Consider the following 57671-nt stretch of genomic DNA (forward strand, 5'->3'; position numbering starts at 1 on the left):
CCGCCGGAGCTGCCGCTGTCCCCGGAGCCGTCCCCGGAAGGAGCAGAAGAGGAATCCTCCGTGGACTCCTCTTCATCAGTGGATGCGCCGCCGGAGCTGCCGCTGTCCCCGGAGCCGTCCCCGGAAGGAGCAGAAGAGGAATCCTCCGTGGACTCCTCTTCATCGGTGGACGCGTCGCCGGAGCTGCCGCTGTCCCCGGTACCGCCCTCGGAAGGAGCAGAAGAGGAATCCTCCGTGGACTCCTCTTCATCGGTGGACGCGTCGCCGGAGCTGTCGCTGTCCCCGGAGCCGTCCTCAGAAGGGGCAGAAGAATCTTCTTCATTACTGCTGTCGTCAGAGGTTTCACTGTCGCTGCTTCCCTCTGAAGGGGAGGAGTCTTCACTGGATTCTTCTTCGTCTGTAGAGCTTCCGCCATTTTCTGTTTCATCCGTAGTATTCGATTCGTTTGTGCTTTCATCGGAGCTGTCATTGTTTGACGGCTCCTCAGAGTTGTCCTCAGATGTCCCTGAACTATCACTGGAAGAATCTGAAGAAGAATTATCTCCGCCTTCGCTTTCATTGTTTTCATCGGCACTGTTTTCTTCGTTACTGCTGCTGGAGCTGTCGTTAGCGCCAGAGTCACCAGAATTTTGATTATCGTTACCGTTATTTGAAGAATTATCACTGCCGTTATCTTCATCATTATTATCGTTAGAATTATTATTGTTGTTTCCGGAATTGTTGCTGTTGGCATCTTCATTGTTTTCGGAGCTTTCATTGCCGGAGTCGTTATTTCCATTGTTATTATTGGAGTCGCTATCGTCAGTCGAACCGCCAACGTCAACCCCGTTGGAATCGTTTGATTCCCTGCCGTGAGTGTCTACAGCACGAACGGTATATTCTCCATTTCCGTTGGTATCGAATTCCGTGGTTTCACGGTCGATAACATTGCCGGCCTTCTCGCCATCATTAAAGATGCGATAGCCAATCACATCGTTGTCACTAGAAGCTGACCAAGTAAGAGTGCCGCCATCATTGGATACCCCGGTGACCCTGGACGGATCTCTGTTATTTTCAGGAGCATCTTCATCCGGGACAACATTATCCCAGTCGTCCGGCAAATATTCCTGAACCTCTTCTTCATCGCCATCTAAAAGATAATTCTCATTTAAAGAAATGCCGTTTTCCATAAATTCAGAAGGAGTATCATCATAGCCAGGGTAACGATCTCCATCGATAGTTACATATTCAACTTCTTCGAGGCTGTCATCTTCTTCAGTCGGAGCGAATTCTTCATTGAGAATATCTTCATTTACCAGACCCGCTTCTTCACACAAATCAGTAGGCTGTTTGCCGGAAAGTCCACATATTTCTTCTGTAGAAATCCCCTCCGGCTCAGAGAATGTGTCTCCAGCACCGATTAAATCATCTTCAGTGTTAGAAGCGGCATTCATAACATCTGCCCAGATCTGCTGGGTTCTCTGCGAATAAGAGAGTCCCTGTGCGTCTTCAATGCTAATCTGTTCATTATACCCAAGCCACAAACCAAAGGTTACGTTGGGGTTGTAGCCCACAAACCAGGAGTCTATCTGGTTATTTGTGGTACCTGTTTTTCCAGCCCAATCACCGTCAATATTCAGGCGCTCGGGAAGAGAACTTGCTGTGCCGTCTGGGCCTAATACGTCTCGCAGAATATCTGTAATAAGAAAGCTCGTTTGTTCAGAAAAAGGATTGGTGGATTCTTCTTCATGCTCGAATACAGTTTCGTCTGTATTGTCGGTAATAGAAGCCACCATATAAGGCTCATGGTGCTCACCGCCGGCAGGGAAAGTTGTAAACGCACTTGTATTTTGTTCTACACTTACGCCGCGGCTTAGTCCGCCGATCGCAGTGGAAGTAGAAATGCCGTTTTCGACTACATTGCCCATGCCCAAATCAGTAAGGGCTTCTTCTCTTGTCGATTCGTCAAGCATATCAAATACCCGCACTGCCGGTATGTTACGTGATTCGGCTAAAGCGCTTCTGGCATCAATAAAGCCTTCATACTCTCCGTCAAAGTTGTTGAGTTCGTCATCGTCTCCTCCATATTCGGTAGGAATATCAAGCAGCGTCTGCCCGGGATGTAAAATTCCTTCTTCAATTGCCGGCCCATAATCAAGCAGTGGTTTCATTGTAGAACCGTTTTGTCTGCGCGTCTGGGTGGCATAGTTTAACGAGCTTGTTTCAAAATCGCGGCCACCGACGAAACTTAAAATAGCACCGCTGTTATTTTCAATCATCATGCCGCCGACCTGCTCTGCTTCGCCTTCTTTTTCAGGTCCGAAGTATTCATTGTCCTCTACGGCCTGCTGCATCGCATCATAGGTATCTTTATGAACCGTCAGTTCGATATCATAGCCGCCTTCAGAGACTTCCCGGCTTGCTTCCTGGTTATACTGCTGGATGGTCTCCTGGCGCTCTTCGTCTGATAAGTTTTCGAGCTGGACGTTATCTTCTGCAAGCATCTGCTTACGCATAATTTGCGTTGCCCGGCGCTGGGTTTCGTTAATCAGGTAAGGGTACTCCTGGGCTACTTCTTCTTTTGGCTCAGCAAGATTGCTGCGGATATCATAGTTCATTGCTTCATCAAATTCTTCCTGAGAAATGGAGTCTATCTCAAGCATATTATGCAAAACTTCATTTTTACGGTTCAAACCTGCAGAAAGGTCATCTTTAACATCTCCATTACTTTCAAATGGAGTGTATGTGTATGGGTTTTGTGGAAGACCGGCAATATAAGCAGACTGGGCGATATTCAGTTCAGAAGCATCAACACCGAAGATTCCCTGTGCGGCTGCCTGAGCCCCTGCAATATTTTCTCCATTGGCATTCCGGCCGAACGGGACAATGTTCATATAGGCTTGAAACAGTTCATCCTTAGTGAAATAAGTCTCCATTCGCAAGGCCAAAGCAACTTCTTTGGCTTTTCGTTCAAAGGATACCTCTCTGGTCAGCAGCTGGTTTTTAACAATCTGCTGAGTTAATGTCGAACCGCCCGTTTGAGTAGAGGAATTTGTTACCTCCTGATATGTAGCGCGCATTAATGATTGAGGATTAATCCCGTTGTGCTCGTAGAAAGCTCTGTCCTCTGTGGATAAAAAGGCGTTCTGAAGGTTGGTTGAAACATTATCGAGTTCTACCCGCTGCCTCTCCAATTCCGAAGGCAGTTCTCCTAATTGCTCCCCACTGGCAAAATGAACGGTGCTATTTTCGGCGTAGCTATATATTGATTCCTGCATTTCTTCTTCCGTGTAAGCTTCCTGCCCTTTAACCAAAGAGGCGAAAAAGCCTGCACCGATTGACCCGATAAATACAAAGGCTAGAATAAAAACAATAAATAGGGTTAGAAATGAAAGACCAACAATGCGTAAGGTGTTTCTTGAGCTTGTTTGGTCGTGACGCCCCATAATTAATACGATCTCCCTTCTCTATGTAGCTTTGTCTATGGATTCATACATTGACAGTTTTGAAAGTCTTGTGCTAAAAATAAAAGAGCGCAAACTTGAAAACAAACTATAACATACAGCTATGAAGGATGAAAGTAACCATAGGACCTACAGTCACAGAGAGTCGACGTTTGCTGAAAGTCGACCTGCAGCCTTTGGCGAATTACACATCCAGAGCTTCTTTCAGGTCTTTTTTACCAAAGACCTGAAACGGTGTAATGCATCGTTATCAACATGAAGCCGGGAAGCGTATGCTTCCAATAAGGGTGGTACCGCGGTCATCATCGTCCCTTTTCGTTTTCAAAACGAAAAGGGACTTTTTATGTACCTACACTTATATATCCAAGTTGTGAGTGTTCTTAAACCAGAAAGGGGAAAGTTATGGGCATTTGGGAGGAATTAGAAGAAAGAGGGCTTGTGAATCAGGTGACAGAAAGAGAGGGACTTAAGAATCAGTTAAACAACGGCCAGCTTCGTTTTTACTGTGGTTTTGATCCTACTGGAGACAGCCTGCATATTGGCCACCTGCTGACTATTATTTTAATGCGCCGGATGCAGCTTCATGGGCATCAGCCGATTGCGCTTGTAGGCGGGGGAACAGGTATGATTGGGGACCCGAGTGGAAGAAATGCAGAACGCTCTCTGAACGAACCGGAAATTGTGGAAGGTTTTTCGCAAAAAATTCGAAGCCAGCTCGAAAAATACCTTGATTTTGAGGGTGCGTACGGTGCAGAAATTGTGAACAACCACGACTGGCTTGGGAGCATGACCCTGATTAGCTTTCTAAGAGATTTCGGGAAGCACTTCAGCGTCAATTACATGCTTGCGAAAGAATCAGTGGAGTCCCGGATTCAGGAAGGAATTTCTTTTACTGAATTCAGTTATCAGATCATGCAGTCAATTGATTTTTACTATTTGTACAAAAATCATCAGTGTACGCTTCAAATCGGTGGCAGTGATCAGTGGGGAAATATTACTGCTGGTCTAGAGCTGATACGTCGTTTGGAACATGAAGACGCGGAAAAATCTCCTGCTTACGGTATGACTATTCCTTTGGTGACCAAAGCCGACGGCACGAAATTTGGAAAAACAGCCGGGTATGCGATATGGCTCGATCCTGAAAAAACGTCTCCATACGAAATGTATCAATTTCTACTTAATACGGACGATCGTGATGTATTAAAGTTTATACGCTATTTTACGTTTATTGATCAGAAAGAAATGAAAGAGCTTGAAGAAAAAATGCAAACAGCGCCTGAAAAACGAGAAGCCCACCGAAGGCTGGCGCAGGAAATCACCTCGTTTGTCCACGGCCGGGAAGCACTGAATCAGGCTGAAAACATTACGAAGGCTCTTTTTGGTGGAGGAAAGCTGACAGCACTTACAGCAGATGAAATAGCCCAGGGCTTTAAAGATGTACCATCGTACACGATGGAAGCAGAAGAACAAAATCTGGTGGACCTGTTGGTTCAGTCCGGCATAGCTGGCTCAAAACGGCAGGCCAGAGAAGATGTGCAAAACGGAGCCATATATATTAACGGTGAAAGGGAACAGCGTACAGAAAAAACGGTAGCGAATGATGATTTGATTGATAACCGTTTTATTATTATGCGCCGGGGTAAAAAGAAATATTTTCTAATTTTAAAGCACGGTTGATAAAACTCAATTCTAACCACGCATAAAATACAAAAATCCCGTGCAGACGTTAGTCTGCACGGGATTTTTACTATTAACGAGAGTAGTACTCAACGATAAGTGCTTCGGAAATTTCCGCAGGAAGCTCAGAACGTTCAGGATAGCGGCTGTAGGTACCCTGAAGGTTATCAGCGTCAAACGTAAGGTATTCCGGGACGAAAGAATTTGCTTCAATTGCGTCCTGGATAGCGCTCATGTTGCGGGATTTTTCACGAACACTGATGGTTTTTCCAGGCTCTACACGGTAAGACGGAATATCTACACGATTACCGTCTACAGTGATGTGGCCGTGGTTAACCAGCTGGCGTGCGCCGCGGCGCGTGCGGGAAAGACCGAGACGATAAACAAGGTTATCGAGACGGGATTCAAGTAAAATCAGGAAGTTTTCGCCGTGTACACCAGGCAATTTGCCAGCGATATTAAATGTGCGCAGAAATTGGCGCTCATTTAAGTTGTACATGAAGCGGAGTTTCTGTTTTTCCTGCAGCTGCACACCGTATTCAGATAATTTTCTGCGCTGCGTTGGGCCATGCTCTCCCGGCGGGTAAGGGCGTTTTTCGAGTTCTTTTCCTGTACCACTGAGAGAGATGCCGAAGCGGCGGGACTTTTTCCAGGTTGGACCTGTATAGCGTGCCATAATGGCATCCTCCTCTATAAAAACAAATTTTGGTATAAAAACACTGTTGGCGAATCTCCCGTCATGCTCATTTTACCCTCGTATGTCTTCGCCCCGACAGCTAGGGGTTACGCAACACACCTTGCAAGGAGCAAGGAGCAAAATGGAAAGCACATGCCAGGCTTGCCCAGGCTGTCTTTTACACAACCGTCATTATAACTTTTGACAGTTATCAAGTCAATACGTTTAAACTGAAAAGAAGTGCGTGAAATGAATTGACGGTTTCTGAGGAAATCAAAAATACCGGGGGTGCTTAAATTGAACACCCCCGGTTGTTTGGAACGGGAAGATTAATTTCCAGATGGAAACAGCCCTTTTTCAATTTCATCGGCAAACTGGCGTAAAAAGAATGCTTCTTGTTCGGAAAAACGGTTCAGGACCGGACTGTCAATGTCGAGCACGCCGTATACTTCCTTTTCAGGAGTGAACAGCGGGACCACTACTTCCGACTGGCTGGCAGCGTCGCAGGCGATGTGGCCGGGAAAGGCATGGACATCCTCGACGCGGACCGTCTGTTTTTTCTCATAAGCAGTACCGCAAACGCCCTTGCCCGGGGTGATGCGGTTGCAGGCAGGGAGTCCTTGAAACGGTCCGAGTACCAGTTCATTTTCTGCCTCGCTCCAGATATAGAAACCCACCCAGTTGACGTTAGATAAAAATTGATTAAGCAGCGCGGAAGCATTAGCCAAATTGGCGGTCGGGTCATTTTCTCCGGAAAATAAAGCTTTCGCCTGCTGACATAAAGTATGGTAGCTTTTTTCTAAAGACGTGTCGTAAGAAACTGGTTGAAAAGACATAAATATCCCTCTTTTATTGTTGTAATTGTCCTTCAGTGAGAACTGAAATATCTGTGCTTCCTGCTAATAATCCTGAAGAGGCGTGGGCATCGGAACCATACACAAGAGGTATCCCCATTTCCGCTGCAGTCTGAATTACGGATGGATGCGGATACGGCTCGAGGCAGCGATGTTTCGTTGTCCCGGCGCCGTTTACATCAAGTTCAAAGCCCCGGAGTTTAATTTCCTGCAAAATAGATTCGATAGTGTCTCTAACAAGGAAATCATGATCGTAATTTTTATGAAATTTACGAATGAGCGTCATATGGCCAATTCTTTTTGGCGCGTATTTTCCAAGGGGGGTCCGGATAGAGCGGAGCACGGCGTCGTAATACAATTCCGCTGCCTTTTGCGGTGACCCGGAAAGACGTACGTAACGATCAAAGTGACTTGGAGAAAAATCTATACATATATACTCGCTATTTATTTTAATGAAATGAGAAGAGAGAATGCAATCATCAAGCTCAGAGCCGTAAGTGTCCATAAATGTCTCTGTATTTTTCTCGAATCCTTCAATAAAATCTACTTCCAGCCCTTTTTTGATAATAATGTCATTAATATATTCTAATTGAAGATCGTTTAAGACATCTAAATACTGATCGAGCTTTTCGATCGGCATGGCGCTGTCTTTATCAGGCACAGGGTCGGTAAAGCCTTCAGGCAGAGGAGCATGCTCAGTAAAACTAATCGTTTTTATTCCATTGTTAATACAAGCTTCAATATAGGTATGAAACGAGTCTTTGCTTCCATGCGGGCAGAACGGAGTATGGATATGGCCGTCACGGGTGATTGGCATAGGTACAATTTCCCCTTTTTGTGGAAAATATAATGAAAAATCGAATGTTGTAGATAAGGAAATAAGGAAAATAGATTTTCTCAAAATTTTCTTTATCGTCATATAACAATCAGTGCGTTTACATGTTATCATAAGTTAAAGCAAACATAATTGAAAAAATATTTTGTTTACATTCATTTCTACTAAAGTATGAGATAAGTATAACCCATAACGTGTAAATTATTGAAAAACAAGGATGCACAGCGGGAAAAACTGGAGTGAGGAATTTGGCGACAACAATTGTAATTATAGTTCTGGTTATTATTATCGCCGCGTTTGTTATATACGGAGCATGGGGACGCAGACGCATTTACAGGGAAGTAGACCGCCTGGAGGACGCGAGGGCGAATATGGCTGACCAGCCTGTGGCTGAAGAAATCGCGAGAGTCAAGGGCATGACGATGTCGGGAGAAACAGAAGAAAAGTTTGAATCGTGGCGTAAAGACTGGGATGAAATTGTAGGAAAGCATCTGCCGGATATTGAAAAGGCCCTTTACGATGCCGAAGAAAAAGCAGATAAGTATAAATTCAATCAGGCTTCGGAAATTACTACTGCTGTCGATACGCAGCTTGCCAGTATTGAAGAAGAGATCAACAACATTTTCCTTGAAATAGAAGAGCTAGTACATAATGAATCTGAGAACCGCCGGGGCATTGAAGAGTCCGAACAGAAATACGAAGAAATAAAACGGTTTGTCTCCCAAAACTGGCATACACTGGGCAGGACTGCGCCGCTTTTTGACCAGCATATGCGCGATCTCCAGTCTTCTTTTGAAGCTTTTTACCAGGCGGTGGAACAAGGAAATCAATTTGAAGCGAAGCAGCTTAGGCAGGGGCTCGATGAAGATTTAAAACGCGAAGAAGCATCGCTGTATGCAGTTCCGGATATGCTTGCTAAAGTACGGCGGCGCCTACCCGAGGAATGGAAATCCCTGCGTGCAGGCCTCTATGAAATGGAAGATCAGGGGTATGCGATGGGTGCATTTGCTTTTGAACAGCGGCTGAATGAAAATGAAGCGGAAGCTGAACAATTGCAGGCCCGCATTGAGAATCTTGACCTGGACGGTGTGGCAGAACGGCTCACTGAAATGGACGCTTACAACGAAGAAGTGTACCGTATTCTTGAAGAAGAAGTGGAAGCCCGCGCAGAGGTCGAACGGCTGCTGCCGAAGGCTCATGAAGGACGGGATCAGTTATCTACGCGGATGCAGACGCTATTGGTGGAAAAAGAATTTATTGAAGCCAATTATCGTATCCCGCCGGAATCCGAACAGTTGATTGCTTCATCAAAGCGACAGGTTGATGGGATAAGAAAAAGCGTATTACAATTGCAGGAGCAAAAAGAAACCAAAGAACATTCTTATACACATATTGAGATGGAATTAAAACAAACTCTTGAAAAACAGGAAGAAGTAGAAGCAGGAATCCAGGAAGCAGAAAACCAGCTTGGCGTACTTCGGAAAGACGAGACTCAGGCAATGGAAACTCTTGAGGAACTAAAACGCCAAAATCGCATTGAAGAAATGAGAATGCAGCGAACAAGACTGCCCAAGCTTCCGCCGATACTGCTGAATGAAAAAGAATCGGCAAACGACAAGATCGCCCATGCCACTGCAGCCCTTTCCGAGACTCCGCTTGAAATGGCCCAGGTGCGCGATTCGGTGGCCCAGGCAGAAGAAAGCGTCCGTACAGTTTCCACCATGCTTCGGCGCATGGAAGAGCAGGCGCTGATGACGGAGCGTATCATTCAACGAGGGAATTTATATCGCATGAATGCTCCGGATCTCGACCAAAGCCTGAAAGAAGCAGAAAGTGCTTTCCGCAAAGGTCAGTATGAGAATGCGCTGCAGGTGGCTTCGTCGTCTGTGCGGGAAGTGGATGACCGGTTCGTTACAGAAGTGCTGCAGGAATCTAACGTACAGCTGACAGAAGCATAATCGACAAGCAAATAGCTAAGAAGCCTGAACTCAGGCTTCTTTTTTATGATGTTAATGAATGCTGGGAGGAATTTGAAATGTATTTTGATAATAGTGCGACGACCCAGCCCTACGAAGAAGTGCTGAGCGCATACAAAAAAGCGTCCGAAAGCTATTTTGCCAATCCCTCGTCTTTTCACCACAAAGGTGGCGAGGCTGAACGTCTGCTTGAATCTGCGAGAAGCCAGATTGCCCGAGAACTAGGCGTAGAGGCAAAATGCTGCTTGTTCACAAGTGGTGGTACAGAAGGGAACAACATAGTGATAAAAGGGGCCGCAGCCTCGAGGAAAAATATTGGGCGCCACATTATAACTACAGCCGTCGAACATCCGTCAGTGATGGAAAGCTGTGTCTATCTAGAAGAAAAAGGGTATCGAGTTACATACCTGCCGGTGGACAGAGAAGGACGCATCAGCGTTGAAGAGGTGCGCAGGGCGCTGAAGCCGGATACTATTCTTGTTACAGTTGGACACACGAACAGCGAAATCGGAACGGTACAGCCCATAGAAGCTATTGGAGAAATGCTTACGCACTATCCTAACGTTTATTTTCATACGGACTATGTGCAGGGGGCAGCTAAAAGCCCGCTAAATATTGAGAAAGCAGGGCTGGACTTTGTCACTGTTTCAGCTCATAAATTTCACGGATTGAATGGAACAGGAATGCTGTATAAGCATCCAAGAACAACGCTTGAGCCATTAATGCATGGAGGCGGGCAGGAAAACGGGCTTCGCTCAGGAACAGAGAATATCGCAGGAGCAGCAGCTATGGCCAAAGCGCTTCGCTTAGCGAAAGAAAATTATGCTGCAAACAGCAGGAGAATTGAAGAATTAAAGAAATGGACTGCTGCACGGCTGAAGAAAAGCGGCGGAGTGCTCAATTCGCCTGTTTCACGAAGCTCCCCTTTTATATTGAATGTTTCCTTCCCCGGTATCAAACCAGAAGTGCTCGTTGAAGCACTAGCGGGGAGAGGCGTTTCCATTTCTACCAAAACGGCATGCGCATCGAAAAACTCAGAGCCTTCTGCGGTTGTACTTGCTGTTACAGGGGAACAAAAACTAGCGGAGAGTGCGGTGAGAATAAGCTTCTCTGCGGATACACAGAAGCAGGAAGCTGATTATTTATGCAGCATATGTGAAGAGATATTGCCACAGTTAAAAAAGGTTATGGAGGAACAGCAATGAGAGAAGAGTATTTATTAATTCGTTTCGGAGAGCTTGCTTTAAAAGGTAAAAATCGAAAAGAATTCGAGCGTCAATTAAGGGAAAACATTGACCATGCGGTGAAAGGCTTTCCGAGCTGCGAAGTAAGGCGGACATACGGGCGTATTGCGGTAAACCTGCTCGGCGAGCCTGCTGAAAAAGTAATTGAGGCAGTAAAACCGGTATTTGGCATATCGTCAATCAGCTATGCAAGAAAGGCAGATCTAACAGAAGAGGAAATACAGCAGACGGCCCATCAAATGTTTTCGGAATACGAGGGCAGGAAAACAACCTTCAAAGTAGAAGCAAGAAGGTCCAACAAAGATTTTCCCATTCATTCGACAAAGCTTGCCCCGAGTGTTGGCAGCTATATTCTTCACCATACTGAGGAAGTCGAAGTGGACGTTAAAGACCCGGATGTCACCGTGGAAATTGATGTGCGCGAACAAGGGGCGTACGTCAGCTGCGGGCGGATCCCTGGAGCGGGAGGGCTGCCGACAGGTACAAGCGGAAAAGTAGTGAGTATGCTTTCGGGCGGTATTGATAGTCCGGCTGCTGCATATTTAGCCATGAAACGGGGAGTGACGATCGAGGCTGTTCATTTTCATAGCCCGCCGTATACAAACGAACGGGCGAAACAAAAAGTAGAAGACATCGTTCGGGCCCTTAGCCGGTTTGGTGGAAATATCAATCTCCATGTGGTGCCTTTTACCCGGGTTCAGGAAGCTATCCGGAGCCAGGTGCCGGACGATCATACAATGACAATTACAAGGAGGGCCATGCTTGAAATCGTCACAAAAATAGCAGAGCAGGAAGGCGCCAAAGCAGTAATAAACGGGGAGAGCCTGGGACAGGTAGCGTCACAGACGCTTGAGAGCATGAATGTCATTAATCAGGTCACGAATATGCCGGTACTGCGGCCGTTAATTGCTATGGACAAAGAAGAGATCATCAGCATCGCAAAGCGTATAGGCACATATGATATTTCCGTACGGCCGTATGAAGACTGCTGTACCGTATTTCAACCGGAAAGCCCGGCGACCAAACCGAAAATTGGTTTAGTCTATAAGTATGAAAAACGTTTAAATAAAGAAGAGCTGTTTAATGAGGCGGTAGCTGAAACGAAGACTATCTCTTTGTCTAACGTAAAAAGTGAAAAAGAAGAATTTGAAGACCTTCTTTAAAGTATTTTTTTATTTAAAAGTATGGTATAAAATGGAATTTTATAAGCCCTGAAACAAAACGGGCCTTCGCCCGTAAAAAGGAGAGGCGGTTAATGCTGTGAAAACACTTTGGTATAACGGAAATATTTATACGATGGAAAAAGAAGGAGAGCAGGTGGAGGCAGTCTTAACTTCAGATGGCGCCATTGAAAAAGCAGGCAGCCTGTCAGAGATAGAAAAAGAGCTGAAACGTCCATCTAGCCGCCGGGTAAATTTAAATGGAAGCACGATGTATCCGGGATTTACCGACAGTCATTTACATATGATCGGGCTGGGAGAAACGATGATCCAGCTGGATTTGTCAGAGTGCACATCTGCAGAAGAAATGGCGGCACTAATTAAGCAGAAAACAAAAGAAATTCCTGCCGGAGAGTGGGTCATCGGAGAAGGGTGGAACGAAAACAATTTTCCGGACCGGAAAATTTTCCACCGGGAGGAGCTTGATGATTTAGTGCCCGGCCATCCATTGCTTTTGACCCGGATATGCCGCCACGCAGCACTGGTTAATACACGCGCCCTGGATGCGGCTGGTATTGATAAAGACACCCCGGACCCTGAAGGAGGCATTATTGTTAAATCGAGGCAAGGAGAGCCTACAGGTTATCTGCTGGACCAGGCAGCCGATTTAGTGAAAAATGAAATACCAGAGGTTTCCGAAGAATACCTTCACGATGCACTCGGGAAGGCGGTTCGCTATATGCATCAGTGCGGACTGACCGGTGGCCATACTGAAGACCTTAATTACTATGGCGGGTTTACGAGAACATTGAATACGTTTAGAAATATTTTGGCAGACACTTCTTTTCGGGCCCATCTTCTCGTGCATCACGAAGTATTTCCAGATTTTATACAGCAGGGTCATGCTTATGGACTCCTTGAAAACAACCTGGAGCTAGGTGCCATGAAAATATTTGCAGATGGAGCACTTGGCGGGCGCACGGCCCTTCTCAGCCGGCCTTACAATGATGCTCCTGAAACGGCCGGAGTGGCCATTCATTCGAGAGAAGAGCTAAAGCAGCTGGTTGCGGATGCCCGAAGGGAAAATATGCCGGTGGCCGTTCACGCTATTGGCGATTTGGCTTTGGAATATGTAATTGATGCTTTAGAAGCCTGGCCTGTGCCGGAAGGAGTAAGAGACCGGATCATTCACGTCCAGATCGCAAGAAAGGATTTGGTGGAAAGGTTAAAGGCTTTGCCGGTGGCGCTTGATCTGCAGCCCCGGTTTGTGCTTTCGGACTTCCCCTGGGTGGAGGAGCGTCTCGGTAAAGAAAGGCTTTATTATTCCTTTGCGTGGAAAACGCTTCTTGATCAGGGCATTGTCTGCGCAGGCAGTTCAGACGCGCCTATTGAATCGGTGGATCCGAGAACCGGGATTTATGCAGCAGTGGCCAGAAAAAACCCGGGGGAGAAGCATGATGGATATAGACCGGAAGAAAAATTGACTCCTTACGAAGCGGTGGATCTCTATACCGGCGGCAGCGCAAAAGCGATCAGCCGGGAGCATGATTTGGGGAGAATCGCCCCCGGTTACAAAGCAGACTTTACAATACTCCAAAACGATCTGTTTCAAATTGAACCAGAAGAGATATTAACAACTGAAGTGGAAGCAACCGTTGTAGGGGATGAAGTCGTCTTTTACCCGGAAAAAAGCAGTATTGAAATTATTAACGAGAGTGAGGAATAATGATGAATGCAAAAAGATGGTTTGCTTTACTGGCGGCAGCGGTGCTTCTTATCGTTTCCCTGGGTGCCCAGACAGCTTTTTCACTGTGGAATACAGTATCGAACCAGGCGCAAAATCAGCAGAATCAGGAAAACATAGTAAAAAGGGGTTCTTCGGATAACCGAATAGCCATGCTTGATGTAGAAGGAACGATTCAATCCTCAAGCGGCTCGGGAGCTTTTTCCGGCGAAGGATATAACCATGAAGAGTTTCTGAACAACCTGGAAGAAGCCGGGTCAAGCGCAGACGTGGACGGCATTATTATTAATGTGAACAGCCCGGGCGGAGGAGTTGTTGAAAGTGACGAGATTCACGATGCCGTCGTTGAGGTACAGGAAGAAGAAAATAAACCTGTGTATGTATCAATGGGAAATACGGCGGCTTCCGGAGGCTACTACCTGGCGGCGCCTGCAGACAAAATTGTCGCTCACTCGGCTACTATTACGGGATCGATAGGGGTAATTATGTCCTCCCTGAACTACTCTGAATTAGCTGAAAACCTGGGAATTGATAGTGTAAACATAACCAGCGGCGAATTTAAAGACATTGGCTCCCCTACAGAAGAAGTTACGGAAGAAGACCGTGAAATTATGCAGGGAATCGTTGACGATATGTACGAAGACTTTTTGCAGGTCGTGATCGATGGAAGAGGCTTTAGTGAAGAAAAAGCACGGAATTTAGCTGACGGCCGTATCTATACTGGTGAGCAGGCAGAAGAAAACGGACTGATCGACGAGCTTGGAACGACGGAGGACACCATTTCCATGATGGAAGAAGATCTTGAACTGGGGGATGCTACGGTGGAACGTTACACTTCAGACGGATTCAGCTGGCAGTCGCTGCTGCAAAATACTGTGCAGGGAATGTTCATTTCTGATGAAAAGCTGCTTGGGCTTCAGGAATTGCTTAAATCAGTCGGAAGCGCCAGCCCGCGGCCAATGTATTTGTATGAAGGATAGGAGGGATTACGATGACCACGACTACAAACGGCCGCTATCCGGAAGATGAGCAGGGAACGGAACAAAAGGACCCGGCAGAAAGCAACCGTGGCGGTAATTCCTTATATGAGAAGCCGGCCAAACAAAATTCCCGCGAAAGTGATGGCACGAACGAAGATCTGTTCGCGGGATTTTGGATGCGCTTTTGGGCATACCTTACCGATTTGATAATTCTTTTTTCGTTAAACGGCCTTCTTCTTTCTCCTTTTTACTTTACTGGAGAAGGAGAAATCTGGGGATTTATCACTTTATACGCTGTGTGTAATGCGATAATTACCTACGGCTATTTTGTGTTAATGACAAAATTTTATGGCCAGACACTCGGCAAAATGATTTTCGGGCTGAGAGTTGTCCGGGTGAACCGGGAAAAATTAAAATGGTCTGACATTATTTTCAGGGAAGTTGTTCTGCGCTTTGCTTACCGAAGCCTCGTTATTACAAATCTGGCGTATATTGTGGTAGCCTTCACACCACAAAAGGCAGGCATCCATGATATGATTGCGGACACGAGGGTTATTCATTCAAGAAAATAAGGCCCGAGGATAATAGTGAAGGAGGAGTAAGATGACAGCAGTAACATTTAAAGAAAAACCTGTAACACTTGTAGGAGGCAGAGTAGAAGTCGGAGACAGCGCTCCCGATTTCACTGTACTTGCTAATGACATGACTCCGGTATCGCTAAGTGATGCTTCTGGTAAAGTAAGGTTGATCAGCGTAGTGCCTTCCATTGATACCGGTGTCTGCTCGCAACAAACACGGAAATTTAACGAAGAAGCTGCTTCGCTTGAAAATGTAGAAGTATGGACTATCAGCTGTGACCTTCCTTTTGCCCAGCGGCGCTGGTGTGCTGCAGAAGGTATTGAAAATGTGCGGGTGCTCTCCGACCACAAAGATCTGGATTTTGGAAAACAGTTCGGCCTGGTAATGGACGAGATGAGACTGCTGGCGCGTTCTGTAATTGTAGTAGATAGTGAAGGAAAGGTTTCTTATAAGGAGATCGTTTCAGAAGGAACGAACCACCCCGATTATAAGGCGGTATTAGACAAAATCCCTTATATTAAATAATTGATAAAATTACTGTTAGGTTATCCCCTAAAAGAACCACCGCTCTAGATTTGAGCGGTGGTTCTTAGTTTATTAATATAAGCATTCTAATAAACTGTAAATAACTTTTATTGAAAAGGTATTTTCAATAAAGATAAAAACAATATAGATGTTAAAGTGAAATTTTAACGCTTAGTTAGCCTCTTTAAAGTTTTATCATAATCTGTTATTAATTGGTTATAAATTATATCGTACTCGCTTTCTTTCAAGTTATAATAAAATCTATAAGCTTTTATTTTTTTAATAGCAGCCAAATTTAATCTTGAATGCGAAACGTCGCTTAATTTCTTTAAAGCAAACTTTTTCATTATTCATTCCTTTTTCATTCTTATTATGTTGCTTGGATAAAAATTTGTCGAAAAAATAGTTGACCTTACTATTATAGGGAGAGCGATTAGTTGTATATAGAAAAGTTGTTTATAGAAAATTATAGAAATTTAGATGATTTAGAAATTAAATTTCAAAAAGAAATTACATTTATAGTGGGCGAAAATAATTTAGGGAAATCCAATGTACTCTCATTAATCAACACTATTTTTAATTTTCCATCATTCAAATTAGAAGATTTCTCGAATAAAGAAAGGGAAATAAACATTCATTTGTCACTGATATTAGATGATGAGGAAAAAGGTATGTTTGATGATTTTTTTGATCCTGAAAATAATAATAGATTGAATTTAATTGTTTCACAAGAGTCACCAGACGAAAATATTGAATTTAAACATGCAGAATCTGAAATGAAGTTATCAAATAATATTTTGAAAAAAGTTCTACAAATTAATTATAACTCTTCTGTTAGAAATCCTGCTAATGAATTGAACTTTGAAAAGGGTAGAGGCACAGGGAAATTTTTAAAATTTATAATAAAACAATATAAAGAAGCTGTTAATGCTAATGAACTAGATTATGTAAATCAAGAAAAATTGAACGAACTTACGGAGTATACTAACGATATAATAAAAAAATTAAATAGCTTTAATGGTTTTGATATTAAGGCAAGTATACATAATGAAGCTGAAGATTTACTATCAAGAATTTTGGTACTAACGGATTCAGAAGAACTTGATGTGCAAGCAAGTGGTCACGGAGTACAATATTCTTTAATTATAGGGTTGGCTATACTTGAGAGATTAAGTAGTTTAAATTCAAAAAAATTAAACGAAATGCTATATAAGAATGCTATTGATGATAACGCATTGTCTACAATATTTACATTAGATGAGCCAGAAATACATTTACATCCATATATGCAACGTTCGTTAATTAAAAATGTATTCAACATTGTTCATAATGGAGATTCTAATTTCACAAGTTTACTTGAAAGCCTTTTTAATATTGGAGAACTTAATGGGCAAGTAATAGTCGTTACTCATTCGCCTAATATTTTGTTGAATAATTATAAACAAATAATTAGATTTCACAGAAAAAACGATAAACTTGAGGTTTTTAATGGCTCAAAGATAGATTTAAATAAAAATATTGAAAAGCATTTGATGATGAATATGCAATTTATAAAAGAAATGTTCTTTTCACAATATGTGGTTATAGTAGAAGGGGATAGTGAATATGGAGCAATGGATATTTTTGCAAATCAATTAGGTATTGACTTAGATAGTAAAGGAATAAGTGTACTCAAAGCTGATGGAGCCAACTCAATAGTTCCCTTGATTATGTTATTAAAACGTTTTGGTATAAATAGTGTAGGCGTGATGGATAAAGATAAATATGGTGATGGTAGAAAATTTGTTGAATTTAAAAATTTATTTTCCACCCAAACTAAAGATTTCGAAGAAGAAATATTTGATACTTGCGAAGAAAAAGATAGGTTAGACGTTATATTTGATTTAGTTCAAAAAAACGACAGCAAGGGTTTGAATCGTGTAATTCAAAAGGGTAAATTAGAACATACCGCCAAATCGTATCAGATTGAACTAAGCGACATTGATATTAAAGACTACAGTTTTGATGAGATAAGAGATGATAGGGTTTTACTAAAATTAATGTTTTTAGCATGGGGAGATCTTAATAAATCAGTAATTTTAGGAAGAGAAATTGCTTATGATTTGAACTCAGAATTAATACCAAGCGTTTACAGGGAGGCATTAGAAGCAGCGGAGGGAGGCTTTTCATGGGAAGAATAGAAACAACAAATAAAATAAATGAAATACATTCTGATGATGAAAACCAATTAAATGCAATATACTCTAATTCTAAACGTTTGATAATAGAGGCACCAGCTGGTTATGGAAAAACCAAAACAATAATAAGTAAGGTTGCTTATAATTTAAATCACAGTGAAAGTGAAAATAATAAAAAAATTCTCATTTTATCTTTCAGTGTGAATGCGGCTTCTAAAATACGAGAAAATGTAAAAGAGCAAGTTCCAAACTTGTTGGACGGAAAATCAAACAAAGTACTTAATAAATTGGCTATCTCAAATTATCATGGTTTATGTCGTAGTATTTTAAGAAAATATGGTTATCTTCTTCATAAAAATTTTAATCAGATAGAAGACATGGTGAGCATAGACGAAAATCGCGCAAAATTAACAGAACTAGTAGAAAATGAGTTGGATTTAGAAATTTCAGAAAAAGAATTATTAATTTCTTTTAATCAATGTTTGAAAACTAATAACATAGATAAAAGATACATTAAAGAAAATTATAAAAAATATGTAGAAATAGTTTTGAATAAGTTAGTTGGTAATTTCTATATACCTTATAATGCTTTTTTAATACTAACAGTTTATCTTTTTTATCGTTATAAAGAAATTAAATATTTTTACCAAAATTATTTTCAAATGATTATTGTAGATGAATTTCAAGATACTAATAATTTAGGATTTTTATTGCTCACTCAATTAGTTAGTGAAGAAAATAAACTAGTTCTTGTAGGGGACCCTTTACAAAGAATCTACGGATTTATAGGAGCGGTTCCAAATTTAATGGAGATATGTAAGAGAAAATTCAACATGGAAGAGATAACTCTATTGAATAATTATAGATTTAGAGGCAATCCTAAAATGTCGCAACTAGAAAAAATTATAAGAAACAATGCAAAGGATTTTCTTCAACCAACTGAACAAAGAGAGGCTAGTATTCCTTTATTATTTGCCGAAGATCAAAGTACTGAAGCAGATGAAATAATAACTAAAGTAATGAATTTACAAGAATCTGAACCTGATAAACGTATTGTAATACTAACTAGGCAAAAATCTAAAAATATGGATCTGATAATTGATAGATTAAAGAATAGACATTTGCCTTATTTTTACGCTCTTTACAGTGATGAAGATTCCGAATACATAAATTTTCATTTAGATTGCAAAAACTTATTAATTTCTTTTCAAACTACTCAAGTTAATGTTACAGAAAAATTTAGAGAAAAGTTTTTGATTGAAATAAAACAACAATACGAATCAAACAATAGCAATATTATAAACTCACTCATTAAACTTTTGGAGGTATTTTTAAAAAGGTTTAGTAATGAATTTAAAACTATTTCTAACGATAAGAAGATAGAAATGCTATTTGAAACCTTTTCAAATCGTACTTTGAAAAATAATTTAGAATATGTGGATGAATCCTTGGTTATAACAACTGTACATGCTTCAAAAGGATTAGAATGGGACTATGTTTTTTTGCCTGATATGGAGCAATATGGCTTTCCCAATTCCCCGGGTTTTTGTAGACAGTGTGAAATACAAGCTAAACTTAATTACAAAGACGGTATAAACTGTACTCCTGATGTGAATAAATTCAGTGAAGAGCATAAAAAAAGTTATTTAGAAGAATTGAGTGTATTTTATGTAGCAGTGACTAGAGCGAAGAAAAAAATTTTTTTTAGTGTAAGTAGAAAAAGAATAAATAGTTATGGGGAAGTCAAAAGAGGTTATTTAAGCTGTTTTTTAAACTTAAAAGGTTTATCCCATGAAAATTTTTGATGAAATTATAAATTATATGCTTAGTCGCACCGTAAATTCAATGTGAATAAGTTATTAATAAAAAAACGGTTTTAACCACATGAAATTATGGTTCCCTGATTATGAAGCAGCAATTAACGCGGCTAATAATACAGACTAAGGAAGAAAATGGCGCCTGCAAAGGCGTCATTTATTTTGTGCAGATACCAGGGAAGTGATTGTGCTTTTTTCTGTTTTCATTACTTCTCTTTACAGAACACATCTGCTATACTGGCGTATTGTAAAGCGAGAGCGGAGAAGCACTACGCTGCAGAAGGAGGGCTTGTCATGACCGAAACGACACCGGTGGAGCAATTATTTGAATTGCTGGATGACCTTACGAAAACGATACAGCAGGAGCTGAGCATAACGTATTTAGAAGCGATAGCCGAAGCCGGGGAAGATATCTTTCAGGGCACAGTGGTTCAGCGTATATCTGCCGAGGAAAAAGAACGCCTCGAGCAAAGCCTGGAAGAGAAAATGCCTGAAGCAATGGAACAGGAAGATATCCGCAAAGCATTTCAGCTTGCCTTGATTAAAGGAATGAAGCAATCCGTGCAGCAGCACCATGCTATTACCCCGGATGCCGTGGCTATTTTCATGGGATATTTAGTCGACAAACTAATGAATGGCCGTAAAGAGTTTGTAATCGCAGACCCAGCCGTAGGCACAGGGAATCTTCTCTCAGCTGTATTAAATCAACTGACGGAAAAAAATATTGAAGCATACGGTTCGGAAGTTGACGAAACGTTAATCAAGATTGCCTATACGCTGGCGAACCTCCAGGAACATGCTGTTCAGCTGTTTCACCAGGACAGTATTGAACAATTTGGCGCTTCCGCTCCGGATGTAGTGATGAGTGACCTTCCAGTCGGTTACTACCCGAAAAACCAAATTGCCGAATTGTACCAGATGGGCAGTACGGACGGAAAATCCTACGTGCACCACCTGCTTGTGGAGGGGATGATGAACCGGCTGAAGCCAGGAGGTTTTATGGTACTTCTCATCCCCAACAATTTGTTTGAAGATGAAAAAGCAGCGGAGCTTCAGGCGTATGTGAAAAGACATGCGCATACACTCGGGCTTCTTCAGCTCCCCGAAACAATGTTTCAGGCTAAAGAAGCCTCCAAAAGCATATGGATGCTTCAAAAGAAAAGTCCTGAGGTAAAGCAGCCAGGTCAGGCGCTATTGGCAGAACTGCCGTCGTTCAGCCGCCAGGAAGCTCTTCAGGATATGATGAAGCGAATTAATGACTGGTTTGTACAAGAGGGGTTTATCAATAAATAAAGAGAGTAATGTTTAGGAGTGGAGAAAGAATGTCTACCATTATTGCTATTAATGCGGGGAGCTCCTCGCTGAAATTTCAGCTTTTGCAAATGCCTGAAGAAACAATTATCACTAAAGGGGTCGTCGAACGGATTGGCCTGGAGACGCCTTTTATTACGGTAGAAGTAGAGGGAGAAAAGAAAACCGAATACCCATCACTGCAAAATCACGAAGAGGCTGTGAAAGCTTTACTGAACTCATTAACAAAATATGATGTAATTACCGACGTGAATGATATTGAAGGGGTAGGCCACCGGGTAGTTCACGGAGGAGAAACCTTTTCAGATTCTGTCCTTATTACAGATCAGGTGCTGAATGAACTCGAAAATGTAAGCGAACTGGCACCGCTTCATAATCCGGCCAACATTGTCGGTATTAAAGCGTTCCGTGATATTCTTCCGGACGTTCCCTCTGTAGCGGTGTTTGATACAGCGTTTCACCAATCGATTCCGAAAGAAAAGTACCTGTATGGTGTTCCTTATGAATACTATGAAAAATACGGCGTGCGTAAATACGGTTTTCACGGAACTTCTCATAAGTATGTCAGCCAGAGAATGGCAGATTTAATGGACCGTCCGCAAAATGACCTAAAAATTATATCGTGCCATATCGGAAACGGTGCCAGTATAACAGCCGTGGATCACGGTATTTCGGTCGATACCTCAATGGGCTTTACACCGCTTGCCGGCGTGATGATGGGAACTCGTTCGGGCAACATTGATCCCGCCCTGATTCCTTATTTAATGGAAAAAACCGGCCAGACAGCTGCAGAAGTTATTGATACACTGAATAAGAAAAGCGGGCTGCTCGGCGTAAGCGGCGCATCCAGTGATTTGCGGGATGTCGTTCAGCAGGCGGAGGAGGGCAGTGAAAGAGCCCAAACCGCTCTGGATGTTTATCTGACCCGGATGCATAAATATATTGGTACTTATGCAGCCAGTATGGATGGTGTTGATGCAGTTATATTCACTGCTGGTGTAGGGGAAAACAGCGCACTGGTTCGTGAAAAAGTCATGGAAGGCCTTGAATTCATGGGCATCCAAATTAATAAAGAGAAAAATGGACAGGCTTCGGGTGAAACTTTCATCCAGTCGGACTCTTCACGCGTGGCTGTGGCAGTAGTTCCTACTGATGAAGAAGTTATGATCGCCCGCGATACCGTCCGGCTCGGTCAAATCCAATAAGTAAGAGGCAACTCCTGTTTCGATGAAGCAGGAGTTTTTTGCAAAATATATGATATTTCTGCATATATTCTCTGTATAATGGGAAATAAGGAGTAACAGTACTTTGAAAGGAGACAGATATATGCAAACAGCCGAAATGCGCTGCAAACTTCCTGTCTCAGCATTAGCGGAGCGCTGCGACCCGCGCATGTTTTCCTTTCATACGACGAAAGAATTAACAGACAGGACTCAGGGAATGATTGGACAAGAGCGTGCAGTGAAAGCTATGGAGATGGGTTTGGATATTCAGGAAGAAAACTATCACATGTTTTTAACCGGGGCGAGCGGCCTTGGAAAAACGACATACGCCCGCAGAAAAGCAAAAGAAGCAGCGGAAAAAAGACCGGCGCCGGCTGACTGGATTTATACATATTCTTTTGAAGACCCCCGGAGGCCGAAGGTAATAAGCCTGCCCGCCGGCATGGCTGTGCCGTTTGCTAAAGATATTAAAGAGCTAATTGAGGATCTGCAGGAAGAGATCGCGACGACGCTGCGCAGTAAATCATTTGAACGGAAAAAAGTAGCTATGGCGGAAAAGCACGAAAAAGCAATTAATGAACACTGGGAGAAGCTTGAAGAGGAAGCCTCTGTGAAAGGATTTGCTCTCGAAAAAACAGAAGAAGACATCGTTGCAGTTCCGCTTAAAGAAGACGGGGAGCCTCATAGTGATGAAAGCTATAACGAGCTTTCAAAAAGCCGGCAGGACTATATAATGGAAGAGTCACAGACGATTACCAGACAGGTAAATGACTTTTTGAGGCAAAGGCAGGTGGCAAAGCGTGTTTTAAGACGCCAGCTCAGGGAAGCAGACGAGCAGATGGTGCAAACATCCATTCAAGGTTTTATTGCGACTTTAAAGGACGAATATATCAATGAAAGCTTACATAATTTTTTGTCGGACATGGAAAAAGACATTATTCAGCACTGGCAGGAATTCCTACCTGTAAAAGAAACGCAGGAAGGCCGGCCGCCTGTATCGACTTTTTCGTTCCGTCGTTATGAAATTAATATTTTAGTGGATAATAGTGATACTTCCGCAGCGCCTGTCGTTTATGAGTCTCACCCGACATATGTCAATTTGTTCGGGAAAGTGGAAATTGGCCGCAACGGGGGGAGTCCTACGGATTTTTCCCATATTAGAGGCGGCGCTCTTCATAGGGCAAACGGCGGTTTTTTAATACTGCATGCTGCCGAATTGATGTCCCATCCGTTTGCATGGAAAGCATTGAAAAGAGCTATGCGGATGGGCTATATCCGGCTTGAGACCCCCTATGAGGATTCCGATATATTTGCAAGCACTTATTTGGAACCGGAGCCAGTGCCTTTTCAGGCAAAGGTTCTCCTGGTCGGGACCAATGCGTTATACCAAAAATTGCAAAAAGAAGATGAAACATTCCGCAAGCTTTTTAAAGTAAAAGTGGATTTTACTACTATGATGGAGCGGACGAAAGAAAACATATGGCAGTACGCCACTTTTTTGGCCTGTTTTTGTGAAAATAAACGGCTGCGCCCCCTGGCATCAGAAGCAGTAGCAAGACTCATTGATTACAGCACCAGGGAAGCAGGACACCAGCGCAAGCTCTCCATTAAATTTCACGAAGTAACATCTCTATTAATTGAAGCGGATTATTGGGCAGCGCAGGAACAATCGGCTATTATTGAACAGGCCCATGTGCACGCTGCTTTAAAAGAAACAAACTATCGGTCGGCTCAGCCTGAAGCGGCTATTCACGAGTCGATCGAGGACGGAACAATCAATATCGCGACGAGCGGAGAAAAAGTTGGCCAGATCAACGCGTTGGTTGTTGCTCATACAGGAGACTATTCATTTGGTTACCCGACTCGCGTTACGGCGCGAACGTATGCCGGAAGCGGAGGCATCGTTAATATCGACAGGGAATCCCAGCTCACAGGTGCTTTTCATACGAAAGGCCTCCATACGCTGACGAGCTATCTGCAGGCAGAGTTTGCAAGCGACCGGCCGCTGCCGCTTGCAGCAAGCATTACTTTCGAACAATCCTATCATTTGGTAGACGGTGACAGTGCTTCAAGCACGGAACTGTATGCTCTCCTGTCTTCTCTGGCTGAAGTGCCTCTCCGCCAGGATATTGCCGTAACTGGAGCTGTTAATCAGTTCGGTGATGTGCAGGCGATTGGAGAAGTGAACGAAAAAATTGAAGGATTTTATTATGTATGCAAAAAGCAGGGACTCACAAAAACTCAGGGTGTAATTATACCGACGCAGAACGCTAAGCACTTAATGCTTCGAAATGAAATTAGGCGGGCAGTGGAGGCCGGTGATTTTCATATCTGGGCGGTGAACACGGTGAAGGAAGGCATGGAAATACTTATGAGTGAACATGCCGGTGAGGTAGGAGAAAATGGATTTTACGCTTCTAACACTGTTTACGGTAATGTGCAGCAGCGTTTAATGGAAATGGCAGAAAAGCACCAGGAATAAATGCAGCAGAGAGGCCTGCTTAGGCGTCTCTGCTTATTTGTGTGTTTATCCGGCTGGTTAACAGAAGTATACAAAGTCGTTTCTGATTCATGCATGCACATACATCAGATTGCATGTTATAGGGCGGATAACGCATAAAATATCAAAAAAATAAATTTTTATACTAAAAAATTGTATTTTCCGGTTGCAAATTCTTTGTGGGCTTGTTAAAGTAATGAAAGAAGTTGAATACAGTAATCATAAAACAAAGACGACAGTCTTTTAATTTTTTCAAAATGATGTATAAAAATAATTTATCAAGCATGAATATTCAATTATAATCTGGAGGGGAATAAGAATGGCAGACAAAAAAGTAGTTCTCGCCTATTCAGGCGGTTTGGACACATCAGTAGCAATTAAGTGGTTGAGCAGTCAGGGTTACGAAGTAGTAGCGGTAGGCCTGGACGTAGGAGAGGGGAAGGATCTGGAATTTGTAAAAAATAAAGCCTTGGAAGTAGGGGCTGTACAGTCATACACAGTAGATGCGAAAAAAGAATTTGCCGAAGATTTCGTCCTTCCGGCCCTGCAGGCACATACGCTGTATGAACAAAAATATCCGCTCGTATCTGCATTATCAAGGCCGTTAATTTCAAAGAAACTGGTTGAGATTGCCGAGCAGACAAATGCTGATGCCGTAGCGCATGGCTGCACTGGTAAAGGAAACGACCAGGTAAGATTTGAAGTCAGTATTCAGGCTCTTAATCCTGACCTCGAGGTACTCGCACCTGTTCGGGAGTGGGGATGGTCGAGAGATGAAGAAATCGCTTATGCAAAAGAAAATGACGTGCCTGTACCTGTAAACCTCGATAATCCATATTCTGTCGATCAAAATCTCTGGGGCAGAAGCAACGAGTGCGGTGTTCTAGAAGACCCGTGGGCTACACCGCCGGAAGGCGCGTATGATTTAACGAATCCACTCGAAAAAACACCGGACGAAGCAGACATCGTCGAAATTGAATTCAAGCAGGGCAAGCCAGTGGCGCTTAACGGCCAGGCTTATGAACTGCAGGATTTGATTCTGGAATTAAATGACGTTGCTGGCAAGCACGGCGTGGGCAGAATTGATCACGTGGAAAACAGAATGGTAGGAATTAAATCAAGAGAAATTTATGAGTGCCCGGCAGCTATGACGCTGATTCAGGCGCACAAAGAGCTTGAAGACCTCACGCTCCCCAAAGAAGTGGCTCACTTTAAACCGGTTATTGAAAAAAAATTAAGTGAAGTAATTTATGAAGGACTGTGGTTCTCCCAGGTACGGCCAGCGCTTGAAGCGTTTTTAAAAGAAACGCAAACTAACGTGACAGGCATTGTACGGGTGAAATTATTTAAAGGCCATGCTATCATTGAAGGAAGAAAATCAGACTACTCCTTGTACAATGAAAACCTGGCTACCTACTCCACGCACGACGAATTTGATCATAATGCAGCTGTCGGATTTATTCAGCTGTGGGGTCTGCCGACCAAAGTACAAAGTGCAGTTAACAAGAAAGGTGTTAATGTATGACCAAACTATGGGGCGGGCGCTTTACAAAACAAGCGGAAGAATGGGTGGATGCCTTTGGGGCATCCATTCCTTTTGACCAAAAACTGGTGGAAGAAGATCTCCAGGGAAGTATTGCGCACGTACATATGCTGAAGAATCAGGAAATCATCACCGAAGAAGAAGCAGCCGAAATCCATCGCGGACTGGAAGCGGTGCTTGCCAAAGCAAAAAATGGAGAATTGGAATACTCGGTCCAAAATGAAGACATTCATTTGAATATCGAGAAGTTTTTAATTGATGAAATTGGCCCGGTCGGCGGCAAGCTCCATACAGGCCGGAGCCGTAACGATCAGGTGGCTACAGATGTTCATCTGTACGTAAGAAATCACACGCACACTGTTATGCAGTCTATCCGGGCCCTGCAGCAGGCGCTGCTTTTGCAGGCAGAGGAGCATGTCGAAACCATTATCCCTGGATATACCCATTTGCAGCGGGCACAGCCTATCTCTTTCGGCCATCACATGATGGCTTATTTCTGGATGCTTGAGCGGGACTACGGGCGCTTTGAGGACAGCTTAAAACGCACGAACATTTCTCCTCTCGGAGCAGGGGCCCTCGCCGGCACAACGTTTCCTATCGACCGCCGCCAGACGGCAGAGGAGCTCGGCTTTGATGATATTTATCAAAACAGCCTGGACGCTGTAAGCGACAGGGACTTTGCCCTGGAATTTATGAGCGCGGCGTCCACTGTTATGATGCATTTGTCCAGATTGGCTGAAGAAATGATCTTCTGGTCAAGCCAGGAATTTCAATTTATTGAACTCGATGACTCTTTTGCGACAGGCAGCAGCATCATGCCGCAAAAGAAAAATCCGGATATGGCAGAGCTTATTCGTGGAAAAACCGGACGGGTGTATGGAAACCTTATGGGACTGTATACGCTTTTGAAGGGGCTGCCGCTTGCGTATAATAAAGATATGCAGGAGGATAAAGAGGGACTGTTTGACACCGTGCGCACCCTTGAAGGCTCTCTGGATATTTTTGCGGGAATGGTGGAAACGATGGAAGTTCGTACAGAAAAAATGGCGGAAACCACGAGCAAAGACTTCTCTAATGCGACAGAACTCGCGGATTACCTCGCCGTTAAAGGAGTCCCGTTCCGGGAAGCTCATGAGATTGTCGGCAAATTGGTGCTTGATTGCATTCAAAGCAATAAGTATCTTGCAGATCTTTCCATGAATGAATTTAAAGAAGCAAATGAAGCCTTTGAAGAAGATATCTATGAGGTCTTAAAGCCTGAGACGGTGGTAAGCCGCAGAAATAGTGAAGGCGGTACCGGCTTTGGTCAGGTCCGGTCTGCCATCGAGCAGGGGAAAAAGGTAATAAAACAAAAGTTATAAATACAGATGCTGTCCCGTCCGGAGTAAATCTTTGGGCGGGGTCTTTTTAATGTGGAAAAGAATGCCGCCTGGGCGGAGATAAAAAATCCCGCGTCCGTATGGACACGGGGCCTTAGCTGGCAGTTATTTACGTACAATTAAGACGTCACATTTCGCATGGCGGGCAATGGCTTCCGAAACGCTGCCAATAAAGACGCGTTCAACAGCATTCAGACCGGTAGCCCCAGTGATAATTAAATCTGCTTCATAGTTTTTGGCCAGCTCACGCGGGATCTTTGTTTTTGGAGAACCGAACTCCAATGAGGAGACGACGTCAGGAACCCCTGCATTTTCTGCTTCTGCTGTATAGTTCTCAAGCAGTTCGTTGCCATATTCTTCTGCTCGTGCAATAATAGTACGGTCATACCGTTCCATTGTGGCAAATGTTCTCGTATCAATAACATGAGAGATGATTAGTTTTGCCTGCTGCTCCTGCGCAATCTCAACAGATTTTTTAAAAGCTGTTCTGGATTCGTCTGAGCCATCGACGGCAACAATAATAACTTCGTATCTACTCAATGCCATCCTCCCCTTTTGTCGTAGGATTTCTATTTCCTGTAGATAATTTTCCCTATTTTTTTAATTTAAAACGATAGTGTGTAGGTAAAAGGATGTGCCGGGAAAACAGAACAGAAAATGTTCAAATAATTTTCATTATTACATAACTAATGGATGACATAAAGGCGGGTGAATAACGATGAGGCACGCGTTAATTACAGCAGGCACGAAAGGCCTCGGCCGAAAAGTTTCTGAAGCTTTAAAAGAAAAAGGTTATACGTTGACCGTTACTTACCGGAAAAAAGACGAGGCTTACTATAAAATGAAAGAGCAGTGGGAAATGGAAAGCAGCCACATCCAGTTCGTCCAGGGGGACATGGTCTCAAAGCAGGACGTAGAGCGGATGGTGGAAGAAGCTTATTCAGCCTTTGGCCGACTTGATATCGTCGTAAATAATGCTGGCCCTTACATATTTGAAAAAAAGCAGCTAGCAGATTATTCCGATGAAGAATGGCACCGGATGGTTGATGGCAACCTGAGTGCTGCCTTCCATTTGGCAAAAAAAGCGATACCGATTATGCGCCGGCAGCAGTTCGGCCGTTTTATTACTTATGGTTTTCAGAGTGCTCCTACAGCGCCGGGATGGCTTTATCGTTCAGCATATGCAGCGGCGAAAAGCGGCCTGGTGTCTTTGACAAAATCAATTTCTCTAGAAGAAGCATCCTACGGTATTACCGCAAACATGGTTTGTCCGGGCATAGTGACAGAAGAGTTTAAGGAAGCAGATATACATGCAGGCAGACAGGTGAGTGACCATTCTGTTCCTGTTGGAAGGCCAGCAACGGGCGGCGACATTGCAAGAACTATTTTATTTTTAACGGATGACGATGCGGATATGATTACAGGCTCTGTAATTGAAGTGACCGGCGGGATAGATGTGCTTCATAAACGCAGGTAAGTGGAAGGCAGTTTAAGTTAGGCTGGTAAAAGGTATAGTTCCCCGGAAACAGTTTTTGATTGCGGAGGAGGATATACATGAAAGTATCTTATCATGGTCATTCAGTAGTAAAGATTGAGACAAACGGCAAAACAATCTTAATTGACCCATTTATTACAGATAACCCATTAACTGATTTAAATGCGGAAGATGTGAAAGCAGATGCCATTTTGCTGACTCATGGTCATTTTGACCATGTCGGAGACACAGTGGATATCGCCAAGCGAAATAATGCGCTTGTAGTGGCACCGTTTGAACTGGCTCAGTATCTTGGCTGGCAGGGCGTAGAAACGCACCCAATGCATATTGGCGGCGGCTATACGTTTGATTTCGGCCACGTACAGTTAACTCAGGCATTTCACGGTTCCGGCTACTTCCTTGAAGAGGAACAAAAGATTATTTATACGGGTATGCCAAGTGGCATTATTTTCGAAGCGGAAGGAAAGAAAGTGTATCATATGGGCGATACCGGCTTGTTTTCTGACATTAAGCTTATCGCGGAAAGAAACAATATTGATCTTTTATTCGTCCCAATTGGTGATAACTTTACAATGGGTCCTAAGGATGCCAAAACGGCAGCGGAATGGGTGAATGCGGATTATACGGTTCCAATCCATTACAATACCATGCCGCCTATCAAACAGGATCCGCAGCAGTTTGTAGATTCCCTTTCTCCACTGAAAGGAAAAGCACTGGAAGCCGGCGGCTCGATTGAATTATAGAATTTAAAAAACCGTTCAGTCATTAAAACAGACTGAACGGTTTTTTTTAATACAATTGCCGGCAGGCAGTTGAAGGGAGGGTTTCTGAACCGTATAATGTAATAGTACAGATAATGAAACAGAAGTAATACAGTTAAAAATTTACGCGGACAGAGCGCTCCCGGTAAGTGCGTAAATAAAAAGGAAGGTACTGTGCCTATGGCAACCAAACATGAACAAATATTAAATTACATACTGGCCCTGGACGTAGGAGAAAAAATTTCCGTCCGTGGAATTGCAAAGAACCTGGAAGTAAGTGAAGGTACAGCGTACCGTGCAATTAAGGAAGCAGAAAACCAGGGAATTGTCAGTACGATTGAACGAGTCGGCACGATACGTATCGAAAAAAAGCAAAAAGAAAACTTCGAACGTCTAACCTATGCTGAAGTAGTTAACATTATTGACGGCCAGGTGCTTGGGGGCAGAAATGGGCTTCACAAAACCCTGAATCGCTTTGTGATTGGTGCCATGAAGCTTGAAGCGATGATGCGGTACGTGGAGCCCGGGAACCTCCTCATTGTCGGTAACCGGTACCAGGTGCATAAACTTGCCCTTGAAGCAGGAGCAGCTGTTTTAATTACCGGTGGATTTGATACGAATGAACATGTCATTTCTCTGGCGGATGAACTGGGCCTGCCGGTAATTACAACGACATATGACACGTTTACGGTAGCTACCATGATTAACCGGGCGATCTATGACCAGCTCATTAAAAAAGAAATTGTGGTAGTAAATGATATTTTAATTCCGCTACAGGATACGTATTTTATGACGGTGGATAATACAGTGGAAAAATGGCATGAAATGAACCAAAAAACCGGCCACAGTAGATATCCGGTGATCAGCGAAGACATGAAAGTTCAGGGAATGGTAGCTGCGAAGGACGTATTGGGCGCTTCGGTTCAGACTCCTATCGAAAAAGTGATGACAAAATCTCCAATTACGGTCAGTGAACGGACGTCTGTGGCTTCGGTAGCCCATACGATGGTATGGGAAGGTATCGAACTGCTTCCGGTAATGGACGATGCGAAAAAGCTGCTTGGAGTTATCAGCCGGCAGGACGTATTAAAAGCACTGCAGATGGTTCAGCGCCAGCCACACGTCGGGGAAACCATTGAAGATACGGTAACAAGCCGTTTCCGGGAAGCCCCTCCTGGGTCGGGATTTATGTTTGAGTGCGATATTACGCCGCAGATGACCAATGCGCTCGGTACGGTGGCAAACGGGGTTATCATGTCTCTTGTTACGGAGACAGGCCAACGTCTGCTTAGAGACTACAAAAAAGGCGATATGGTGGTAGAGAATGTAACACTTTACTTTATCCGGCCAGTACAGATTGAAAGCAAAATTGAGTTGAACGGGAAAATACTTGAAGTGGGAAGAAAACACGGGAAAGTGGATGTGGAATTGTACTATGAAGGCGCGATCGTCGGCAAGGCGATGATGATGGTACAGCTACTCGACCGCTGATCGATGGGGGATAGACAATGCAAATATTTCAGGCAATCATACAGACGATAGAGCAGTACGATAAAATTATGATTTACCGGCACGAGCGTCCCGATCCGGATGCTCTCGGCTCCCAGGCGGGCCTGGCTGCGTGGATTAAAAAGCAGTTCCCTGACAAGCAGGTGGGCACTACCGGAGAAAATGAGCCTTCGCTTTCTTTTTTAACGACTATGGATGAACAATTGACTGAAGTGGATGCCGAAACGCTGGTGATTGTTTGCGATACTGCCAATATGGCAAGGATCGACGGCGAAGGCTGGGACCAGGGAGCAGCGGTTATTAAAATCGATCATCACCCGAACGAAGATCCGTACGGGGAACCGATGTGGGTGGATACAAAAAAAAGCTCCACGTGCGAAATGATTACAGAATTGATTCTGTTTGCCCAAAAATCCTACGGATGGACAGTTCCGAATGAAACAGCCCGGCTGTGCTACGCCGGCCTTATTGGAGATACCGGTCGTTTTCAGTTTAGCAATACTACGCCAAACACGATGCGCATGGCAGCTGAACTTCTTGCGTTCGATTTTGAACCGGGAGCAATTTATGCTGAAATGTATAAGAACCCTGAGAGCCTGGTGCGTCTACGCGGAGAGGTACTTCAAAGCTTTACCCTGACAGAGGATGGGGCGGCTTACATGTACCTAACCCAGGAAATGCTTCGTAAATACGGCATAACCATCAATGAATCCTCAGCAGTGATCAATTCGTTTGCAGACACAGAAGGGGTTGTTGCATGGGTGTTCTTTGTAGAAGAAGAACAGGGGTCGTACCGGGTGCGTTTTCGTTCGCGCGGACCGGTGATTAATCAGCTTGCTGTTAAATACCGCGGGGGCGGCCACACTATGGCAGCAGGAGCCAAAGCAGAAAACAGGCAGGAAACAGAAAACATTATACAGGCGCTCGAGGACATCTGCCGGAACTGGCAGCATAGATAAAACGCCCATCACCTAGCCGGCCACAGGGAGGATCAGGAATATGTCACTGCACGTATATTCGGAATACAGCATGTTGCAAAGCACTATCAGGCTAGAGAATCTCGTCCGCAAAGCAAAAGAATACAGCTGGCCGGCAGCTGCGGTCACGGACCGGGACACGATGCACGGGGCCGTGGCTTTTTACCGTCTCTGCCGGCAGTACCAGGTGAAAAGCCTTCCAGGAATAGAGCTGTGGGTTCAGGGAGATGGCGCAGAAGACCAGGAATTCCCGGTAATTGCACTGCCGCAAAACAACGGGGGATACAAGCAGCTCATGCAGTGGGCTGGGGACAAACAACAGGACAGGCAGGTCACATGGGAACAACTGGCGGATTCTGCCGGTTGTCTTTTTATCCTGCCGCTTGAACAGAGCGAACCCGGCACCTTCAGGAAAAGCAAAAATGACTTGTATGCATTTTTTGAAAAATGGAGCAGACGGTTTGCGCCTGGTGTTCTTTGGCTTGAAGCCCCGAAAATGGAAGAGGAAATGGAGTGGAGAGAGGCAGCGGAACGATTTGGCATCTCCATGGTGGCTTCTCCGTTGATTAATATGCAAAAATCTGAAGAGGCACGGGCCTATAAACTGCTGCAGGCAGTGAAGGACGGCAGGGTCTGGAAAGATACCGTAATTGACCGGAAGCCCTTTTCACTGGAAGTGTGGCAGGAGAAGGCGACTGAGATGTACGAAGCCGGCCATCTCAATAACTGGAGAAAAATAGCTGACAAATGTCACGTAGACCTTTCATTAGGTGAAACGCACATGCCGGTGTTTCCAACCCCCGGGGAGCAGCCAGCTTCTCTGTATTTAAAAAAGCTAGCGGAAAAGGGAATGCAAAAACGTTATAGTACTGTTTCAGAACATGCGCGGGAGCGGCTGAAGCATGAACTTAGCGTTATTATTGATGCCGGGTTTGCAGATTATTTTTTAATTGTGCAGGATTTTGTTGCGTTTGCTAAAAAACAGGGGATGTATGTAGGGCCTGGGAGAGGCTCGGCCGCAGGGTCGCTTGTGTCCTACCTTATCGGCATTACGGATGTGGATCCTTTGCAGTACGGTCTTCTGTTTGAGCGGTTTCTGAATCCGGAACGGGCTGCGCTTCCGGATATAGATATTGATTTTCCGGACCATCGGCGTGAAGAGGTACTGCAGTATTTGCGGACAAAATACGGGGAAACATGCGTAGCGCAGATTGTTACATTCAATACGTTCGGAGCTCGTGCTGCGATACGGGACGCAGGCAGGGTGCTTGAAATTCCACAGGGACTCATTAACCGGACAGCAGGCATGTTTTCAGGGACCGATTCTATAGCCGGAAAAACAGCCAGTGATAAAAAACTGCAGCAGTGGCAGCAGACTGAACCGAAGGTGGAGTCACTGCTCCGGGCTGCTTCCTATTTAGAAGGCCTGCCGCGCCAAACGTCCATTCACGCGGCCGGTATTGTATTAAGCAGTGGCCGGCTTGACTCCTACACTCCTTTAATGGATAGAAATGGTGTGCTCTTACTGACCCAGTACCCGATGGAAGACCTTGAAGCGCTGGGGCTGGTGAAAATTGACCTGCTGGGGCTCCGGAATTTAACGCTGCTTGAATATATGACCGAAGCAGTCCAAAAAGAAAAAAATGATTTTCAATTAAGGCACATTCCAATGAATGATAAAAAAACTTACCAACTGCTGAGCGAAGGGAAAACCAACGGCATCTTCCAGCTTGAATCAGCAGGGATGAAGTCTGCTCTGCAGCAGATCCGGCCCGACCGCTTTGAAGACATTGCTGCAGTGAGCGCACTTTACCGGCCGGGACCAATGGCTCAGATTCCTTTGTATGCAGAACGTAAGCATGGAATAAAAGAAATGCCTGCTCTTCCTGAGCATATTGAAGATATTGCTGGATCCACATATGGCATCATCGTTTATCAGGAGCAGATTATGCAGATTGCTGTAAAAGTGGCAGGGTACTCAATGGGGGAGGCGGATTCCTTCCGGCGGGCTATCAGTAAAAAAGACGCTCGTGAAATGAAAAAAGAAAAAAAGCGTTTTCTTGAAAAAGCAGGGGCTTCCGGCGTGCTGACAGCGGAAGCAGAAACAATTTTCAGCTGGATTGAACAATTTGCCAATTATGGTTTTAATAAGAGCCATGCGGTGGCCTATAGTGTGATTTCCTATCAGCTGGCTTATATCAAAGCTCACCACCCGGCCGTGTTTTTTTCATCGTTGATGTCAGGCCATGTGCGAAGTGAAGAAAAATTTCTGGAATACCAGCGGGAAGCAAAGGAAATTGGTATTGAGCTGCTCCCCCCTTCAATCAATCAAAGTGGTTATGGTTTTCGTATTGAGGAGGGGAATCTTCGTTTTGGCTTGAATATTGTTAAACAGGTAGGAAAAAGTAATATCCAGATGATTTTGAAGGAACGAAACAGCAGCGGGCGTTTTGAATACTGGCTTGATTTTCTTCACCGGGTAGATACTAGAGCGATTGGGCGGCAGGGATTTGTATATCTGATCCAGGCCGGTGTGTTTGATGAATTTGAAGTGGAACGGTCTACGCTGCTCGCTTCACTTGATCGTTCACTGCGGATAATTGAAGGGGAACAGGAATTTCAGGAATTTGGCACAGAACTGGCTCCTCGGATGCGCTGGATCGAGGCCGCCCCCCTTTCCTGGGAAGAGAAGCTCGAAATGGAAAAGGAGGCCTCCGGTTATTACTTAAGCGGCCATCCACTGGAGGCGTATAAGGAACTTTTTGCTGCCTTCGAGTTATGGGAGCTTGGAAGCTCTCTTCCCGTGGATAATCAGCTGCGCTGGGCTGGCGGGTTTGTGAGGACGGTGAAGACTGTGCGCACCAAAAATGGACAATCCATGTGCTTCCTGACGATAGACGACGGGACTGGAGAGCTTGAAGTGGTAGTTTTTCCGAATGTTTACCGGAATGTAAAATCACTGCTTGCAGAAAAATCAATTCTTTTGGTTCAGGGACGGACAGACAAGCAGTCCCGGGGGGACAAGATGATTGCGGAGAGCTGCCTCTCTCTGCCGGAAATCGAAAAACAGGCAGAACACACGCTGTATGTTAAATTGCCGGAAGATGAGCAGGGACAAGTGCTGCGCCGGGTCAAACAAGTACTTCGGCAATCGCCTGGAGCGGTGACGGTCCTCATCTATGACGGGCAACAGGGACGTGCTTTCCAGCTTGAAAACAGCTTAAAAACGGACGCCGGGGACACGTGCATGCGAGGACTTGAAAAGGTTGTTTCAAAAGAATCCATTATATTAAAATCAAATAAAGATGCCGCTGACTGATTATTCTGTTATAATAGGTAACGTTTATAATTAAATTGAACGAAACACTGAATGTGCTTCTGTAAGCACAGGGTTATCATTAAAATATAAAAAATGCTGAAGGAGAGTGGCACTATGCCTACCACCCGCGAAGAAGCACTACATATTCACAAACAGAATCAAGGGAAACTCGAAACCGTATCGAAAGTACCGGTGAAAAATGGAAGAGATTTAAGCCTGGCATATTCTCCGGGAGTAGCTGAGCCCTGCAAAGAAATTTTTGATGATAAACAAAAAGTATTCGAATATACAATGAAGGGCAATATGGTGGCAGTCGTTTCTGACGGCTCAGCCGTGCTTGGGCTGGGCAATATCGGCCCGGAAGCGTCTCTTCCGGTGATGGAAGGAAAAGCGGTTCTTTTTAAATCATTTGCCGGTGTGGATGCTTTTCCTATCTGTCTTGAAACAAATGATGTAGATAAAATTGTAGAGACGGTAAAGTTAATGCAGCCAACATTTGGCGGTGTCAACCTGGAAGATATTGCAGCCCCTAACTGCTTCGTTATTGAAGAGCGCCTAAAAAAAGAAACAAATATTCCTGTATTTCATGACGATCAGCACGGCACAGCGATCGTTACCGTAGCCGGCTTGATCAATGCTTTGAAGCTCAATAAAAAGCATTTGTCTGAGATACGGGTAGTTATTAACGGGGCAGGATCAGCGGGAATTGCCATTATTAAGCTTCTGCGCCGTTTCGGGGTGAAGGATGTCATTTTATGCGATTCTAAAGGCGCTATTTATGAAGGCCGTCCGGAAGGCATGAACGACATGAAAGCAGAAGTCGCAAAAGTAACGAACAATGAGAATGTTTCCGGCGGGCTAAAAGAGGTCGTTCAGAACACAGACGTGTTTATAGGCGTTTCCGTAGCGGGAGTACTTTCAAAAGAAATGGTAGAGTCCATGAATGATGACCCGATCATTTTTGCGATGGCCAACCCGGACCCCGAGATCACACCGGATGATGCTAAAGACGCTGGGGCAAAAGTGATCGGTACCGGCCGTTCCGATTTTCCAAACCAGGTAAACAATGTGCTGGCCTTTCCGGGTATTTTTCGCGGAGCTCTCGATGTGAACGCCACTCACATTAACGAAGATATGAAAAAAGCAGCTGTATACGCTATTGCAGAGCTGATTACGGAAGATGAACTGAACGAAGACTATGTAATTCCAAACCCGTTTGATCCAAGAGTCGCTCCGGAAGTAGCTGCGGCGGTGGCAAAAACAGCCATGGAAACAGGCGTGGCGAGGAAAAACGCCGATCCGGAGAAAATCAAAGAGAAAACCAGGGCTCTTTCCGATATTGAAGAATAATAAAGGCCTATAGACCTAACCATTGAAGATGTCTGGCTTTTCCTATGTATTAGAGCTTGTCTGTGATAAACTATGTGGGAGACTAATAGCAGGAGCGATCGCTGACAAAACGGTCGCTCCTGATGTACGTCTGCAAATAAAACAACAGCGCTGCGTTATGTACACCAGCTGAACGGTGAAATACATTCCGGGACGCTGCAGTCTGCTTGCGTTTCTATTATTTGCGGAGCAGCCAAGCATTAAATATGAAGAAGGTGTCTTTATGATGATCAAAGATTTATTCAGTAAAAGGCGAAAATATGCTTCAATGCCGGCTGAACGGGAACAGCCGAAAACCATGAACGAGGGCGTTATGACAAAATGTCCCAAATGCAAAACAATTGTTTATACAAAAGAATTAGTAAAACATGCCAATGTCTGTATGCATTGTGGTCATCATATGCCGATGACTCCTTCCGAACGGATTGATTTGATCCTTGATGAGGATTCTTTTCACGAGCTGAACCCTCATATGGTCTCGGCAGACCCTCTGGAGTTTCCGGAATACAAGGAAAAGCTTGAAAAGGACCAGAAAAAAACCGGCCATAAGGAAGCTGTCGTCACAGGAGAAGGAACGATCGGCGGCACCCCGGTGGTCCTGGGCGTGATGGATCCGGCATTTCGGATGGGCAGTATGGGCTCGGTAGTTGGAGAAAAAATCACCCGGGCAATCGAGCGGGCCCTTGACCTCCATGCCCCGTTCATTCTGTTTTCTGCTTCGGGCGGAGCCCGGATGCAGGAAGGGATTCTCAGCCTCATGCAGATGGCTAAAACCAGCGCAGCACTGAAAAAAATGGATGAAGCAGGGCTTTTGTTTGTCTCAGTTATGACCCATCCCACCACGGGGGGCGTTTCTGCAAGCTTCGCCTCTCTTGGGGACTATAATTTTGCCGAACCTGAAGCATTGATCGGCTTTGCCGGCAGAAGAATAATTGAACAGACGATCCGCCAAGAGCTTCCCGAAGATTTTCAGACAGCAGAATTTTTGCTTAAACACGGCCAGCTTGACAAGGTGCTGCACAGGCAGGATATGAAAAACACTTTGTCTGCGATCGTGCAGATGCATACGTGAAGGGAGTCAGTGCCAATGGAAAATCATCTTCCTTTTGAAAAACCAATCATGGAGCTCCGAAACAAAATCGATGAATTAAAAAGCTTTACAGATGAGAAGGATATCGATTTAAGCGGAGAAATAGAGAAATTGGAACAGCGGCTAGAGCAGCTCGAAGCCGAAGTATATAACAATTTAAAGCCGTGGCAGCGTGTGCAGATCGCAAGGCACCCGGAGCGCCCCACCACTCTCGATTATATCGACAGTTTGTTTGAGCAATTCATCGAATTGCATGGCGATCGTCTGTTTGGAGATGACGAAGCGATTGTTGGGGGCATCGCTTTTTTTGAAGGAAGCCCGGTGACTGTCATCGGCCATCAACGCGGACGAGATACGAAGGAAAACGTCCGCCGGAATTTCGGGATGCCGCATCCGGAAGGGTACCGCAAAGCGCTTCGGCTTATGAAGCAGGCGGAAAAATTTAACCGTCCGGTGATCTGTTTTGTCGATACGAAGGGCGCTTATCCTGGAAAAGCGGCGGAAGAGCGCGGCCAGAGTGAAGCCATTGCCCGGAATTTGATGGAAATGGCTGGCCTGAAAGTGCCGGTAATTAGTGTTGTTATCGGAGAAGGCGGCAGCGGAGGCGGGCTTGCGCTTGGAGTGGCGAACCATGTACATATGTTCGAAAATTCATGGTACTCGACCATCTCCCCTGAAGGTGCTTCCTCTATTTTATGGAAGGATGCTTCATATGCCCGGGAAGCTGCAGAAGCTATGCGTATTACGGCTGGAGACTTACAAGAATTTGGTGTGGTTGATGAGATTGTGAAAGAACCCCGGGGAGGGGCGCATCATGATCCAAAAGAACAAACGGCTATTTTACGGAAGACGCTTCAACAGTCTTTAAAGGACCTGCTTGTATTAACGCCGAATGAATTAATAGAATCAAGGTATGAAAAATTTAAGCAAATGGGCACGTTTGAAGAAAGTGATTTTTAGGAAAGCGCCGGGTGGCGCTTTTTTTGTGAAATAGAACCGCTCCTGCTGTTCAGCTGCAATTGAAAAGAGGTGCGGGCAACTGTGCGAGATGGCAATTTTGACTTGGTTTTTTAATAATAGCAGCTTTCGAAAATATAATTACTTTTGTGTCATCGGGTCTATAACGGGTATAATGATAAACAGGAATGCAAAGGGAAGGAGTTATGGAATGAAACGGATTGGAGTGTTAACGAGCGGAGGAGATTCGCCCGGAATGAATGCAGCCATACGTGCTGTTGTTCGGAAGGCGATCTACCATGATCTTGAAGTTTATGGCGTGCAGTACGGCTATGCCGGGCTGATCGAAGGTGACATTGAAAAAATGGAGCTTGGCGACGTAGGTGATATTATTCACCGCGGTGGAACAAAACTATATACTGCCCGCTGCGAGGAATTCCGCACGCCGGAGGGACGACAGAAGGCTGTAGATCAGCTGAACGCAAGAGGCATTGAAGCTTTGGTCGTTATAGGCGGTGACGGCTCGTTCCGTGGAGCGGAAAAATTAACTGAGCTTGGCTACCCAACGATTGGAATACCAGGGACCATCGACAACGATATTCCGGGCACAGACTATACAATTGGTTTTGATACAGCCTTGAACACAGTTATTGACGCGATTGATAAAATCCGGGATACCGCCACTTCACATGAACGTACATACGTTATTGAAGTAATGGGCAGAGACGCCGGCGATCTCGCTCTCTGGTCCGGCCTGGCCGACGGTGCCGAGACGATTTTAATCCCAGAGGAAGAGTATGATATGGATCAGGTAGTCAGCCGTCTACGTCGCGGACATGCGAGGGGTAAGAAGCACAGTATCATCATTATCGCCGAAGGCGTAGGAAGCGGCACAGAGTTTGGCCAGAAGATCCAGGAAACAACGAATCTCGAAACAAGGGTAACCGTTCTTGGCCACATTCAGCGTGGAGGGTCACCGACCGGTTTTGACCGGGTACTTGCAAGTCGTCTCGGCGCAAGAGCTGTTGAACTTCTTTTGAATGGAAAAGAAGGAAGAATGGTCGGTATCGAGAAAAATGAGATCGTTGATAAATCGATTCCAGAAGTGCTTAAGCAGAAGCATCAGGTGGACTCTGGCATGTACAAACTATCCCAGGAGCTGTCGATTTAATTCCGGGGCAAAGGCTTTACCGCGGATGAAAAGTTTCTATGATACAATAAACTAGGATTTCAGAGAGAGAACAGGAGGAAGATCATGCGAAAAACAAAGATTGTATGCACGATAGGACCGGCAAGTGAAGCGCCGGAAACGCTGGAAAAATTAATTAAAAACGGGATGAATGTAGCGAGGCTTAATTTTTCCCATGGGGATTTTGATGAGCATCAGGCCCGGATTGACAGCATTCGCGAAGTTTCTGCCCGGCTGAAGAAAAATGTGGCAATACTGCTTGACACAAAGGGGCCGGAAGTACGTACTCATACGATGGAAGGCGGCGCCATCCAGCTTGAAAAGGGACAGCCGTTGATCATCAGCACGGAAGAAGTCGTCGGCACAACAGAAAAAATCTCCGTTACTCACGGTGGTTTAACCGAAGATATGGAAGTCGGCAAAAAAATTCTTCTCGATGACGGACTGATTGAGCTTGAAGTAACCGGTATCGAAGACAAAGAAGTTCATACGAAAGTGCTGAATAACGGCGAACTGAAAAACAAAAAAGGCGTTAACCTCCCGAACGTGAAGGTCAATCTGCCAGGCATAACAGAAAAAGATGCGGATGACATCGAATTCGGAATTAGAAATAACGTCGACTTTATTGCCGCTTCATTTGTACGCCGGGCTTCTGATGTTTTGGAAATTCGCGAGCTCCTGGAAAAACACGGAGCAGAAGATACGTTCATCGTGCCGAAAATTGAGAACCAGGAAGGCATCGACAACGTCGAGGAAATTCTTGAAGTGTCCGACGGGTTGATGGTGGCGCGCGGAGACATGGGCGTTGAAATTCCGCCTGAGGAAGTGCCGCTTGTACAAAAGCGCCTGATTAAACGCTGCAACTTCCTCGCCAAGCCGGTAATTACAGCTACGCAGATGCTTGATTCGATGCAGCATAACCCACGCCCGACGAGGGCGGAAGCAAGTGACGTGGCAAATGCCATTTTTGATGGTACAGACGCTATCATGCTTTCCGGAGAAACAGCAGCGGGAGATTATCCGGTGGAATCAGTAGAAACCATGAGCAATATTGCGCTGAGAGCAGAGTCTTCGCTGCAGTACCGCAATACACTGGACGAAAAAACAAAAGAAAGCAAGCCTTCAATTACCAACTCCATTGGGCAGTCCGTAGCCTACACCGCCCATTCGCTGAATGCTTCGGCGATTCTTACCGCTACCGAAAGCGGGTATACCGCACGTATTGTTTCGAAATATCGTCCGGAGTCGCCGATTATTGCGGTTACAAGCAATGAACGCGTCTACCGCCGGCTTGCGCTAATCTGGGGCGTCCAGGGACTGTTGGGCACGAAATCCAGTACCACCGATGAAATGCTTGATGTAACTGTAAGCAAGGCTCTATCAGAAGAACTCGTCAGCCGCGGAGATCTTGTTGTTATTTCTGCCGGGGTGCCTGTAGGAGAAACGGGAACAACCAACCTGATGAAAGTTCACGTAATCGGTGAAACGGTCGCCAAAGGACAGGGCATTGGCCGTTACACCGCAGCGGGAAGAGTAGTCGTTGCCGGAAGCGCAGAAGAAGCAAACGCCAAAATGACAGAAGGCGCCGTGCTCGTCACCCAGGCAACAGACAAAGACATGATGCCAGCCGTTGAAAAAGCGTTGGCAGTTGTCACAGAAGAAGGAGGATTAACCTCCCACGCCGCGGTGGTAGGCTTGAACCTGGGTATTCCTGTAGTAGTTGGTGTAGAAGAAGCCAGAAGCTTATTTGAAGACGGCGAAGAAATTACTGTCGATGCTTCAAGAGGCGACATTTACCGCGGGCACGCCAGTGTGCTGTAAGCGGTTCTGATTATTCTTTTTGGTCTTGCGGCGCCTGAGTTACGCCGGGGGCTGGATAAAAACTTAAACGAAGGGGGGCGGGCAGATGGCTAAATGGTTTTTATTACTGCTGATTATTATACCGGCTGCAGAAGTAGGGGTGCTAATATTAGCCGGCAATACGATTGGTATATGGCCGACAATTGCACTCATTATTGCAACCGGCCTGCTTGGGGCCTGGCTGGCGAAACGGGAAGGCCTGCAGGTGTTCCGTACGCTGCAGCTGCAGACACAGCGGGGAGAAATGCCTGGAGATATTGTCCTCGATGGTGTATGTATTCTTGTCGGCGGTACGCTGTTGCTCACCCCAGGCTTTATCACAGACGCTCTTGGCTTCAGCCTGTTGATCCCGTGGTCGAGAAGAGGAATGAAAGCTGTGTTAAAGAGATGGTTTAAAAAAATGGTAGATAACGGGAATATAAGAGTAATGGGGCGCAGGTGGTAATCCTGACGCCCCGCCCGCCCGATTGAAACTTCTGAAAACTTTCCGGGCGCACATGACATGAAATTGTCAAATGTGGTAGGATTATTAGGAGCGTTTAATTTGGAAGGATGACCATGCATTGTTATCGCAAGCCTCAGTTTTTTTACTTATACTGCTTGCGGTGGGAATTTTCGCAAAAAACCAGTCGCTAATTGTAGCCGTTGCTGCTTTAATTGTTATTAAATGGACAGGGCTGGGCGATAAAATATTTCCGTTTATGCAGGCAAAAGGCATTGAAATTGCTGTTACTATTTTGACGTTTGCGGTTCTGGTTCCTATTGCTACCGGGGATATTGGCTTTCGCCAGCTCGGCGAAGCAGTTCGTTCCTATTATGCATGGATTGCGCTTGCTTCAGGCATTCTGGTGGCTCTTATCGCCAAGGGGGGTGTAGAGCTGCTTCAGAGCGACCCGCATATTACCACTGCACTAGTGCTTGGAACTATATTAGCAGTAGCTCTGTTTAACGGTATAGCCGTCGGCCCTCTAATCGGGGCTGGCATCGCATATATTGCGATGAGAGCCGTAGAGTGGTTTTCCTCTCTCGGTGGATAACGGCTGAATAACAGCCGGGGTGTTTCTCCGGCTGCCTAAACAGGGAAATAGTCATTATTGTGTACACAATTGAATGCGCTACACCTCCAAAAAGTAGCAGTACAATGGGTTTTTATGACAAAAACAGACCAACCGTTCTGTTTTGAAACGTATGTTTTATTAAAAGGAAAATGTAAGCATTTTCTTCTTCGGTACATACGTTATACTTTTTGAATTAAAGGAGAGATTGTGTAATGAGTTCAACTCGTGGTTTAGAAGGCGTTGTAGCTACAACTTCCAGTGTCAGCTCCATTGTTGATGATGTGTTAAAGTATCAGGGATATCATATTGATGACCTGACAGAGCATGCATCTTTTGAAGAAGTTATTTACCTGCTTTGGTACGGAGAGCTTCCAAACAAAGAAGAATATAACAACTTCCGCCAGTCGCTCATGGATAATATGAGCGTTCCGGATGAGGTCTTTGATTATATGAAACAGTATTCAGTTGATAAAGTGCGTCCTATGGCTGCCCTTCGTACTGCAGTGTCCCAGTTAAGCTTATATGACAGTGAAGCTGACGACATGAGCGAAGAAGCAAACCAGCGCAAAGCTGTGCGTCTGCAGTCACAAATTCTATCTCTCGTCACAGGCTTTGCAAGAATTCGAAAAGGTAAAGATCCAATCAAACCCGATCCTGCACTGAGCTTTTCGGCAAACTTTATGTATATGCTAAACGGAGAAGAGCCAGATGAAACGTCCATCAAAGCATTTAACAAAGCGATGATCCTGCATGCCGACCACGAGCTGAATGCTTCAACCTTTACCGCCCGTGTATGTGTGGCTACCCTTTCGGATATGTACTCTGGAGTCACAGCTGCTATCGGGGCATTAAAAGGCCCGCTTCACGGTGGCGCCAACGAGCGTGTGATGGAAATGCTTACAGAAATCGGCACTCCTGAAAATGTAGACAGTCATGTGCAGAAGCTTCTTGATAACAAAGAAAAGATTATGGGCTTTGGCCACCGGGTATATAAAACCGGTGATCCGCGTGCCAAGCATCTGCGCGAAATGTCCCGCCAGCTGACAGAAGTGACCGGAGAATCGAAATGGTATGACATGTCGATGAAGGTTGAAGAAAAAATTGAAAATGAAAAAGGATTGCTGCCAAACGTGGACTTCTTCTCGGCGTCCGTATATCACAGTCTCGGCATCGACCATGACTTGTTCACGCCAATTTTTGCTGTCAGCCGCACGTCCGGATGGATTGCCCATATTCTTGAGCAGTATGAAAACAATCGTTTAATCCGTCCGCGCGCCGAATACGTTGGCCCGGAAAACAAAAAGTATGTTTCTCTTGAAGAGCGGTAAGAAAGACTTTAAAAAGCAGCACTTCGCTTGTCTTGCTTTCAGCTTCAGCAGCCCCGGGCACGGTCCAGTGCCCGGGAAAAGTAAAGGTTTATTATATTAAAGGAGGATTTATTCATGTCTAATGGAGAAAAAATTCAAACTAGTAATGGTAACTTAACGGTGCCAAACGAACCGATTATTCCGTATATCGAAGGGGACGGCATCGGCCCGGACATCTGGGCAGCAGCGGAGAAAGTATTGGATGCAGCTGTAGAAAAAGCCTATAACGGAGAAAAGAAAATTCATTGGAAAGAAATCCTTGTAGGACAGAAAGCTTATGACAAAACAGGCGAATGGCTTCCGGAAGAATCCCTGGATGCTATCCGTGAATACTTAATCGCTATTAAAGGCCCACTCACTACTCCTATCGGTGGAGGCATCCGTTCCCTGAACGTGGCGCTGCGCCAAAAGCTTGACCTGTTTACGTGCCTGCGCCCGGTTCAGCACTTTACAGGAGTGCCTTCTCCAGTGAAGCGCCCGGAAGACGTCAACATGGTGATTTTCCGTGAAAATACAGAAGATATCTATGCCGGCATTGAATTCCAGGAAGGCACGGATGAAGTGAAAAAAGTAATCGACTTCCTGCAAAACGAAATGGGATCCGAAAACATCCGTTTCCCTGAAACATCCGGAATCGGCGTAAAACCTGTTTCCAAAGAAGGTACTGAGCGTCTCGTGCGTGCGTCAATTCAATACGCTCTTGATGAAGGCCGTGAAAGTGTAACCCTCGTACACAAGGGTAATATCATGAAGTTTACAGAAGGCTCCTTCAAAAACTGGGGTTACGACCTTGCGGAGCGTGAATTCGGGGATAAAGTCTTCACATGGCGCGAATACGATGAAATCGTAGAAAAAGAAGGCAAAGAAGCAGGAAATGCTGCCCAGGATAAAGCGGTAAGTGAAGGCAAAATCATTGTAAAAGATGCTATCGCAGACATCTTCCTGCAGCAGATTCTGACACGTCCGAAAGAGTTTGATGTAGTAGCCACGATGAACTTGAACGGCGACTATGTTTCCGACGCCCTCGCTGCACAGGTTGGCGGTATTGGTATTGCGCCGGGCGCCAACATCAACTATGAGACAGGGCACGCTATTTTCGAAGCGACACACGGCACAGCGCCAAAATACGCCGGCCTGGACAAAGTAAATCCATCTTCTGTAATCCTGTCCGGTGAACTGCTCCTTCGTCACCTTGGCTGGAATGAAGCTGCCGAGCTTGTGCTTCAATCCATGGACAAAACCATCGGAAGCAAAGTCGTTACTTATGACTTCGCACGCCTGATGGACGGAGCAAAAGAAGTGAAGTGCTCTGAGTTCGGTGACGCTCTAATCAGCAATATGTAATCCAATCAATTGATAGGAGATGAGCACGCATGGCTATTACGCGCAGAAAAGTATCAGTTATAGGAGGCGGCTTTACAGGCGCTACTACGGCTCTTATGGTTGCCCAGAAAGAGCTCGGGGATGTAGTGCTTGTAGATGTCCCGGACAATGAAGGACCGACAAAAGGGAAAGCACTCGATATGCTCGAGTCGACTCCGGTAAATGGGTCGGATGTTAATGTGACCGGCACCTCGGATTACGCTGATACAGCTGGGTCGGACATTGTCGTAATTACAGCAGGTATTGCAAGAAAGCCGGGAATGAGCCGGGATGATCTGATTAATACAAATGCAAAAATCATGAAATCTGTCACAAAAGAAATTGTGAAACATTCACCGGAATGCATTATTGTCGTGCTCACGAATCCGGCAGATGCAATGACGTATGCTGTGTATAAAGAATCCGGCTTCCCTAAAAACCGTGTTATCGGCCAGTCCGGGGTGCTCGATACGGCACGTTTCCGCACATTTGTTGCCCAGGAGACCGGTATTTCTGTGGAAGACATCCAGGGATTCGTTCTTGGGGGCCACGGAGATGACATGGTACCGCTGATCCGTTATTCGAACGCTGGCGGAGTGCCGCTGACTAAGCTCATATCCCAAGAACGTATTGACGCCATTATTGAACGCACACGCAAGGGCGGAGGAGAAATTGTGCAGCTTCTTGGTAATGGAAGTGCGTACTATGCCCCTGCTGCTGCTCTTACAGAAATGGTCGAAGCTATTTTGAAGGATAAAAAGCGCGTGCTCCCATCTATTGCTTATCTTGAAGGCGAATATGGATATGATGATCTTTACCTCGGAGTCCCGACCATTCTTGGCGGTAACGGGCTGGAAAAAATTATCGAGCTCGAGCTGACAGAGGAAGAACAAAACCAATTGAATACTTCTGCTGATTCTGTTCGTGATGTCATGAAGGCCTTACCGAACGATTAAAGAAGTACTGCGGGCTGCCTGTATCGTACAGGCAGTCTTTTTTTGCTTGCAGACGAAAAGCGATAAACATTGAGCTGTACTGTTCGCTTATAGTATGATGAATGTGACAGATGCAGCAGCTCGGGAAAATAATCAGGGCCAAGGGGGGCGCTGAGAGGCGGAGGGTTCATATGGCAACAAGGTTGTTGGTAGTAGACGATGAAGAATCTATCGTAACGCTGTTAAAATACAATCTCGAACAGTCGGGATACACGGTGGATACCGCTTATGACGGCGTGGAAGCAATCCGGAAAGCACAGCAGGTAAAGTACGATTTAATTGTGCTGGATCTGATGATTCCAGAGATCGACGGCCTCGAGGTGTGCCGGAAAATCCGGACTGAAAAAATACAGGTTCCAATATTGATGCTTACTGCAAAAGACGAAGAATTTGATAAAGTGCTCGGTCTTGAACTTGGAGCCGATGATTATATGACAAAGCCGTTCAGCCCGCGCGAGCTGGTCGCCCGTGTTAAGGCCATCATGCGTAGAGTGGACTATTCCGGGCAGGAAACGGAAATGGAAAAAATAGAAAGTAAAACCATCGGTCACTTAACAGTATATCCGGAAAATTATGAAGCATACGTGCAGGAAGAAGCACTTGAACTGACTCCGAAAGAATTTGAACTGCTCGTCTACTTAATTAATCATAAAGGCCGGGTGCTTACGCGTGACCAGCTATTGAATGCAGTATGGAATTACGAATTTGTCGGAGACACGAGAATTGTCGATGTACATATTAGTCATCTACGTGAAAAAATTGAACCGAATACGAAAAAACCGGTATACATCAAAACAGTCCGTGGTCTTGGCTATAAATTTGAGGAGCCCGCGCCTGCATGAAGCGATTCCGCACCCGCTTGATTGTAGCCTTGATGGCGATTATTTTAATCGTTTTGACCGTCGTGGGGCTTGTGATAGGGCAAATTGTCCGTTCCCTTTATGTGGAGGAGCTCGAGAATAGTCTGGAAAGAGAGGCCAACCTTTCTGCCTCTATTGCTGAAGAGCGGGAGGAAGGAAACTGGGAAGCACTGGCCCAGAATATAAGCAGTCAGCTGGATGTCCGTGTGACGATTTTGAATGAAACCGGAGAGGTTATTGAAGAAACAGAAGCTGAATCAGAGGAACTCGACAATCATTTCGGACGTCCGGAAATAGAGGAGGCCCGTGAAAGTGGTAAAGGAAGTAACATCCGATACAGTAATACGCTGGAAGCAGAGCTTTTATATTACGCGGTGCCTTTTTCGTATGAAAACTATACGTATTATATGAGACTTGCGATACCTGTCGAACGGATTAACGCGATTAACTGGCTGATTTGGGGAACGTTGATTGGCTGCTTTGGTGTAGCGCTCTTAATCATTTTATACATTACAACCAAAGTGACAAATCAATTGACCAAACCGATCACCCAGGCTACAAAAACGGCCAATGAACTGGCTAAAGGCAATTTCAGTGCCCGTGCTTATGGAAGCGCCCAGGATGAGGTTGGCCAGCTGACCCGCTCTATTAACGTGCTCGCATTTAACCTTGAAAGCGTGACAAAGGAAAACCAGGAGCAGCAGGAACGGCTTGAGACCCTGATTAATACGATGGAGAGCGGGCTGGTTTTTATAAACAGCCGCGGCGAAATTACACTGATGAATGCCTATTGCTCCCGCGTTTTTGAAGAGGATACAAGTGAATGGCTCAATTTATTGTATTATGAAGCGATGGATGAAAAAGAGATCATTAAGCTCATCCAGAAGATATTTTTAACTGAAAGCCGGACGAGCGCCACCGTCCAGATGCTGCATGAGCTTGAAGTGCGTTTTTTCCATGTATACGGGGCCCCAGTACTTGGAGAAAATGAAGAGCTGCGGGGTATCGTACTCGTTTTGCATGATATTACAGAGTTGAAAAAGCTTGAGGAAGTGCGAAAAGATTTTGTGGCTAACGTTTCGCATGAATTAAAAACACCGGTGACATCAGTAAAAGGCTTTACCGAAACGCTCCTTGACGGGGCCATGCATGATGAAGCGTTAAGCAGGCAATTCCTGGAAATTATGTGGAAAGAAAGCGACCGGCTTCAGGATTTAATCAGTGATCTGTTGGAACTTTCAAGAATTGAACAGGATTACTTTGAATTAAACCGGAGCCGTTTTGACATGAGCAGCACAATAACAGAAGCCCTGCGGCTTCTTGAATCTAAAGCGATCGATAAGCACTTGCTACTCACTTCCCGTATTGACACTGGAATTTATATGGACGGGGACGAAGCCCGGATAAAACAGATTATTATTAACCTGGTAAACAATGCGATTATTTATACTAAAGAAGGCGGCGAAGTGCAGGTCCGGCTGTTTGAAGAAGCGGAAGAGGCAGTGCTTGAAGTGGAGGACAATGGCATTGGCATTAGTCCCGAACAACTGCCGCGTATTTTTGAAAGGTTCTACCGCGTTGATAAAGCCAGAAGCCGCGGCTCTGGAGGCACTGGACTCGGGCTGGCTATTGTTAAACACTTGACGGATGCCCATGGCGGGCGTATCGAAGTGCACAGCAGAAAAAACGAAGGGACGACATTTACACTGCGCTTTCCGAAGTCACGGAATATGGAAGAGGAAGAATTTACAAATTCTTAATCTCTAATCCATAAGTCATTTACATTTATGTTATAACATAGTGGTCGAACGGGTTTTCATCCGCTGCTTGTTTCTGCAGCGGGCTGCATCCCCTCTGGAACGAAAGCACCCCTTGGCTTTCGTTCTTTTTTTGTGCTTTTTCAAGTGGACGTTCTGACGCTGCACGCGGTGTATGATAAAATATAACGATGAACATGAAAGTACATTAGGTGCTATACATAAGAAGCCGGTTTGGCTTTTTGAAATAAGGAGGACAATAATTTGAGTAAACTAGTGTTATTGGATGGAAACAGTATTGCTTATCGGGCATTTTTTGCCCTGCCTCTTTTAAATAACGATAAAGGCGTTTATACCAATGCCATTTACGGCTTTACAACCATGCTTTTGAAAATTTTAGAGGATGAGGACCCAAGCCATGTGCTTGTCGCATTTGACGCCGGGAAAACAACTTTTCGCCATGATACTTACAGTGAGTATAAATCCGGCCGGGAAAAAACGCCCTCTGAGTTATCCGAACAGCTGCCAGTTATTCGTGAGGTACTGGACGTTTTTAAAGTTCCTTACATCGAGAAGGAAAACTACGAAGCGGATGATATTATCGGTACGCTTTCGAAGCAGGCCGAAGAGGAAAACTGGGACGTGCGCATTTATACCGGGGACCGGGACCTGTTGCAGCTAGTCAGCCCCCGTGTTCACGTTTCCTTTATCAAAAAAGGAATAACGAATACGGAATTATACGACCCGGATGCCATTCGGGAGCGGTACGGCCTTGATCCTCTTCAAATCACTGATATGAAAGGCCTTATGGGAGACAGCTCGGACAATATTCCAGGCGTCCCGGGGATCGGGGAAAAGACCGCATTAAAGCTGTTAAAGGAATACGGCTCTGTGGACAAAGTACTGGAATCCATTGATGAAATTTCCGGGAAAAAGATGAAGGAGCGACTCGAAGAGAATAGAGAGCAGGCGAAAATGAGCAAGGAACTCGCTATTATATACCGAAATACCCCCCTCGATCTCGAGCTTTCGAAATTAAAGCATGAAGACTACGATGTAAAAGAAGTAACGGATCTTTTCCGTGAGCTGGAATTTCAAACGCTGTTAAATAAATTTGACGATGTGGATGAAGCGCAGCAGATCTTCGATGAACTGGCGTATAAGCATGTTACAGACGTCCAGGAGGACATGCTTGTGTCTCCGTCGGCTTTGGTTGTGGAAGTGCCGGAAGAAAATTACCATCACGGGAGCATATGGGGGATAGCAGTTATCAACGAAACCGGACGGTATTTTATTTCCACGGAGAATGCACTGCAGAGCGAAGCATTTCAGGCATGGGCTAAAGACGAATCGAGGGAAAAATATACATTTGATACAAAACGTGCCGTGGTTGCTCTTGGGTGGAATGACCTGGAGCTTCGGGGGATTACCCATGACACATTGATTGCTTCGTATTTAATTGATCCCTCCGTATCGTCTCATCATGTGTCTGATATAGCGAAACGCCGGAATCTGCAGGTAGTGGATACCGACGAAGCTGTGTACGGCAAAGGGGCAAAGCGCACCAAGCCGGAGGAGAAAGCACTGGCAGAGCACCTGATCCGTAAAGGTGAAGCGGTCTACCGGCTTCAGGGGAAAATCGAGGAGGATCTAAAGCAAAACGAGCAGCTCGAACTGTTTAAAGAACTGGAAATGCCGCTGTCGCTCGTGCTCGGACAAATGGAAACCCAGGGGATCTGCGTGGACCGTTCCCAGCTTGAGACTATCGGTGATGAACTGGACGGCCGTCTTGCCGAGCTTGAAAAAGAAATTTATAAACAGGCTGGTCGTGAATTTAACATTAATTCACCGAAACAGCTTGGGCCGATTTTATTTGAAGAGCTTGAGCTCCCTGCTGTTAAAAAAACAAAAACTGGCTACTCCACGTCGGCAGATGTACTCGAAAAGCTCCGGGATCAGCATGAAATTATTCCAAACCTGCTGTTGTACCGCCAGATTTCGAAGCTGAGATCTACGTATATCGAAGGACTTTTAAAAGTAATTCACCCATCCACCGGCAAAATCCATACAATGTTTAACCAGGCAATTACCCAGACAGGCCGGCTGAGTTCGACAGAGCCGAATCTGCAAAACATTCCGATCCGCCTTGAAGAAGGCCGGCGTATCCGGAAAGCTTTTATTCCTTCTGAATCCGGGTGGTCCATCCTCTCGGCAGATTATTCGCAGATCGAACTCCGGGTGCTCGCTCATATCGCGGACGATGAAGGACTCAAAGAAGCCTTTCAAAACAACATGGATATTCATACAAAAACGGCGATGGATGTTTTCGGCGTCGGGCAGGACGAAGTGACATCAAACATGCGCAGAAGTGCGAAAGCCGTGAACTTCGGGATTGTTTACGGGATCTCGGACTATGGGCTTTCACAGAGTCTTGGCATCACGAGAAACGAAGCGAAAGAATTCATTGAAAGCTATTTAAAAAGCTATCCTAATGTGCAGAACTACATGAATGATATTAAAGATGAGGCCAGGCGCGACGGGTTTGTTACGACGCTTCTGCACCGCCGCAGGTACCTCCCCGACATGAACAGCCGCAATTTTAACCAGCGCAGCTTTGCTGAAAGAACGGCCATGAATACTCCTATTCAGGGGACGGCTGCTGATATTATAAAAAAGGCAATGGTGGATGTAAGTAAAGCCCTTGAAGAAAAAGGCTTAGCCAGCCGCCTGCTGCTTCAAGTGCATGACGAATTGATTTTTGAAGTGCCACAGAACGAAGTGGAAACCATGCAGGAGCTTGTGCCGGAGCTGATGGAACAGACAATTGAGCTGTCGGTCCCTTTAAAGGCAGACGTGGCCCAGGGGCCGACATGGTACGATGCGAAATAAGGAGAGGAAAGAATGCCCGAATTACCGGAAGTTGAAACGGTCCGCCGGAATTTAGAACAGACGGCCGTTGGAAAAACCGTAGAAAACGTAAAAGTATACTGGCCAAACATTATTAAGCGGCCCGATGACCATGAAGCCTTTTCAATGATGCTTGGGGGCAAAACGATTGATCGGGTGCACCGTAAAGGGAAATTTTTAGTTATTTATCTCGAAGATCTGGCAGTTGTCTCCCACTTGCGCATGGAAGGCCGATATGAATGGAGTGACGGCGGGGAGCCGGATAAGCACACGCATGTGCGTTTTCATTTCACCGACGGCACGGAGCTCCGCTATCGTGACGTACGTAAGTTTGGCACCATGCATGTATTTGACCGCGGCGAGGAATGGGGCGAAAAACCGCTAAATCAGTTGGGGGCGGAGCCCTACCTTGATCCGTTTTTTACAGCTGAGTATTTGAGCACCCGTTTTCAGAAAACATCACGCAGCATCAAAGCAGTACTGCTCGATCAATCGATTATTGCGGGCCTTGGGAACATTTACGTGGATGAAGCACTGTTCCGGTCGGGCATTTTGCCTGACGCTCCGGCCGCAAATCTTAGTGAGCCAGTCATAGAGGTGCTTCGAAAGCAAATAACAGAAGTGATAGAAGAAGCAGTCAAACAGGGAGGGAGCACAGTGCGTTCCTATGTGAACGGGGACGGGCAGGCTGGTGCGTTCCAATTAAACCTGTATGTATATGGAAGAAAAGGAGAGCCGTGCAAAGTGTGCGGGCATGAAATCGAACGGGCCGTAGTAGCGGGCAGAGGTACTCATTACTGTCCAGTATGCCAGACGAAGGAGGGGAAGAAATGGTTATCGGCCTTACAGGCGGAATAGCAAGCGGTAAATCACTGGTGGCAGACACTCTTCGGGAGCAGGGGCTTCCCGTGATTGATGCGGATGTAATTTCACGGGAAGTGGTGGAACCAGGAGAGCCTGCCCTTGAACAGATTATTGAGCATTTCGGTCCGGAAATCCTTCAGCTTGACGGGACGCTCGACAGAAAAAAGCTAGGCTCGGTCATTTTTAATGACACGGAGAAACGTCAGGTGCTCAACCAAATCATCCACCCTGCTGTCAGGCAGCGTATGATGACCAAACGGGATAATCTTGTGCGTGAAGGGAACGAGCATGTGGTGCTTGATATTCCGCTTCTGCTTGAAAACAATTTAAATTTTCTGGTCGACCGTGTGATCGTCGTTTACGTAAATGAATCGATACAGAAGCAGCGGCTTATCGACCGCGATGGCCGGGGCGAAGAGGATGCAGCTGCAAGAATCAAATCGCAGATGCCCCTTGAAGAAAAAAGACATCTGGCAGATGCAGTAGTTGATAACTCGGGCACAGAAAAAGAAACAAAAAACCAGGTGAACGAACTGCTCCGTCAGTGGAGAATAATATAAAAAAGTATGCATAACCACTTTCCTTAAAAGAAAGTGGTTATTTTTTAAAAATAGGTTGCAAGAATACGCTATCAATATGTTATACTATTTTTAGATTTTACTCATAAAAGTATAACATATTTCCAGAGGAGGATATTAAATGAAAACAAGCATAGCGATCAACGGTTTCGGACGAATTGGGCGTATGGTTTTTCGAAAGGCAATGATGGACCCGGAAGTTGAAGTGAAAGCCATCAATGCTATGTATCCTCCTGAAACACTGGCTCACCTGGTGAAATATGATAGTGTGCATGGCCCGTTTCCGCTTGAGGTGAAATATGAAGGAGACGAAATGGTAGTGGGCGGTAGAAGGGTCCGGCTGCTTCAAAACCGAAATCCGCTTGAACTTCCGTGGGAAGAACTTGGCGTAGATATTGTGGTCGAAGCGACAGGCAAATTCAACCGCGGCCCGGACGCTGAAATGCATATAGAAGCTGGGGCGAAAAAAGTAGTATTAACCGCTCCGGGAAAAGAAGTCGATACCACTATCGTGATGGGCGTAAACGAAGAAGATTACGATGCGGAAAACCACCACGTGATATCGAATGCTTCCTGCACGACAAACTGCCTTGCGCCGGTAGTAAAGGTGCTTGAAGATAAAATCGGAATTGAAAGCGGTTTAATAACGACCGTGCACGCATACACAAATGATCAAAATAACATGGACAACCCCCATAAAGACCTGCGACGGGCAAGAGCCTGCGGACAGTCGATCATCCCGACGTCTACCGGGGCAGCTAAGGCGCTCTCCGAGGTGATTCCTTCCATGGAAGGGAAAATGAACGGTATGGCGCTTCGTGTACCGACACCAAACGTGTCGCTTGTGGATATGGTAATTGACATGAAGCGTCCGGTGACGGAAGAAGAAATTAACCAAACGCTTAAGACGGCATCAGAACAAGAGCTTAAAGGAATCATTTCCTACTGTGAGGATCCGCTCGTTTCAACGGATTTTAATGGAAATGAACATTCATCGATCATCGACGCGCTCTCCACAATGGTAATCAACGATCGCCAGGTTAAGGTGCTTGCCTGGTACGATAATGAGTGGGGCTACTCCTGCCGGGTCGTAGATTTGGTAAAGATGGTTGGTGAACCAGCTGTAGGCTATTCTTCTGTTGCTTCGTTTTAAAGATCGTCAATATGGGAAAGCGTCCCGTAAGCGGGGCGCTTTTTGTTTATTTTTCTGCAATATCGTACGCGGAAGCTACAAAGCGTATATAAGCATTGAAGAGAGATATGCAAGGTTCAAAGCCTCTGCACTGGAAAACTGGTTGCAAATTGCAAATAAACATCGTATACTGGATTTCGTGCCTGCATGTCGTTGAACTTAATGGCAAAAATGCATGTTTTTCAGACATCTCCAGGCCTGCTAACGGTTACTGCAAGGGTTAGTGCCAAATTGGACTAACTTTCCCCCAGAGTAACCTTTAAAACGTGACGGGCCGATGAAATAAAGCGACCTAATGATGGAAGAAAAAGAAACAAAGGGGGAAACGTACCATGGAAACAATGGGACGCCATGTCATTTCCGAGCTGTGGGGTTGTGACGAAGAAACTTTAAACAATGTAAACGCAATCGAACGTATTTTTGTAAACGCCGCTTTGAAAGCAGGCGCTGAAATAAGAGAAGTAATCTTTCATAAATTTGCTCCGCAGGGTGTGAGCGGAGTCGTTATTATTTCAGAATCGCATTTGACGATTCACAGCTTTCCGGAGCATGGCTATGCCAGCATTGACGTGTATACGTGCGGCGATCACATTGATCCGAACACGGCAGCAAAATATATTGCAGGCTCACTCGGTGCCGAAGCAGAAGAAACAATAGAGATACCCCGTGGTACAGGGCCTATCCGCGTGCAGCGCCCGGAAGCAAACGCCTTATAACGCGTATATGAACACCGTTCAAGCATACGATGTGCTTGAACGGTTTTTTATTGCCCGCAGGAAGAGGAATTCAAAGAAATACGCAAATTGTCATCTTCCTGACAGGAGCTAGTGTGATATGATAGAACCAATAAAAATAGAGATCGTCCATCAAATTGGAGATGATAATAATGAAGTGCCCAGTATGCTACTCCAATGGCACACGTGTATTGGATTCGAGGCCGAGTAATGAAGGCCGGTCCATTCGTCGCCGTCGCCAGTGTGATACGTGCCACCACCGCTTCACTACGTTTGAGATTGTGGAAGAACTGCCGCTTGTCGTAGTGAAAAAGAATGGAAACCGGGAGGAATTCAGCCGGGAAAAAATGCTAAGGGGCCTGATCAGGGCCTGTGAAAAGCGGCCGATCCCGATGGAAACGCTCGAGGGTATTGTCTCAAGGGTGGAAAATAAACTGCGGGAAGAGGGACGGACGGAAGTGAAAAGCGAGGAAGCTGGAGAGCTTGTCATGGAAGAACTCGCAGATATTGATGAAATCGCCTATGTCCGTTTCGCTTCTGTCTACCGCCAGTTCCGTGATATAAATGTATTTATCAATGAGTTAAAAGAGCTGATTGATAAAGAAAACAAAGAGGATTCATCTAAATCATAAAAAGGAGGGCGGCGCTTTGAGTCTGCATTGGATGGAAGTAAAACCGGTGGACGGGTACTATGTTCGCACAAGCAAAGAATTCAGCGAGAGCACCGATAAAACAATGTCTATGCTCTACCAGCCGTTAGTTGGAAGCAAAGCGATCGCTCTCTACCAGACCCTGCAGAATAAATTGGAAAAAGACTGCTATGAAAGCTCCGAAGCCACCCATCACGAGCTGATGGCTTTTTTGCAGATGCCTCTAAATGAAATTTATGCCGCCCGGCGCATGCTTGAAGGCATTGGCCTTCTCAGAGTTTATGAATTAGAGACACAGGCGCAGGACAAAACATTTGTTTATGACATCCAGCCTCCAATGTCGCCGCGGGCTTTTTTCCAGGACGACGTTTTAAGCGTATTTTTGTATAATCGCCTCGGAAAAAACAAATACATTCAGCTGCGGCAGCGCTTCGGTATTACAGCTGTACCTGAAGAAGCAAAAGAAATTACGGCTTCCTTCAATGAAGTGTTTGCTTCTCTGCATGCGTCGGAAATGGCTTCCGAACCGCCTCCGGCGGAAGAAGGGACTGAATTTATAGGAGGCAGTGAACCATCGCGTCTGCAGCTTGAAGAGAATGGGTTCGATATGGAACTATTAAAGGCTTCACTTCCTTCCTTTCTTAACAGCACGCAGCTGTTAACGCCGTCGCTGCAGCAGACTGTCCGCCGTCTTGCTTTTGTGTACCAGCTCTCACCGATTGATATGGGAAAAGTGATTCAGGAGTCTTTATCGGCAGACGACGAAGTAAATATAGAAGACCTGCGCAGAAAATCGAAAAATCATTATCGCATGGAGCACGGGGCAGCTCCCCCGGCGCTCGGGAATCGTGCGCAAACAGAACACAGGGAGCATACCCCGGCAAAAGGACGTCCCCTGTCTGAACAGGAGCAGATGAAGCAGTTTTATGAACAAACCTCCCCGGTGACTTTTCTTCGCTCTGTTGCTGGCGGAGCCACAGTGCCGGAGTCTGATATCTACCTTGTTGAAGAGCTTTTGTTCAGCTACCGTTTATCCCCGGGAGTGGTCAACGTGTTGACCGATTACGTGATGCAGAATAACAATATGAAATTAAGCAAAGCGCTCGTTTATAAAATTGCGGGCCAGTGGACAAGGAAAAAAGTACATACCGTAGAGGA

The 57671-nt window shown here is 45.2% G+C and carries 44 protein-coding genes and 1 other annotated feature (1 of these 45 running past the window's edge); of the genes, 39 read left to right on the forward strand and 5 right to left on the reverse strand.

The genetic code is table 11. From position 1 onward, the window contains the following. A partial coding sequence (locus ACTTK6_RS11410) for a transglycosylase domain-containing protein (RefSeq protein WP_462833484.1) occupies positions 1–3425 on the reverse strand: 3425 nt, incomplete at its 3' end. Between the two features lie 112 nt (positions 3426–3537). After that, positions 3538–3759: a binding site (T-box leader), on the forward strand. A gap of 86 nt (positions 3760–3845) precedes the next feature. On the opposite strand from ACTTK6_RS11410, the gene tyrS reads away from it, so the two are divergent. Next, the gene (gene tyrS / locus ACTTK6_RS11415) at positions 3846–5120 is read left to right on the forward strand and encodes a tyrosine--tRNA ligase (protein WP_462833485.1); all 1275 of its coding nucleotides are present in this window, start codon (positions 3846–3848) and stop codon (positions 5118–5120) included. Between the two features lie 73 nt (positions 5121–5193). Here the strand turns inward: tyrS and rpsD are convergent, their stop codons facing one another. The 3 genes from rpsD to hisJ all read right to left on the reverse strand — a co-directional run bounded on the left by rpsD (position 5194) and on the right by hisJ (position 7467). Further along, positions 5194–5796 carry a 30S ribosomal protein S4 gene (gene rpsD / locus ACTTK6_RS11420; RefSeq protein ID WP_079475743.1) on the reverse strand — a complete coding sequence of 201 codons (603 nt, stop codon included), beginning with the start codon at positions 5794–5796 and terminating at the stop codon, positions 5194–5196. A 329-nt stretch (positions 5797–6125) separates the two neighbouring features. After that, positions 6126–6632, reverse strand: coding sequence for a GAF domain-containing protein (locus ACTTK6_RS11425; protein ID WP_079475744.1), 507 nt, complete (start codon positions 6630–6632; stop codon positions 6126–6128). Positions 6633–6645: 13 nt separating this feature from the next. Continuing rightward, positions 6646–7467, reverse strand: coding sequence for a histidinol-phosphatase HisJ (gene hisJ, locus ACTTK6_RS11430; protein ID WP_079475745.1), 822 nt, complete (start codon positions 7465–7467; stop codon positions 6646–6648). A gap of 266 nt (positions 7468–7733) precedes the next feature. On the opposite strand from hisJ, the gene ACTTK6_RS11435 reads away from it, so the two are divergent. The 14 genes from ACTTK6_RS11435 to argH all read left to right on the forward strand — a co-directional run bounded on the left by ACTTK6_RS11435 (position 7734) and on the right by argH (position 27625). Further along, entirely contained in the window at positions 7734–9443 is a 1710-nt protein-coding gene (locus ACTTK6_RS11435) for a septation ring formation regulator EzrA (RefSeq protein WP_158219142.1), read from the forward strand. A 77-nt stretch (positions 9444–9520) separates the two neighbouring features. After that, positions 9521–10666, forward strand: coding sequence for a cysteine desulfurase family protein (locus ACTTK6_RS11440; protein WP_462833486.1), 1146 nt, complete (start codon positions 9521–9523; stop codon positions 10664–10666). Beyond that, entirely contained in the window at positions 10663–11868 is a 1206-nt protein-coding gene (gene thiI, locus ACTTK6_RS11445; protein ID WP_079475748.1) for a tRNA uracil 4-sulfurtransferase ThiI, read from the forward strand. The genes ACTTK6_RS11440 and thiI overlap by 4 nt, the downstream gene beginning before the upstream one ends. A gap of 97 nt (positions 11869–11965) precedes the next feature. Next, a complete protein-coding gene (locus tag ACTTK6_RS11450) occupies positions 11966–13591 on the forward strand; it encodes an amidohydrolase (protein WP_462833488.1) in 1626 nt (541 codons plus the stop codon). Continuing rightward, positions 13591–14589, forward strand: coding sequence for a signal peptide peptidase SppA (sppA, locus tag ACTTK6_RS11455; protein ID WP_462833489.1), 999 nt, complete (start codon positions 13591–13593; stop codon positions 14587–14589). Before ACTTK6_RS11450 ends, sppA begins: the two co-directional genes overlap by 1 nt. Positions 14590–14600: 11 nt before the next feature. Next, entirely contained in the window at positions 14601–15161 is a 561-nt protein-coding gene (locus ACTTK6_RS11460) for an RDD family protein (RefSeq protein WP_462833490.1), read from the forward strand. 31 nt (positions 15162–15192) lie between these two features. Beyond that, complete coding sequence (gene tpx, locus ACTTK6_RS11465; RefSeq protein WP_462833491.1) at positions 15193–15693, forward strand: thiol peroxidase; 501 nt, start codon at positions 15193–15195, stop codon at positions 15691–15693. Between the two features lie 437 nt (positions 15694–16130). Beyond that, positions 16131–17873, forward strand: coding sequence for an ATP-dependent nuclease (locus ACTTK6_RS11470; RefSeq protein WP_462833492.1), 1743 nt, complete (start codon positions 16131–16133; stop codon positions 17871–17873). After that, the gene (locus ACTTK6_RS11475; RefSeq protein ID WP_462833493.1) at positions 17861–19675 is read left to right on the forward strand and encodes a UvrD-helicase domain-containing protein; all 1815 of its coding nucleotides are present in this window, start codon (positions 17861–17863) and stop codon (positions 19673–19675) included. Before ACTTK6_RS11470 ends, ACTTK6_RS11475 begins: the two co-directional genes overlap by 13 nt. 306 nt (positions 19676–19981) lie before the next feature. After that, positions 19982–20980: a class I SAM-dependent methyltransferase gene (locus tag ACTTK6_RS11480; protein WP_079475753.1), complete on the forward strand. Its 999-nt coding sequence runs from the start codon at positions 19982–19984 to the stop codon at positions 20978–20980. A 29-nt stretch (positions 20981–21009) separates the two neighbouring features. Beyond that, positions 21010–22203, forward strand: a complete 1194-nt coding sequence (locus ACTTK6_RS11485; RefSeq protein ID WP_462833495.1) for an acetate/propionate family kinase — start codon at positions 21010–21012, stop codon at positions 22201–22203. Positions 22204–22324: 121 nt separating this feature from the next. Further along, the gene (locus ACTTK6_RS11490) at positions 22325–24703 is read left to right on the forward strand and encodes a Lon protease family protein (RefSeq protein ID WP_462833496.1); all 2379 of its coding nucleotides are present in this window, start codon (positions 22325–22327) and stop codon (positions 24701–24703) included. Between the two features lie 337 nt (positions 24704–25040). Then, positions 25041–26246 carry an argininosuccinate synthase gene (locus ACTTK6_RS11495; RefSeq protein ID WP_079475756.1) on the forward strand — a complete coding sequence of 402 codons (1206 nt, stop codon included), beginning with the start codon at positions 25041–25043 and terminating at the stop codon, positions 26244–26246. Beyond that, positions 26243–27625, forward strand: coding sequence for an argininosuccinate lyase (argH, locus tag ACTTK6_RS11500; RefSeq protein WP_462833497.1), 1383 nt, complete (start codon positions 26243–26245; stop codon positions 27623–27625). Before ACTTK6_RS11495 ends, argH begins: the two co-directional genes overlap by 4 nt. A gap of 123 nt (positions 27626–27748) precedes the next feature. Here argH and ACTTK6_RS11505 read toward each other — a convergent pair whose 3' ends face one another. Next, positions 27749–28189 (reverse strand): universal stress protein, encoded by a 441-nt coding sequence (locus ACTTK6_RS11505; RefSeq protein WP_079475758.1) that lies wholly within the window; start codon positions 28187–28189, stop codon positions 27749–27751. 172 nt (positions 28190–28361) lie between these two features. Between ACTTK6_RS11505 and ACTTK6_RS11510 the strand changes: the two genes are divergently transcribed. The 24 genes from ACTTK6_RS11510 to ACTTK6_RS11625 form a co-directional block, all read left to right on the forward strand. After that, a complete protein-coding gene (locus tag ACTTK6_RS11510; protein ID WP_462833498.1) occupies positions 28362–29120 on the forward strand; it encodes an SDR family oxidoreductase in 759 nt (252 codons plus the stop codon). Positions 29121–29197: 77 nt separating this feature from the next. Continuing rightward, positions 29198–29881, forward strand: coding sequence for a metal-dependent hydrolase (locus ACTTK6_RS11515; RefSeq protein ID WP_462833499.1), 684 nt, complete (start codon positions 29198–29200; stop codon positions 29879–29881). 198 nt (positions 29882–30079) lie between these two features. After that, positions 30080–31390 carry a CBS domain-containing protein gene (locus tag ACTTK6_RS11520; protein WP_079475761.1) on the forward strand — a complete coding sequence of 437 codons (1311 nt, stop codon included), beginning with the start codon at positions 30080–30082 and terminating at the stop codon, positions 31388–31390. Between the two features lie 17 nt (positions 31391–31407). Next, entirely contained in the window at positions 31408–32367 is a 960-nt protein-coding gene (locus tag ACTTK6_RS11525; RefSeq protein WP_462833500.1) for a DHH family phosphoesterase, read from the forward strand. 40 nt (positions 32368–32407) lie between these two features. Next, a complete protein-coding gene (locus ACTTK6_RS11530; RefSeq protein WP_462833501.1) occupies positions 32408–35704 on the forward strand; it encodes a DNA polymerase III subunit alpha in 3297 nt (1098 codons plus the stop codon). Positions 35705–35818: 114 nt separating this feature from the next. After that, positions 35819–37054: an NADP-dependent malic enzyme gene (gene ystJ, locus ACTTK6_RS11535; protein ID WP_094908444.1), complete on the forward strand. Its 1236-nt coding sequence runs from the start codon at positions 35819–35821 to the stop codon at positions 37052–37054. A 265-nt stretch (positions 37055–37319) separates the two neighbouring features. After that, positions 37320–38165, forward strand: a complete 846-nt coding sequence (gene accD / locus ACTTK6_RS11540) for an acetyl-CoA carboxylase, carboxyltransferase subunit beta (protein WP_079477008.1) — start codon at positions 37320–37322, stop codon at positions 38163–38165. A gap of 15 nt (positions 38166–38180) precedes the next feature. Further along, positions 38181–39143, forward strand: a complete 963-nt coding sequence (locus tag ACTTK6_RS11545) for an acetyl-CoA carboxylase carboxyltransferase subunit alpha (RefSeq protein WP_079475765.1) — start codon at positions 38181–38183, stop codon at positions 39141–39143. 208 nt (positions 39144–39351) lie between these two features. Next, a complete protein-coding gene (pfkA, locus tag ACTTK6_RS11550; protein WP_094908445.1) occupies positions 39352–40311 on the forward strand; it encodes a 6-phosphofructokinase in 960 nt (319 codons plus the stop codon). An 84-nt stretch (positions 40312–40395) separates the two neighbouring features. Further along, the gene (gene pyk, locus ACTTK6_RS11555; RefSeq protein ID WP_094908446.1) at positions 40396–42150 is read left to right on the forward strand and encodes a pyruvate kinase; all 1755 of its coding nucleotides are present in this window, start codon (positions 40396–40398) and stop codon (positions 42148–42150) included. A gap of 85 nt (positions 42151–42235) precedes the next feature. Continuing rightward, complete coding sequence (locus ACTTK6_RS11560; protein WP_079475768.1) at positions 42236–42634, forward strand: FxsA family protein; 399 nt, start codon at positions 42236–42238, stop codon at positions 42632–42634. Between the two features lie 118 nt (positions 42635–42752). Further along, positions 42753–43226, forward strand: coding sequence for a DUF441 domain-containing protein (locus tag ACTTK6_RS11565; protein WP_079475769.1), 474 nt, complete (start codon positions 42753–42755; stop codon positions 43224–43226). A gap of 233 nt (positions 43227–43459) precedes the next feature. Beyond that, positions 43460–44575, forward strand: coding sequence for a citrate synthase (gene citZ / locus ACTTK6_RS11570; RefSeq protein WP_079475770.1), 1116 nt, complete (start codon positions 43460–43462; stop codon positions 44573–44575). A gap of 114 nt (positions 44576–44689) precedes the next feature. Then, positions 44690–45958 (forward strand): NADP-dependent isocitrate dehydrogenase, encoded by a 1269-nt coding sequence (gene icd / locus ACTTK6_RS11575; protein ID WP_079475771.1) that lies wholly within the window; start codon positions 44690–44692, stop codon positions 45956–45958. A 29-nt stretch (positions 45959–45987) separates the two neighbouring features. After that, positions 45988–46932 (forward strand): malate dehydrogenase, encoded by a 945-nt coding sequence (gene mdh, locus ACTTK6_RS11580; protein ID WP_094908447.1) that lies wholly within the window; start codon positions 45988–45990, stop codon positions 46930–46932. A gap of 170 nt (positions 46933–47102) precedes the next feature. Continuing rightward, positions 47103–47813 carry a response regulator transcription factor gene (locus tag ACTTK6_RS11585; protein ID WP_079475772.1) on the forward strand — a complete coding sequence of 237 codons (711 nt, stop codon included), beginning with the start codon at positions 47103–47105 and terminating at the stop codon, positions 47811–47813. Beyond that, positions 47810–49591: a two-component system histidine kinase PnpS gene (gene pnpS / locus ACTTK6_RS11590; RefSeq protein WP_462833502.1), complete on the forward strand. Its 1782-nt coding sequence runs from the start codon at positions 47810–47812 to the stop codon at positions 49589–49591. The genes ACTTK6_RS11585 and pnpS overlap by 4 nt, the downstream gene beginning before the upstream one ends. A 261-nt stretch (positions 49592–49852) precedes the next feature. After that, positions 49853–52477 carry a DNA polymerase I gene (gene polA, locus ACTTK6_RS11595; RefSeq protein ID WP_079475774.1) on the forward strand — a complete coding sequence of 875 codons (2625 nt, stop codon included), beginning with the start codon at positions 49853–49855 and terminating at the stop codon, positions 52475–52477. Between the two features lie 12 nt (positions 52478–52489). Further along, on the forward strand, positions 52490–53353 hold the full coding sequence (mutM, locus tag ACTTK6_RS11600) for a DNA-formamidopyrimidine glycosylase (RefSeq protein ID WP_079475775.1): 864 nt from the start codon (positions 52490–52492) through the stop codon (positions 53351–53353). Continuing rightward, entirely contained in the window at positions 53326–53919 is a 594-nt protein-coding gene (gene coaE / locus ACTTK6_RS11605) for a dephospho-CoA kinase (RefSeq protein ID WP_079475776.1), read from the forward strand. Before mutM ends, coaE begins: the two co-directional genes overlap by 28 nt. Before the next feature lie 139 nt (positions 53920–54058). Beyond that, the gene (locus ACTTK6_RS11610; RefSeq protein ID WP_079475777.1) at positions 54059–55090 is read left to right on the forward strand and encodes a glyceraldehyde-3-phosphate dehydrogenase; all 1032 of its coding nucleotides are present in this window, start codon (positions 54059–54061) and stop codon (positions 55088–55090) included. 371 nt (positions 55091–55461) lie between these two features. Continuing rightward, positions 55462–55845, forward strand: coding sequence for an adenosylmethionine decarboxylase (speD, locus tag ACTTK6_RS11615; protein ID WP_079475778.1), 384 nt, complete (start codon positions 55462–55464; stop codon positions 55843–55845). Positions 55846–56015: 170 nt separating this feature from the next. Continuing rightward, on the forward strand, positions 56016–56495 hold the full coding sequence (gene nrdR / locus ACTTK6_RS11620) for a transcriptional regulator NrdR (RefSeq protein ID WP_022793114.1): 480 nt from the start codon (positions 56016–56018) through the stop codon (positions 56493–56495). 16 nt (positions 56496–56511) lie between these two features. Further along, positions 56512–57671, forward strand: partial view of a replication initiation and membrane attachment family protein gene (locus ACTTK6_RS11625; RefSeq protein WP_094908453.1) — the 5' portion only. 250 nt of this gene lie beyond the right edge of the window; the window shows 1160 of its 1410 coding nt (coding positions 1–1160); its start codon is at positions 56512–56514; the stop codon falls past the right edge of the window.

Source organism: Marinococcus salis (assembly GCF_054971365.1).

Coding starts and splice junctions, on each gene's coding strand:
- tyrS (WP_462833485.1), top strand. CDS start 3,846: ATGGGCATTTGGGAGGAATTAGAAGAAAGAGGGCTTGTGAATCAGGTG.
- rpsD (WP_079475743.1), bottom strand. CDS start 5,796: ATGGCACGCTATACAGGTCCAACCTGGAAAAAGTCCCGCCGCTTCGGC.
- ACTTK6_RS11425 (WP_079475744.1), bottom strand. CDS start 6,632: ATGTCTTTTCAACCAGTTTCTTACGACACGTCTTTAGAAAAAAGCTAC.
- hisJ (WP_079475745.1), bottom strand. CDS start 7,467: ATGCCAATCACCCGTGACGGCCATATCCATACTCCGTTCTGCCCGCAT.
- ACTTK6_RS11440 (WP_462833486.1), top strand. CDS start 9,521: ATGTATTTTGATAATAGTGCGACGACCCAGCCCTACGAAGAAGTGCTG.
- thiI (WP_079475748.1), top strand. CDS start 10,663: ATGAGAGAAGAGTATTTATTAATTCGTTTCGGAGAGCTTGCTTTAAAA.
- sppA (WP_462833489.1), top strand. CDS start 13,591: ATGATGAATGCAAAAAGATGGTTTGCTTTACTGGCGGCAGCGGTGCTT.
- ACTTK6_RS11460 (WP_462833490.1), top strand. CDS start 14,601: ATGACCACGACTACAAACGGCCGCTATCCGGAAGATGAGCAGGGAACG.
- tpx (WP_462833491.1), top strand. CDS start 15,193: ATGACAGCAGTAACATTTAAAGAAAAACCTGTAACACTTGTAGGAGGC.
- ACTTK6_RS11475 (WP_462833493.1), top strand. CDS start 17,861: ATGGGAAGAATAGAAACAACAAATAAAATAAATGAAATACATTCTGAT.
- ACTTK6_RS11480 (WP_079475753.1), top strand. CDS start 19,982: ATGACCGAAACGACACCGGTGGAGCAATTATTTGAATTGCTGGATGAC.
- ACTTK6_RS11485 (WP_462833495.1), top strand. CDS start 21,010: ATGTCTACCATTATTGCTATTAATGCGGGGAGCTCCTCGCTGAAATTT.
- ACTTK6_RS11490 (WP_462833496.1), top strand. CDS start 22,325: ATGCAAACAGCCGAAATGCGCTGCAAACTTCCTGTCTCAGCATTAGCG.
- ACTTK6_RS11495 (WP_079475756.1), top strand. CDS start 25,041: ATGGCAGACAAAAAAGTAGTTCTCGCCTATTCAGGCGGTTTGGACACA.
- argH (WP_462833497.1), top strand. CDS start 26,243: ATGACCAAACTATGGGGCGGGCGCTTTACAAAACAAGCGGAAGAATGG.
- ACTTK6_RS11505 (WP_079475758.1), bottom strand. CDS start 28,189: ATGGCATTGAGTAGATACGAAGTTATTATTGTTGCCGTCGATGGCTCA.
- ACTTK6_RS11510 (WP_462833498.1), top strand. CDS start 28,362: ATGAGGCACGCGTTAATTACAGCAGGCACGAAAGGCCTCGGCCGAAAA.
- ACTTK6_RS11515 (WP_462833499.1), top strand. CDS start 29,198: ATGAAAGTATCTTATCATGGTCATTCAGTAGTAAAGATTGAGACAAAC.
- ACTTK6_RS11520 (WP_079475761.1), top strand. CDS start 30,080: ATGGCAACCAAACATGAACAAATATTAAATTACATACTGGCCCTGGAC.
- ACTTK6_RS11525 (WP_462833500.1), top strand. CDS start 31,408: ATGCAAATATTTCAGGCAATCATACAGACGATAGAGCAGTACGATAAA.
- ACTTK6_RS11530 (WP_462833501.1), top strand. CDS start 32,408: ATGTCACTGCACGTATATTCGGAATACAGCATGTTGCAAAGCACTATC.
- ystJ (WP_094908444.1), top strand. CDS start 35,819: ATGCCTACCACCCGCGAAGAAGCACTACATATTCACAAACAGAATCAA.
- accD (WP_079477008.1), top strand. CDS start 37,320: ATGATCAAAGATTTATTCAGTAAAAGGCGAAAATATGCTTCAATGCCG.
- ACTTK6_RS11545 (WP_079475765.1), top strand. CDS start 38,181: ATGGAAAATCATCTTCCTTTTGAAAAACCAATCATGGAGCTCCGAAAC.
- pfkA (WP_094908445.1), top strand. CDS start 39,352: ATGAAACGGATTGGAGTGTTAACGAGCGGAGGAGATTCGCCCGGAATG.
- pyk (WP_094908446.1), top strand. CDS start 40,396: ATGCGAAAAACAAAGATTGTATGCACGATAGGACCGGCAAGTGAAGCG.
- ACTTK6_RS11560 (WP_079475768.1), top strand. CDS start 42,236: ATGGCTAAATGGTTTTTATTACTGCTGATTATTATACCGGCTGCAGAA.
- citZ (WP_079475770.1), top strand. CDS start 43,460: ATGAGTTCAACTCGTGGTTTAGAAGGCGTTGTAGCTACAACTTCCAGT.
- icd (WP_079475771.1), top strand. CDS start 44,690: ATGTCTAATGGAGAAAAAATTCAAACTAGTAATGGTAACTTAACGGTG.
- mdh (WP_094908447.1), top strand. CDS start 45,988: ATGGCTATTACGCGCAGAAAAGTATCAGTTATAGGAGGCGGCTTTACA.
- ACTTK6_RS11585 (WP_079475772.1), top strand. CDS start 47,103: ATGGCAACAAGGTTGTTGGTAGTAGACGATGAAGAATCTATCGTAACG.
- pnpS (WP_462833502.1), top strand. CDS start 47,810: ATGAAGCGATTCCGCACCCGCTTGATTGTAGCCTTGATGGCGATTATT.
- mutM (WP_079475775.1), top strand. CDS start 52,490: ATGCCCGAATTACCGGAAGTTGAAACGGTCCGCCGGAATTTAGAACAG.
- coaE (WP_079475776.1), top strand. CDS start 53,326: ATGGTTATCGGCCTTACAGGCGGAATAGCAAGCGGTAAATCACTGGTG.
- ACTTK6_RS11610 (WP_079475777.1), top strand. CDS start 54,059: ATGAAAACAAGCATAGCGATCAACGGTTTCGGACGAATTGGGCGTATG.
- speD (WP_079475778.1), top strand. CDS start 55,462: ATGGAAACAATGGGACGCCATGTCATTTCCGAGCTGTGGGGTTGTGAC.
- nrdR (WP_022793114.1), top strand. CDS start 56,016: ATGAAGTGCCCAGTATGCTACTCCAATGGCACACGTGTATTGGATTCG.